Annotated in this window: 38 protein-coding genes and 3 pseudogenes (2 of these 41 only partly in view); 17 read left to right on the top strand and 24 right to left on the bottom strand. The window is 58.5% G+C overall.

The window, feature by feature from the left end; genetic code table 11:
• The 3 genes and pseudogenes from OYW20_RS12455 to OYW20_RS12445 all read right to left on the bottom strand — a co-directional run.
• Window positions 1-473, bottom strand: a pseudogene (locus tag OYW20_RS12455) (DUF637 domain-containing protein); it reaches 2,622 nt to the left of the window's first position.
• Between the two features lie 1,536 nt (window positions 474-2,009).
• Window positions 2,010-2,240, bottom strand: a complete 231-nt coding sequence (locus OYW20_RS12450; protein ID WP_268800972.1) for a hypothetical protein — start codon at window positions 2,238-2,240, stop codon at window positions 2,010-2,012.
• Window positions 2,237-5,466 (bottom strand): annotated as a pseudogene (locus OYW20_RS12445) (DUF637 domain-containing protein). Before OYW20_RS12445 ends, OYW20_RS12450 begins: the two are co-directional and overlap by 4 nt.
• 523 nt (window positions 5,467-5,989) lie before the next feature.
• On the opposite strand from OYW20_RS12445, the gene OYW20_RS12440 reads away from it, so the two are divergent.
• Window positions 5,990-6,337: a helix-turn-helix transcriptional regulator gene (locus OYW20_RS12440; RefSeq protein ID WP_328284824.1), complete on the top strand. Its 348-nt coding sequence runs from the start codon at window positions 5,990-5,992 to the stop codon at window positions 6,335-6,337.
• Between the two features lie 108 nt (window positions 6,338-6,445).
• Here OYW20_RS12440 and OYW20_RS12435 read toward each other — a convergent pair whose 3' ends face one another.
• The 6 genes from OYW20_RS12435 to OYW20_RS12410 form a co-directional block, all read right to left on the bottom strand.
• Window positions 6,446-6,730, bottom strand: coding sequence for a hypothetical protein (locus OYW20_RS12435; RefSeq protein ID WP_268800970.1), 285 nt, complete (start codon window positions 6,728-6,730; stop codon window positions 6,446-6,448).
• Window positions 6,730-6,930 carry a hypothetical protein gene (locus OYW20_RS12430; RefSeq protein ID WP_268800969.1) on the bottom strand — a complete coding sequence of 67 codons (201 nt, stop codon included), beginning with the start codon at window positions 6,928-6,930 and terminating at the stop codon, window positions 6,730-6,732. Before OYW20_RS12430 ends, OYW20_RS12435 begins: the two co-directional genes overlap by 1 nt.
• 750 nt (window positions 6,931-7,680) lie before the next feature.
• Window positions 7,681-9,810, bottom strand: a complete 2,130-nt coding sequence (locus OYW20_RS26240) for a DUF637 domain-containing protein (RefSeq protein ID WP_408005492.1) — start codon at window positions 9,808-9,810, stop codon at window positions 7,681-7,683.
• Between the two features lie 4 nt (window positions 9,811-9,814).
• Window positions 9,815-18,937, bottom strand: coding sequence for a two-partner secretion domain-containing protein (locus OYW20_RS12420; protein WP_408005491.1), 9,123 nt, complete (start codon window positions 18,935-18,937; stop codon window positions 9,815-9,817).
• Between the two features lie 18 nt (window positions 18,938-18,955).
• Window positions 18,956-20,656 carry a ShlB/FhaC/HecB family hemolysin secretion/activation protein gene (locus tag OYW20_RS12415; protein ID WP_268800968.1) on the bottom strand — a complete coding sequence of 567 codons (1,701 nt, stop codon included), beginning with the start codon at window positions 20,654-20,656 and terminating at the stop codon, window positions 18,956-18,958.
• Window positions 20,657-21,002: 346 nt separating this feature from the next.
• On the bottom strand, window positions 21,003-21,956 hold the full coding sequence (locus OYW20_RS12410; protein WP_268800967.1) for a LysR family transcriptional regulator: 954 nt from the start codon (window positions 21,954-21,956) through the stop codon (window positions 21,003-21,005).
• Between the two features lie 131 nt (window positions 21,957-22,087).
• Between OYW20_RS12410 and OYW20_RS12405 the strand changes: the two genes are divergently transcribed.
• Complete coding sequence (locus OYW20_RS12405; RefSeq protein ID WP_268800966.1) at window positions 22,088-22,477, top strand: tautomerase family protein; 390 nt, start codon at window positions 22,088-22,090, stop codon at window positions 22,475-22,477.
• A 14-nt stretch (window positions 22,478-22,491) separates the two neighbouring features.
• Here the strand turns inward: OYW20_RS12405 and OYW20_RS12400 are convergent, their stop codons facing one another.
• On the bottom strand, window positions 22,492-22,953 hold the full coding sequence (locus OYW20_RS12400) for an Lrp/AsnC family transcriptional regulator (protein ID WP_268801111.1): 462 nt from the start codon (window positions 22,951-22,953) through the stop codon (window positions 22,492-22,494).
• A gap of 213 nt (window positions 22,954-23,166) precedes the next feature.
• Here OYW20_RS12400 and OYW20_RS12395 point away from each other — a divergent pair, with 213 nt between their 5' ends.
• The gene (locus tag OYW20_RS12395) at window positions 23,167-24,321 is read left to right on the top strand and encodes a cysteine desulfurase family protein (protein ID WP_268800965.1); all 1,155 of its coding nucleotides are present in this window, start codon (window positions 23,167-23,169) and stop codon (window positions 24,319-24,321) included.
• 95 nt (window positions 24,322-24,416) lie between these two features.
• Here the strand turns inward: OYW20_RS12395 and OYW20_RS12390 are convergent, their stop codons facing one another.
• The 3 genes from OYW20_RS12390 to OYW20_RS12380 all read right to left on the bottom strand — a co-directional run bounded on the left by OYW20_RS12390 (window position 24,417) and on the right by OYW20_RS12380 (window position 28,314).
• Window positions 24,417-25,148, bottom strand: coding sequence for a hypothetical protein (locus tag OYW20_RS12390; RefSeq protein ID WP_268800964.1), 732 nt, complete (start codon window positions 25,146-25,148; stop codon window positions 24,417-24,419).
• The gene (locus tag OYW20_RS12385; RefSeq protein ID WP_268800963.1) at window positions 25,141-25,758 is read right to left on the bottom strand and encodes a hypothetical protein; all 618 of its coding nucleotides are present in this window, start codon (window positions 25,756-25,758) and stop codon (window positions 25,141-25,143) included. The genes OYW20_RS12390 and OYW20_RS12385 overlap by 8 nt, the downstream gene beginning before the upstream one ends.
• Before the next feature lie 189 nt (window positions 25,759-25,947).
• On the bottom strand, window positions 25,948-28,314 hold the full coding sequence (locus OYW20_RS12380) for a response regulator (RefSeq protein ID WP_268800962.1): 2,367 nt from the start codon (window positions 28,312-28,314) through the stop codon (window positions 25,948-25,950).
• A gap of 267 nt (window positions 28,315-28,581) precedes the next feature.
• Between OYW20_RS12380 and OYW20_RS12375 the strand changes: the two genes are divergently transcribed.
• Window positions 28,582-28,941: a hypothetical protein gene (locus tag OYW20_RS12375; RefSeq protein WP_268800961.1), complete on the top strand. Its 360-nt coding sequence runs from the start codon at window positions 28,582-28,584 to the stop codon at window positions 28,939-28,941.
• A gap of 22 nt (window positions 28,942-28,963) precedes the next feature.
• Here the strand turns inward: OYW20_RS12375 and OYW20_RS12370 are convergent, their stop codons facing one another.
• Together OYW20_RS12370 and OYW20_RS12365 are read right to left on the bottom strand one after the other, a co-directional pair.
• The gene (locus OYW20_RS12370; RefSeq protein ID WP_268800960.1) at window positions 28,964-29,272 is read right to left on the bottom strand and encodes an AzlD family protein; all 309 of its coding nucleotides are present in this window, start codon (window positions 29,270-29,272) and stop codon (window positions 28,964-28,966) included.
• Window positions 29,262-29,978 carry an AzlC family ABC transporter permease gene (locus OYW20_RS12365; RefSeq protein WP_268800959.1) on the bottom strand — a complete coding sequence of 239 codons (717 nt, stop codon included), beginning with the start codon at window positions 29,976-29,978 and terminating at the stop codon, window positions 29,262-29,264. The genes OYW20_RS12370 and OYW20_RS12365 overlap by 11 nt, the downstream gene beginning before the upstream one ends.
• A gap of 294 nt (window positions 29,979-30,272) precedes the next feature.
• Here OYW20_RS12365 and OYW20_RS12360 point away from each other — a divergent pair, with 294 nt between their 5' ends.
• A complete protein-coding gene (locus tag OYW20_RS12360; RefSeq protein WP_268800958.1) occupies window positions 30,273-31,922 on the top strand; it encodes a methyl-accepting chemotaxis protein in 1,650 nt (549 codons plus the stop codon).
• 198 nt (window positions 31,923-32,120) lie between these two features.
• Here the strand turns inward: OYW20_RS12360 and OYW20_RS12355 are convergent, their stop codons facing one another.
• Window positions 32,121-32,684 carry a carboxymuconolactone decarboxylase family protein gene (locus OYW20_RS12355; protein ID WP_268800957.1) on the bottom strand — a complete coding sequence of 188 codons (564 nt, stop codon included), beginning with the start codon at window positions 32,682-32,684 and terminating at the stop codon, window positions 32,121-32,123.
• A gap of 287 nt (window positions 32,685-32,971) precedes the next feature.
• On the opposite strand from OYW20_RS12355, the gene OYW20_RS12350 reads away from it, so the two are divergent.
• The gene (locus OYW20_RS12350; RefSeq protein ID WP_268800956.1) at window positions 32,972-33,670 is read left to right on the top strand and encodes a tRNA (adenine(22)-N(1))-methyltransferase; all 699 of its coding nucleotides are present in this window, start codon (window positions 32,972-32,974) and stop codon (window positions 33,668-33,670) included.
• A gap of 263 nt (window positions 33,671-33,933) precedes the next feature.
• A complete protein-coding gene (locus OYW20_RS12340) occupies window positions 33,934-35,106 on the top strand; it encodes a MalY/PatB family protein (protein ID WP_268800955.1) in 1,173 nt (390 codons plus the stop codon).
• Between the two features lie 66 nt (window positions 35,107-35,172).
• Here the strand turns inward: OYW20_RS12340 and OYW20_RS12335 are convergent.
• Window positions 35,173-35,280 (bottom strand): annotated as a pseudogene (locus OYW20_RS12335) (gamma-glutamyltransferase); the annotation flags it as partial.
• A gap of 219 nt (window positions 35,281-35,499) precedes the next feature.
• On the opposite strand from OYW20_RS12335, the gene OYW20_RS12330 reads away from it, so the two are divergent.
• Window positions 35,500-36,783, top strand: a complete 1,284-nt coding sequence (locus OYW20_RS12330) for an MFS transporter (protein ID WP_268800954.1) — start codon at window positions 35,500-35,502, stop codon at window positions 36,781-36,783.
• Between the two features lie 249 nt (window positions 36,784-37,032).
• Here the strand turns inward: OYW20_RS12330 and OYW20_RS12325 are convergent, their stop codons facing one another.
• On the bottom strand, window positions 37,033-37,617 hold the full coding sequence (locus tag OYW20_RS12325; RefSeq protein ID WP_408005513.1) for a TIGR04211 family SH3 domain-containing protein: 585 nt from the start codon (window positions 37,615-37,617) through the stop codon (window positions 37,033-37,035).
• A 91-nt stretch (window positions 37,618-37,708) separates the two neighbouring features.
• Here OYW20_RS12325 and OYW20_RS12320 point away from each other — a divergent pair, with 91 nt between their 5' ends.
• Together OYW20_RS12320 and OYW20_RS12315 are read left to right on the top strand one after the other, a co-directional pair.
• Window positions 37,709-37,954, top strand: coding sequence for a hypothetical protein (locus OYW20_RS12320; RefSeq protein WP_268800952.1), 246 nt, complete (start codon window positions 37,709-37,711; stop codon window positions 37,952-37,954).
• Between the two features lie 189 nt (window positions 37,955-38,143).
• The gene (locus tag OYW20_RS12315) at window positions 38,144-38,962 is read left to right on the top strand and encodes a phosphatase PAP2 family protein (protein ID WP_268800951.1); all 819 of its coding nucleotides are present in this window, start codon (window positions 38,144-38,146) and stop codon (window positions 38,960-38,962) included.
• Between the two features lie 26 nt (window positions 38,963-38,988).
• Here the strand turns inward: OYW20_RS12315 and OYW20_RS12310 are convergent, their stop codons facing one another.
• Both OYW20_RS12310 and OYW20_RS12305 read right to left on the bottom strand, forming a co-directional pair.
• Window positions 38,989-40,275, bottom strand: a complete 1,287-nt coding sequence (locus tag OYW20_RS12310; RefSeq protein ID WP_268800950.1) for a sensor histidine kinase — start codon at window positions 40,273-40,275, stop codon at window positions 38,989-38,991.
• Window positions 40,276-40,390: 115 nt separating this feature from the next.
• Window positions 40,391-41,626, bottom strand: coding sequence for an MFS transporter (locus OYW20_RS12305; RefSeq protein ID WP_268800949.1), 1,236 nt, complete (start codon window positions 41,624-41,626; stop codon window positions 40,391-40,393).
• A gap of 169 nt (window positions 41,627-41,795) precedes the next feature.
• Between OYW20_RS12305 and OYW20_RS12300 the strand changes: the two genes are divergently transcribed.
• From OYW20_RS12300 to OYW20_RS12285, 4 genes are all read left to right on the top strand, one after another.
• On the top strand, window positions 41,796-42,719 hold the full coding sequence (locus tag OYW20_RS12300; RefSeq protein ID WP_268800948.1) for a LysR family transcriptional regulator: 924 nt from the start codon (window positions 41,796-41,798) through the stop codon (window positions 42,717-42,719).
• Between the two features lie 84 nt (window positions 42,720-42,803).
• Window positions 42,804-43,430 (top strand): glutathione S-transferase family protein, encoded by a 627-nt coding sequence (locus tag OYW20_RS12295; RefSeq protein ID WP_268800947.1) that lies wholly within the window; start codon window positions 42,804-42,806, stop codon window positions 43,428-43,430.
• Window positions 43,431-43,576: 146 nt separating this feature from the next.
• Window positions 43,577-43,852 carry a DUF2790 domain-containing protein gene (locus tag OYW20_RS12290; RefSeq protein ID WP_268800946.1) on the top strand — a complete coding sequence of 92 codons (276 nt, stop codon included), beginning with the start codon at window positions 43,577-43,579 and terminating at the stop codon, window positions 43,850-43,852.
• A 135-nt stretch (window positions 43,853-43,987) separates the two neighbouring features.
• Complete coding sequence (locus OYW20_RS12285; protein WP_268800945.1) at window positions 43,988-44,752, top strand: 2-keto-4-pentenoate hydratase; 765 nt, start codon at window positions 43,988-43,990, stop codon at window positions 44,750-44,752.
• Window positions 44,753-44,990: 238 nt separating this feature from the next.
• On the opposite strand, the gene OYW20_RS12280 is transcribed toward OYW20_RS12285, so the two are convergent.
• On the bottom strand, window positions 44,991-45,899 hold the full coding sequence (locus tag OYW20_RS12280) for a LysR family transcriptional regulator (RefSeq protein ID WP_268800944.1): 909 nt from the start codon (window positions 45,897-45,899) through the stop codon (window positions 44,991-44,993).
• A gap of 108 nt (window positions 45,900-46,007) precedes the next feature.
• Between OYW20_RS12280 and gcl the strand changes: the two genes are divergently transcribed.
• The 3 genes from gcl (at window position 46,008) to OYW20_RS12265 (ending at window position 49,639) form a co-directional block, all read left to right on the top strand.
• Entirely contained in the window at window positions 46,008-47,783 is a 1,776-nt protein-coding gene (gcl, locus tag OYW20_RS12275; RefSeq protein WP_268800943.1) for a glyoxylate carboligase, read from the top strand.
• A gap of 37 nt (window positions 47,784-47,820) precedes the next feature.
• Complete coding sequence (gene hyi / locus OYW20_RS12270) at window positions 47,821-48,603, top strand: hydroxypyruvate isomerase (protein WP_268800942.1); 783 nt, start codon at window positions 47,821-47,823, stop codon at window positions 48,601-48,603.
• A 133-nt stretch (window positions 48,604-48,736) separates the two neighbouring features.
• A complete protein-coding gene (locus OYW20_RS12265; RefSeq protein WP_268800941.1) occupies window positions 48,737-49,639 on the top strand; it encodes a 2-hydroxy-3-oxopropionate reductase in 903 nt (300 codons plus the stop codon).
• A gap of 475 nt (window positions 49,640-50,114) precedes the next feature.
• On the opposite strand, the gene glgB is transcribed toward OYW20_RS12265, so the two are convergent.
• The 3 genes in view from glgB to OYW20_RS12250 are tightly spaced (at most 18 nt apart) and all read right to left on the bottom strand, a layout consistent with a single transcriptional unit that may run on beyond the window.
• Window positions 50,115-52,358: a 1,4-alpha-glucan branching protein GlgB gene (glgB, locus tag OYW20_RS12260; protein ID WP_268800940.1), complete on the bottom strand. Its 2,244-nt coding sequence runs from the start codon at window positions 52,356-52,358 to the stop codon at window positions 50,115-50,117.
• Between the two features lie 2 nt (window positions 52,359-52,360).
• The gene (gene treS / locus OYW20_RS12255) at window positions 52,361-55,681 is read right to left on the bottom strand and encodes a maltose alpha-D-glucosyltransferase (RefSeq protein ID WP_268800939.1); all 3,321 of its coding nucleotides are present in this window, start codon (window positions 55,679-55,681) and stop codon (window positions 52,361-52,363) included.
• Between the two features lie 18 nt (window positions 55,682-55,699).
• A protein-coding gene (locus OYW20_RS12250; protein ID WP_268800938.1) for an alpha-1,4-glucan--maltose-1-phosphate maltosyltransferase crosses the window boundary here: on the bottom strand, window positions 55,700-57,671 show its 3' portion. Its footprint extends 65 nt past the window's final position; 1,972 of the gene's 2,037 nt are visible here — the last part of the coding sequence; its start codon lies off the right edge, out of view; its stop codon occupies window positions 55,700-55,702.

Genomic DNA, 57,671 nt, shown 5'->3' with positions numbered 1-57,671 from the left:
TTGTGCCGCTGGCCGAGGACGCTGCTGTCCATCGAGGTCACGGTGCGCTCGTTGATCACGTCGCCGTTGATGGCGGTGAGGGTCACGTCGCGACCGGAAATCCCGCCCGCCTTGTTGACGATGTCGTTGCCCGCGAGCAGGTCGAGGCGGTTGCCCGCTTCGATCAAGCCGCTGTTGACCAGATCATTGCCTGCGGTCGCCGACAGGTTGTTGGTGGCGCGCAGGGTGCCGACGTTGTCGAGGTTTTCACCTGCAATCAGGGTGACGTCTTTACCGGCAATCAGGGCGCCGTTTGACGCCAGTCGGTTGTTGGCATTGGCTAGGTACAGCACCGGAACCAATACGGTTTCGCCGTTGACGACGGCGTCTTCCATCCAGACGATGTCATGTGTCAGGGCCGCGACCTGTTGCGCGGTCAGGCCTACGCCTACCGAAAGGTTGAGCGCATCCTTGCTGGCGATGGCGTTGCTCATCAGGTACTTGAACTGCGCCTCGTTGGAGGTCTGTCCGTCGATGAAGGCCTGACCTGTGCGGGCTGTGACGGCTTGTTGCACGAGTCGCTGTTCGTAGAAACCGTCACCCAGGCGTTTAGCGCTGGTGTCAGGGTCGTAACCGAGGCCGGAGAGCAGGTAGTCCGAACTCATGAACTGCTTGAGGTCGGTGAGCACAGGGTTGGTTTCGATCAGGTATTTATTGCCGTTAGGTCTCGCCGCATAGCTGGGCAGGCCCTGGACTTTGTTGACTTTTTGCGCGGTGGCTGTGGTGGCTCGGGTGATGCCTGGTGCGGAAATCACCTGACCGGTAGTTTGGCGAGTTGTTGTGGTCAACTGGCCTGCGGAGGCCGATATCTGACCGGCCGAATCGATTTGAATGTTCCGGGCTTGGGTGTCAGAAACGGTTTGCTCACGCTGAGCGACTGAGACGCTGGCGCCGCCGATGGTCCAGCTTTGTGGTGTTGAGCTCGTTCAAATAAATCAGTCCCCTTTTACCCAGGTATTGTTGGCGCTGGGCTTGGCGGCTGTCGCCGGAAGGCCTTCTACCCTGGAGACGGTCTGAATGAATGCGATCTGGCCCGGCAGCGGCTTCACGGCAATGACGTTACCGACGCCGGCACAATCCCTGCGCCTGACTGATAGCCGGGGACCGCGAACCCAGTGCTGCCGGAATCTGAGGGGATGGAGGTGTCGAACTCAGAGGCGTTGGCACTAACGCCCGAGTTTAGGCGAGTGGCGCCGCTTAGCTGGCGCGTTGCACTCGACACTTGATCAGCAGAGGTGACTTGATATCCCGCGTCTGCATGGCTGGAAGCGCTTGATCACGCTGAGCGGCAGCCACGCACGCCCCTGTGAATGTCCAGCTTTGTGGGCCGGTGCCTGCCAGGGTAGCGCTGGTATTGTTGCCGCATTGGCCGCTGAGTCGGAACAGGCCGTTTTGACCGGTGGGTGAGCTGAAACCAGGAAAACTGCAGAGTGACTTGCTGATGAAAGACAGATTTCGCAGATTGGTTTATATCAGTCTGCTTTTAAATAAATCAGTCCCCTTTTACTGGGGATTCTTTCTGCTGGCCATGACAGAGCAACTGGTTGATCCGTTGGAAAAGGCTCGGGACAGGCGAAACAGCTAAGCAAGCGAAGCTATGGAGCGATGTATAACAAAAGCTATACACATGATCCTAGACAAATCAAATAGTTAGCTCTGTTTTGTATTACAAATGTATAGCCATCAATCAGCACGAAAAATGGCTAATCCATTGATCTACAAGGAAACACTTACCCCGGACGGGGTGCGTGTTGTGTATTGAGATTTTGCTCCTGTTAAGGGGCGAAAAATCATGCTCAAAAAGGGCGTATTGAGCAGCTAGACCGTAGGTCGTCAGGGTGGGTGCAAAAGGGATGCAACTTGAGTGCAGAAAGGTTGCAAAAAGGATGCAATCAGGGTGCAGATAGGGTGCAAAACACCGGCGCAAGGCCGGTGTCGATAGTGCTTGATCAAGTTGGGTATATTGAAAACTACATCTGTCGAATATCAGATAAAAAATCATAAAATTCTTTTTCTGTCATCTCAAACTCTGGCCCTTCGACCATTGCCATTAGTGACAACAACGCAATATCTAAAGCTTTTGTGAGAGAGAGGTTTGGATCTTGGTAAATATCAAGTGCCTCTTTTGATATTTTAAAAATATCAAATCCATCAGCAACTACTCTTCCAAGTCTGTCAGCCACTATTTCTTCCATGCTCATTGCTGCCCCCAACTCTTTAGCTCTGCTCCGGTCGGAGGGTAGTGCTGAGCATCAACCGGCTGCCCATTAATACTTTTCGGGTGGACACGGATTACTTCTCCTGCATGGTCATAGCTTTCCATCCATTGCCTCGTACTACCCGTTTTAGGATCAAACTCCGTGGCGAAAGAAGCACCCCGAGTAGGTCCTTCTGTCCTTGCAGGAACCTCTTGTGTGTAGTAACGAATACGGCCATCAGGCAGTATTCTAGTGACCGCTGCTGTCTCTTGAGCTTTTTGTAGTCCTGATAGTTTCGCTCTCAATGCAGCTTGGGCATTTGCACTGGTGGCTTCAGTAGCTACAACTTCTCCCGTTGTAGCAGTAGCTTTTGCACCAGTATTGCCTGCCAGATAATCTACAGCTTTTTGAATCCTAGTAGAACCCAAAGATTCGGCTTGCTGCAAGCTGCTGCCTTGCTTTGCACCTAACACAGCGCCATTCATCAAGCCCAACCGCTCATCCACAGGAGCCCAGTCGTTGATCACGACGGAGAGGTATTTTATCGTGTCTAGGGAACGCTGAACCAGCAGTTGCTTGTAGCCCTCACAAGCGTTTGTAGGACAAGGCATTGACAAAATAGAATCCAGCGATTCTTCAACGCGAGCTCGAGTCTCTTTGGCACGCATCGAGCCAGCTATATCATTTGCATACTCAACATTCCCCTTACTATCTTCATCAAATGCCCCTTGCTCCCACTTCTCTTTTGCGCATTCATCGGTCTTACAACCGAGCATTTCCTTGATGAACGCTTCCTTTTCGCTATGTTCCAGGTAATTAAACTTAGTAGCCTGTGAAGCCACCCAGCTTGCAACGGCTTGATCCTTATCAGATCCAGCGGCCGCCGCCGCAACTGTCAAACCAATCAGCTGCGAGGTCATTGCGAGCAATTGATCGTGGGCACCATTTACAAAAATCTTGTCACCTACTGACGCCACGAATGCTTCGTTAGCACCAGCGGCCAAAGCACCCGTTCTAAAATCACCGCCTGCAAGCTCCGCAATTAAACCTCCCACGAGTGCGTGTGCACCGACCTTCGCAGACAGTCCAGAGAATTCCAGCTGTGTGCCTAGCTTGTTGTAGATGCCCGCCGACACGACATCAGCAGCGGAACTAATCGCTGCTTGAGCAAGGTTGTCCTTTAGGCTACCCCCATTAATAGCCGTGCTGGTTACTGCACTGAAACCACTCTCGGCAAAGGTATAACCGGCAAACTTTGTGAGCCCCTCAGTTGTACCCAGCTCAAATCCATGAGTCGCTTTGGCGACGTTTTCTGCAGAAACACCAAACGTTTTATCAAGAACCCCCGAAGCGAAACCAGCAGCAAGGCCGCTGATAACGTAACCCTTCATGCTGTCAGCGGACGTGACATCCTTGAGTACCGCACCCAGGTTACCTTTGTTATTAATTACGCTGACCGCGCCCTGCGAAACAGCGGCTGAGAAGCTCGCCACAGCAGCAGCATTTGCGGCTGTAGCAATGGTAGCTGCAGTCGCTGTAGAAAACCCCGCAGCTAGCGCTGCTCCATTGGCGGCTGCTCCTGCCGAAGTGCCAATCGCCGCTGCGGTGCCACCACCCACCGTCAACACCGTCACAATAATAATGATCGCCAGCATCGCGCCCTGACCCAGGCTTGAGTTGCTGTACTTGTAAGCATCATGCGTTTCTTTGATCAGCTTCCAATCCACATCCCCACGCTTCTCTGCCTCCTTCAACCACGCCAGATCCGGATCTGCCTTGACCATCGCATCAATTGCCTGACTGACGGTCTGTTGGTTGACCTGCTTCACATCAATGTGCAGCCCGTCCACCGCGTTGATCGCAAGGTTGCCCTTGGCGATGAGTTCGCTCTGGCGCAGGGTTTCGTCGGTGTTGCCTTTGCCCGACATCGAGTTCCACGCGAGGCTGGTGTTGCTCTTCTCGTGGCTTTCCTGATTGAGGTCTTTCACGCCTTCGAAGGTGATGGCGCCGCCGCTGCTGATGGTCAGGTCTTTGCCGCTGTTAAGTTTGGCGACCTGATAGCGTTGGTCGCCGCCGCTGACGAGGACCATGTTGCCGCCGGAGGTGATTTCGCTGCCGATATTGGTGACCTTGGTGACTTCGTCGCGTTTGGTCTTTTTGGCACCGAAGGAGCCTTTGCTCTTTTTGTCGTACAGCGAGTAGTCGCTGTCTTGCGCGGCGAGGATTTCGAGTTTGTCGCCTGCGACCAGATACGCTTCGTAGCCTGCGGTGATGCGGCTGGAGGTCACCGCGAGTTTTGTCCGGCGCTGATCGCGACGCTGCCACCGGCCTTGATTTCGGTCGCCACCTGGCTGACGTGATCTTCCTGAACGGTGAGTTTTTTGCTCTTGCTTAACGAGTGTTCTTCGTCTGCCGCCGAGCTGATGTTGATGTTTTCGGTGGCGGCCATGGCGATGTCGCGCGTGGCGTCGATGCTGCTGGCGATGGCGTTGATGTCACGCCCCGCCTGAGCCGAGATGTCTCGACCGGCAGTGACCGTGGAGCCGGTCTGCGTGATGTCGCTGCTGGTGTGTTTGCTGTCGCGAACCAGGCTGTTGGTGACTTGAGTGGCGACGAGGTTGACGTCGCGACCGGCACTGAGGGTCATGTCGCGGCGGCTTTGTAGATCGCTGCCGATGTTGTTGATGTCACGCCCGGCTGAAATGCTCAGGTCGTTGGCGGCCTCGATGCGGGCGGCGTTGTCGGCGTAGTCATTGTGCCGCTGGCCGAGGACGCTGCTGTCCATCGAGGTCACGGTGCGCTCGTTGATCACGTCGCCGTTGATGGCGGTGAGGGTCACGTCGCGACCGGAAATGATCCCGCCCGCCTTGTTGACGATGTCGTTGCCCGCGAGCAGGTCGAGGCGGTTGCCCGCTTCGATCAAGCCGCTGTTGACCAGATCATTGCCTGCGGTCGCCGACAGGTTGTTGGTGGCGCGCAGGGTGCCGACGTTGTCGAGGTTTTCACCTGCAATCAGGGTGACGTCTTTACCGGCAATCAGGGCGCCGTTTGATGCCAGTCGGTTGTTGGCATTGGCTAGGTACAGCACCGGAACCAATACGGTTTCGCCGTTGACGACGGCGTCTTCCATCCAGACGATGTCATGTGTCAGGGCCGCGACCTGTTGCGCGGTCAGGCCTACGCCTACCGAAAGGTTGAGCGCATCCTTGCTGGCGATGGCGTTGCTCATCAGGTACTTGAACTGCGCCTCGTTGGAGGTCTGTCCGTCGATGAAGGCCTGACCTGTGCGGGCTGTGACGGCTTGTTGCACGAGTCGCTGTTCGTAGAAACCGTCACCCAGGCGTTTAGCGCTGGTGTCAGGGTCGTAACCGAGGCCGGAGAGCAGGTAGTCCGAACTCATGAACTGCTTGAGGTCGGTGAGCACAGGGTTGGTTTCGATCAGGTATTTATTGCCGTTAGGTCTCGCCGCATAGCTGGGCAGGCCCTGGACTTTGTTGACTTTTTGCGCGGTGGCTGTGGTGGCTCGGGTGATGCCTGGTGCGGAAATCACCTGACCGGTAGTTTGGCGAGTTGTTGTGGTCAACTGGCCTGCGGAGGCCGATATCTGACCGGCCGAATCGATTTGAATGTTCCGGGCTTGGGTGTCAGAAACGGTTTGCTCACGCTGAGCGACTGAGACGCTGGCGCCGCCGATGGTCCAGCTTTGTGGTGTTGAGCTCGTTCAAATAAATCAGTCCCCTTTTACCTAACGCATTGCCCGCCTGCGCAAAGAACACGGCATCACCCAAACCCAACTGGCTGAACGGCTGGGCGTGTCTCAGCAGACTATCCAAGCCTATGAGTCCGGCAAGCGGCGGATTCAGGTAGCGGCGTTGCCGGAGCTGGCCCGGCTGCTTTCGACCACACTCGAAGAGCTGTTTGGTCAGCAGCAGGAAACCACTGTGCGTAAGCGTGGGCCTGCTCCGAAATGGCAACAGCGACTGGAAGCCATCGACCAACTGCCCAAGAGCCAACAGACATTCGTTGCGCAGATGCTCGACGCCCTGATTGCTCAGGCCACGACCAAGGCAAGCAGCGAAGGAAGAGAGATTTTGCAGTAAGCAGATAAAACAACACCGGCGCGAGGCCGGTGCAATCCCAATCACTTTTACAGAAAACACCAGTATGAGTTCTGCTATCGGGGCGAAGCAAAATGTCTAAATATCAAGTTATGGATATATGCCGAGCCGCTCAAGCTCAGAGAAAAAATACTCCATGCCTTCCCGCATGCTATCTGTATCTTTTCTTATTACAACATCGTTACTTGCCGATATATTTAAAATAAAAGTATAAATATTGCGCTCTCTTTCACCATCTACCTTAAAGATGAAAAAACCCTTATTTTTCATCGCTACCAACTCTAGTATTTGAATAAACTCCTCTAGCCCGACGCTATCCATACTTGGCGAACCGAAACGAGCCGCATACTTTTCAGAAAGCTCATTGAAAGACATTAATCCAGCCCTCTTAATGCTTTTGAAATATCTTGGACATTAGTTAGCTTCCCCGTTGCAACCTTATCCACAACATTCCAAATAGTTTGTTTTGGCGGGCCATCTACGCCGTTTTTTATAATCAACTGCTCAACCACCTCAACAGCAGTCCGCTTGTTCCCATTATCAAACAGATGCCCGCCAGCAATATCCCTGATCATTGAGCCAGCCTTATTGTAAAAACCATCATAATTGGCAGCATTTGCAATAGCCGTATCAACTTCTCTGAATGAAACCGAACCGCCAAACTGTGAATTTATAGCAGTGATGTCGCCTGCACTTAAGCCGACCTTGAAACCACCAAGACCTGTTCCACTTGGAAGGTTTGACGCTGAACTTAAGCCACTAGTAGCTAGATCATCTACCTTACCGGCAGCGCCACCAGTTGCTTTTGGACCATTAAATCAAGCCAAACTCTCGCAACCTTACCTCACTCACAAACTCTAACCCCCCAATCTCGACCTTAGATCCATCTGAGTAATGGGAGTGGCCACAGACATTACACTGAAAAGCCAACAATCCGTTCTGCTTTCCTATAAAAATGCGCATACCAGGAGATTCACACCTAGGGCATTGCTCATCAATCTCGATAGTAACCAACTCCTCTATCGTATCGCGTAAAAACCGCGCAATAGCCTCTACGTCGTTGGCCTTATAGCCTAAAATGACTTTTCTAAAATGAGCTATGTCGCCAAGTCTAAAAGTCGAAAACTCAACGGGCATCAATTTCTCATTTACGTTCGAAAGCTGATCAAAACTATAGGCCGAGAACGGTTCGACAGAAAAATATTCATAATTGCGCCTTATCCACATAAGAATTACCTCGAGCATATCCCTCAGCGATGACTTATCACTCAAGAGCGTCACAGTCGATTGCAACTCATGCCAAACCTTTGGAGAGAGAGATCGCATCAATTACCCGCCTTAACTGGAAAGGTTGTGATCAGGTTGCCGGCTTTGTCGGTGAACACTTTTATCACAGAGGTGGGGATGCCTCCATCCTTCAGTGTAGTAGTGCCAATCACTCGCCCCACATCAACTGTTCTAACAAACTGACCATCTGGTAGCGCCATAACTGGAGACTTAACGACATCACTGCTCTGCAAAATTCCTTTCAACTCATCTGGAGCAATCGTAAATACTGAACGCGAGTTGGAAATTTCTCTATCGAAATGGCCATCAAGAACATGGTCGAACCCCGCAGAGACTGGATTGCCATTGTCCCGCAGAGGGGTGGTTTCTGTACGACCGTTAGCAACGTTTATACGAGACTGTACACGACCAGGAATACCTTCAGTGGCATTCACAATGTCTTTTGCACCACTAGGATTACCCCCCAACACATTCCTGTCAACCAACGTCCCTGCTTCTGCATCAGTCATCGCGCTGCTGGGATTCAGGTTTTTCGCGACGGTATCCAACTCCTTGGAGATCACATCCGCAATTTTCGTTGCAAAGACATCCCCGGCTTTTCCGACCGCTTTTGCTCCGCTTACCGCCGTAAATATTCGAATTGCCAGCATAGCCTGCTGAGCACTGCGCACATCCTGCCCGTAGATCGCATTAAGCTTGGCGGCTATATCAGCATTCAAAGCCACAGCAGCGCCTTCGCCTATCGCCAGTCCACTCTCTTGGAAGCTGTCCATCATCCCGGCTGGCAATCCTTTGACTCCTCGCCAGATTCCCACTAAGACAGCCCCCGGACTTTCTTGTGCCGCAGCGTAAAGATCCACCACGCCATTTTTGAATCCAACGCCAGAATCTTTGAGCTCTTTGATCAATCCTGTACTCAAGTCACGGCTGATACCGCTCTGAACGAACTGCTTGTAGAACGAGGGATCTGCGGAATCTGCAAACATCTCCGAGCGAAATAATTGATTCCCGGTCGTCGTGAAGAGTGACTGTGCATCCCCCAGCTCGTTAACAAACGTTTTTCCCGAGCCTGATAGAAATGCTTGAGCAGCACTGTCATTGCCATCGCTCAATATTGAGCGCCACAAGATATCGGTATCTTTTAACGCCTGTTGGCTGAGGCGCTCCATTGCCGCCTGCTTGGATACTCCTGTCTGATCGGCGAATTGCTGGGCGTTGTCTTCCAACCACTTCTGCTCTTCAGCATGAAGCTGTCGATTGTAGGTTGCCGCGTACTGAGCAATCTGTGCGCCCTTCTCAACATCCCCATTCACGGCGGCGGCGGCTGCGATCCCAGTTAGTTGCGAGGCCATCACTTGCAGCGCTTTGTCGTCGCCAACCATGTTTTTGATCACGTTGACCAAGGCTTCACTTGCACCCGCTGCCATTGCTCCTGTCTTGAAATCGCCTCCAGTGGCTTCTGCCAGCAGACCACCGACCAAAGCGTGTGCCATTACCTTTTGGACACTGCCTTCTTCGTATTTTCCTAAAGCGTAATCCCCAATCATCCTGAAGCCGAAGGCCATCCCAACGTTGGCGGCTTGGCCTGCTAAAGCGCTGCTTAAATTATTGGCATAACTGCCGCCGTTAATGGCGGTATTCACAAATGCATCGGACGCCGATTTCAGCAACACCGCCTGGAGACTGCCAAGGTCAAGCCCCAGTGATGCGGGGTCGTAGCCTGGCATCATCCCCCCCATTGCTGCGGACGTTAGGTATCCTTTGACTGCCCCTGACGACGTTACATCCTTGAATGTTGCTCCCAAATTACCCTTGTTGTTGATGACACTGACGGCGCCGGTACTGGCCATCGAGGTAAGCGCCGCAGTCGCAATGACGTTTCCAAGGCCGGCGGTAGCTGCACCTGCCGATGCGGTGGCTGCTGTAGCAGCCGCCATCGTTGAGCCGGCTCCGGCTCCAACCGCGCTGCCCGCCGATGCAGCAAGCGCACTCGCAGCACCCGCCGTCAACACCGTCACAATAATGATGATCGCCAGCATCGCGCCCTGACCCAGGCTTGAGTTGCTGTACTTGTAAGCATCATGCGTTTCTTTGATCAGCTTCCAATCCACATCCCCACGCTTCTCTGCCTCCTTCAACCACGCCAGATCCGGATCTGCCTTGACCATCGCATCAATTGCCTGACTGACGGTGTTGGTTGACCTGCTTCACATCAATGTGCAGCCCGTCCACCGCGTTGATCGCAAGGTTGCCCTTGGCGATGAGTTCGCTCTGGCGCAGGGTTTCGTCGGTGTTGCCTTTGCCCGACATCGAGTTCCACGCGAGGCTGGTGTTGCTCTTCTCGTGGCTTTCCTGATTGAGGTCTTTCACGCCTTCGAAGGTGATGGCGCCGCCGCTGCTGATGGTCAGGTCTTTGCCGCTGTTAAGTTTGGCGACCTGATAGCGTTGGTCGCCGCCGCTGACGAGGACCATGTTGCCGCCGGAGGTGATTTCGCTGCCGATATTGGTGACCTTGGTGACTTCGTCGCGTTTGGTCTTTTTGGCACCGAAGGAGCCTTTGCTCTTTTTGTCGTACAGCGAGTAGTCGCTGTCTTGCGCGGCGAGGATTTCGAGTTTGTCGCCTGCGACCAGATACGCTTCGTAGCCTGCGGTGATGCGGCTGGAGGTCACCGCGAGGTTTTGTCCGGCGCTGATCGCGACGCTGCCACCGGCCTTGATTTCGGTCGCCACCTGGCTGACGTGATCTTCCTGAACGGTGAGTTTTTTGCTCTTGCTTAACGAGTGTTCTTCGTCTGCCGCCGAGCTGATGTTGATGTTTTCGGTGGCGGCCATGGCGATGTCGCGCGTGGCGTCGATGCTGCTGGCGATGGCGTTGATGTCACGCCCCGCCTGAGCCGAGATGTCTCGACCGGCAGTGACCGTGGAGCCGGTCTGCGTGATGTCGCTGCTGGTGTGTTTGCTGTCGCGAACCAGGCTGTTGGTGACTTGAGTGGCGACGAGGTTGACGTCGCGACCGGCACTGAGGGTCATGTCGCGGCGGCTTTGTAGATCGCTGCCGATGTTGTTGATGTCACGCCCGGCTGAAATGCTCAGGTCGTTGGCGGCCTCGATGCGGGCGGCGTTGTCGGCGTAGTCATTGTGCCGCTGGCCGAGGACGCTGCTGTCCATCGAGGTCACGGTGCGCTCGTTGATCACGTCGCCGTTGATGGCGGTGAGGGTCACGTCGCGACCGGAAATGATCCCGCCCGCCTTGTTGACGATGTCGTTGCCCGCGAGCAGGTCGAGGCGGTTGCCCGCTTCGATCAAGCCGCTGTTGACCAGATCATTGCCTGCGGTCGCCGACAGGTTGTTGGTGGCGCGCAGGGTGCCGACGTTGTCGAGGTTTTCACCTGCAATCAGGGTGACGTCTTTACCGGCAATCAGGGCGCCGTTTGATGCCAGTCGGTTGTTGGCATTGGCTAGGTACAGCACCGGAACCAATACGGTTTCGCCGTTGACGACGGCGTCTTCCATCCAGACGATGTCATGTGTCAGGGCCGCGACCTGTTGCGCGGTCAGGCCTACGCCTACCGAAAGGTTGAGCGCATCCTTGCTGGCGATGGCGTTGCTCATCAGGTACTTGAACTGCGCCTCGTTGGAGGTCTGTCCGTCGATGAAGGCCTGACCTGTGCGGGCTGTGACGGCTTGTTGCACGAGTCGCTGTTCGTAGAAACCGTCACCCAGGCGTTTAGCGCTGGTGTCAGGGTCGTAACCGAGGCCGGAGAGCAGGTAGTCCGAACTCATGAACTGCTTGAGGTCGGTGAGCACAGGGTTGGTTTCGATCAGGTATTTATTGCCGTTAGGTCTCGCCGCATAGCTGGGCAGGCCCTGGACTTTGTTGACTTTTTGCGCGGTGGCTGTGGTGGCTCGGGTGATGCCTGGTGCGGAAATCACCTGACCGGTAGTTTGGCGAGTTGTTGTGGTCAACTGGCCTGCGGAGGCCGATATCTGACCGGCCGAATCGATTTGAATGTTCCGGGCTTGGGTGTCAGAAACGGTTTGCTCACGCTGAGCGACTGAGACGCTGGCGCCGCCGATGGTCCAGCTTTGTGGTGTGGCGCTGGCTTGGGTCGACTGGGTGTTGTTGCCTGCTTGCCCGCTTAGACGGAACAAACCGTTTTGGCCAGTGGGCAGGCTGAAACCTGGGAGGCTTAAAGGGTTGACTTGTTGTTGGGCCAAGTTTGGTGGGAGTTGACGGTTAAGCAATACCACGGACGGTTGGGTAGCACTGTATACGCCTGTACTCGAAGAGCGATTGGTTACAGCGGTAGTGGTCTTTTGAACTACCAGATTGCTGATGTCATTAGAGGCATTAAGATTTACCGCCCCGCCCGCTTGGATAATCGCAGCGGCGACAGATTGGCCGTCAGCTTTAACAGTGACCGGATCCGTTATGCCATAGAACAGGACGGGGTCAAATTTTCCGACCAACTCATTGAACGCCGCAATATCGAACGGGCCGGTTCTTGGGTGCTGAGCATCATAAGCTTGTACATCGTTAATCAATTGGTAAAAGTCAGAGCCCGAAACCCAATTATTAGCGCCGACCTCATGACCTGACGTGCCCGAAGCTGAAAGTGCAGCCTTGTTGGTGATATTGGTGCTGGTGATGGAAAGATCGTTGGCTGCCGACACCAAGCTGTATTGATTAAGAAAATTCTGACTGTTGATGCTCAGGTTATGCCCCGATACAAAGGTCGCCATAGGCGAGTCTTCACTGACAGTACTTTCAACAGTCTGATAGATAAAGACGGGGCCGCGAACTCTAGGGCTGCTAGGACCGTCGCAATGCTGCACACATCGGATGGTCATATAACCACCGGTAACTTGCTGATCCATGGCGAATTTTTCGCGCTGGTTCACGAAACTGTCAGCGGCGACTGTGATGTCACCTGCTGCCTCAATACTGGCGGAGCTATTGAGCAAGTTTTGCGCAGAGCTTCCCGGTGAAACCCCGGTAACCAAAAGGCTGCCCAAGCTGTAAACGTCTGCGTATTGGTTGGTGAAACTACCTACCTGAAGCTTCATGTTCCGGCCGCTGAACAGGAAGCCCCGACTTCCGTCTGCAGCTTGATTGTTAAGTAGTGTCTGAGTAACCACGGTCAGGTCTTGCGCAGCCCCGAGCGTCCCATAGTTATTCACCCCACCGGCATTCACCGTCATGTCACCCGCCGACGTCAGACGACCGTAGTTGGTCAGTTGTCCGCCTGCGTTAATCGCCGTGCTGCCGCCGCCTGCGATGGTGGTTGCACTGCCCAAGGTCATTTGGCCGGCGCTGGCACTGAGGTTGCCCAGGCTGCTCATCCGACCGTTGCCGGAGTAGGTGCCGCCGATGTTGAGGTTCAGGCTACCGTCGCTGGCGATCAGGCCGTCGTTGTTCCAGTTGCCGCCGGTGCCGACAAACGCGCTGGACGCAAGCAGTTGGCCGCTGGCGGTCTGGTTGAAGTTGTTGACGTTGACGTTCAGGCGTCCGGCCTGGATGACGCTGCTGTTGGTCCAGCTGTCGGCGTTGAGGGTCAGGCCGCCACGGGTGACGATGCTGCCGCCAGCGTTGGTAACGTTGGCGGTGGAGATGGCGAATTCGCCGTTGCCGACGTGGAGCAGGCTGCCGTTGGCGTTGAGGAAGCTGCTGACGTTGAAATTGAGGTCGTTGTTGGCGCTTTCGAGTACGCCGTTGCGGTTGTCGAAGGTGCCGCCGATGTTGAATTGCGTGGTGCCTGCGCCGCCGAGGGCGCGCAGTTTGCCGGTCTGGTTGTCGACGCTGCCGGCAGTGACGCTCAGGGTGCTGTCGCTTTCGATGATGCCGAGGCGGTTGTTCAGTGCGCCACTGAGGTTGAGGTCGATCTGGTTGGCGGCGATCTGGCCGTCGTTGTCGCCGCTGTTGTCGAAGTTGTTGCCGGTGACGCCGACGCGGCCTGTGGCGTAGAGGCCGCCGTTGCGGTTATCGAAGTTGCCGGTGGTGATCAGCGCATCGCCGCCGCGCGCCGAGACGCGTCCGCCGTAGTTGTCGAAGCCGCCAAGCGCTCTGAGGTCCAGGCGTTGGGCCTGTATTACACCGCCTTGACGGTTGGCGTTGTAGCCGTTTTTCAGCACGCCGGTTACGCGTGCAGTGAACGCACCTTGCAGGCTGGACAGCACGCCGCCTTGGTTATAAAGGTTGCTGGCACTGAGGCCCAGGTCGCCGCCTTGGGCGATGATGCGCCCGGTCTGGTTGTCGATGTCGCCTGCGACGTTGAGGTTCATGGCGCCTTGGCTTTGCAGGGCGCCGTTGCCATTGGACAGGCTGCCGGCCTGAAGCTGGACGTCGGCGATCTGGCTGTAGATCAAGCCATCAGCGCTGTTGAGGACGGCGGCGCTGCTGTTGATCACCAGGCTGCTGTTGGCGGCCACGGTGCCGCGATTACGGTTATCAAGGCTGGCAGTGTTGAGGGTCATCAGGCTTTGGCTGACCAGTTGCCCGCCCTGGTTGACGATCTGGCTGCTGCGGCGTAACAGCAAGGCGCCGGCGCTGGCGAGTTTGCCATTGCTGTTGGTCAGGGCGCCCAGCAGGTCGAGGGTGACGGCGCCTTTGCTGCTTAGATTCCCGGCACTGTTATCCAGCGCGTTGCCGGTGAAGCTGACGTCCTGCTGTGCGGTGATGTTGCCCGCTGCGTTACTCAGTGTGGTGGCGTTGACGGTGAGCGCAGCGCCGCTGTCGATCAGGCCGTTCTGGCTGTTGTCCAGCAAGCCATTGACGGTCAGGGTTTGCGCGCCGCCGCTGGACAAAATGCCGCCACGGTTGTCGAGGCTTGCCGCGTTGACGGTCAGGGCATTCTGGCTGACCAGTGCGCCGCCGCTGCTGTTGAGCAACGCGCCACTGACGGTGGCCGCGACGCTGCCATTGCGGCTGGACAGCGTGCCGTTGTTGCGGTTATCGAGGACGCCACTGTTAACGCTCAGACCTTGCCAGCCTGAGATCAGCCCGTTCTGGTTGATGACGCTGGCAGTGTTGACGGTCAGCAGGTTGTTGCTTATGAGCTTGCCGTTGGTGTTGTCGAAGTTGCCACCGGCCAAGGTGAAGCTTTGGCTGCTGGAGATTTCGCCGCCCTGGTTGTTGATGTCACGCAGACGGTTGAGGGTCAACGGTCCCTTGGCGGTGATCAGCCCCGCGCGGTTGTTGAGGTCAGCGCCGTTGAGGTCCAGGGTCAGCGCGGCATCACCGAGCAGACGGCCACCGTTTTGAGTCAACGCGTTCAGGGTCAGACTCATGTCGCCGTGAGCGGAGACTTCACCGCCGTTGCTGGAGTCCAGGCTGTCGGCGGTGATATTCAAGCTGTCCTGGCTGTTGATCAGCCCGTTAGCGGTGTTGTTCAGCGCGGCGGCATTGACGGTCAGCACGCTGTTGGCGAGCAGTTGCCCGCCTTGGTTGTCGAGGTTGGTGGAGCGGACGTTGAGCGCTTGCGCGGCGCTGATCAGGCCGTCATCGCGGTTGCTCAACAGGCCATTGGTGCTGAGTTGCAGATCGCTGCGACTGGTGATTGTCCCGCCGCCGTTGTCCAGCGTGCCGGCTTGGACATCCAGACTGGCGGCGGCGATCATGCCTTTGATGTTGATCAGGGCGTGGGCGATGCGTACGTTCAGGTCTTGATTGCTCAGCAGTTTGCCACCGCTGTTGTCCAGGCTTTGAGCCGCCAGCGTAAACGCCTGGTTGCTGGAAATTTCACCGTTCTGGTTGTTCACCCCGTTGAAATTTTTAAGCAACAGCGCGCCGGGGGTGTTGATCAGGCCGCCCTGATTGTTCAGTTGGCCGTTGTTGAGGTCCAGAGTCAGATCGGCGCTGCTGAACAGTTTGCCGTTTTGCTGATCCAGCCCACTGATACTGGCCACCAGATCCAAGGTGCTGCCGATGCTACCGCCGTCGCGGTTGGTCAATTGTGCGGCGGTCAGGTCCAGTCGGTCACTGGTGCTGACGAGCCCAGCCTGGCTGTTATCAAAATTGCCGGTGATTATCGCCAATGCGCCTTTGCTGCTGATGCTGCCTTTGGCGCTGTTATCGAGGCTGTCGCTGTGCAGGGTCAATGCGCCGTCGGTGACCAGTTTGCCGCCGTGGTTGGTGATGCTTCCGACACTGTTGAGAGTCAGCAGGCCAGCGCTGGACACGCTGCCAGCGTTGTTGATGAGGCTGCCGACGCGAGCGTTGAGCATGTCTTCGCTGCTGATCAGGCCCTGGCTGTTGTCGAGTAAACCGGCAAAATTGATGTCGATGCCTTTAAGGCCCACCAGCGAACCACCGGTGTTATCCAGCGTGTCACCGACCAGCGTGATACCCGCCTTGCCAGACAGCAGTCCATTGTTGAGGTTGGTGATCTTCGCGACGTTGAGCCTCAGGGCTTGCTGCGCCAGTACCTTGCCGCTGTCGCTGTTGTTCAGTTGCTGGCCGTTAACGGTGATCGTGTCCTGGCTGGACACTTCTCCGCCACGGTTATCGATATCGTCGACATTGAGCGTCAGCGCCTGGGTCGCGCCGATCAGGCCATTGAGGCGGTTATCCAACCTATTGCCGGTCAAATTCAGCATGCCCAAGGCGATCAGTTGCCCGCCTTGCTGTTGCAGGTTGCCAATCTTTGCGGTGAGGTTTTTCTTGCTGGAGATCTGACCCAGGCTGTTGTCTGCGCTGGCAGCGTTGAGCAGAAAATCTTCGTCGGCAATCAGCGTGCCTTGATGGTTGTTCAGCGCGTTATCGACGGTCAGCTTCAAGCCTGCGTGGCTGCTGAACATACCCTCGGTGTTGTCCAGACTGGCGCTGGTGATGTCCAGGCCCTGAGCAGAAACGGTGCCGTTAATGTTGCTGAGCACTTGGGCGATACGCATGGTCAGGGACTGATTGCTGATCAGCTTGCCGCCGCTGTTGTCGAGGTTTTGCGCGGTCAGGGTGAACGCCTGAGCGCTGGAGATTTCGCCGTTCTGGTTGTTGACGCCGTTGAGGTTCTTCAGGAGTAACGTGCCGGGGGCGTTGATCAAACCGCCCTGATTGTTCAACTGACCGTTGTTCATATCCAGGGTCAGCGCTGTTTTGCTGAACATCTGGCCGCCCAGTTGATCGAGACCGGTGACGCTGGCGTTCAACGCCATGGCACTGGCAATGCGCCCGGCCTCGCTGTTGTTGACTTGGGCTGCGGTGAGTTGAAGCGTGTCGGTACTGGTCAGGCTGCCGTTCTGGTGGTTGTCGAACGCGCCGGTATTGAGCACGACGCCTTTACCTGCGATGCGACCTTTTTGACTGTTGTCGAGGCTGGCACTGGTCAGCGTCAGCTTGGTGTCGGAGAGTATTTCGCCGCCATGATTGACGATGGCGCCGGTGCCGGTGAGCGTCGAAACGCCAGCGCTGGTGACGCTGCCGCCCGTGTTGGCGAGGCTTCCGACACGCAGGCTAAGGGTGTCGTCACTGCGCAACACGCCCTGATTGTTGTTCAGGTCATTGGCCGCGCTGAGATTCAGGTTGCGCTTGGCGTAGACGCTGCCCACACCGGTGTTGCTCAACTGGCCAACGTTGATATTGACGTCGCGCTGCCCGGAGACAGCGCCTTTATTCTGGTTGTTGAGGCCATCAAAGGTCAGCGACAGGTCGCCGTTGGCGAGTATGCGGCCATTACCGCTGTTGTCCGCTTGACCGCCGCTGGCAGACAAGTCACTAAGGGTAGAGATTTCGCCGTTACGGTTGTCGAGAGCCCCGGCACTGAGCACCAGATTGCCATTGGCGCCAAGGATGCCCAGCGCGTTGAGCAACTGCCCGGTAACATGCACCGTTAAAGCGCTGCTGGTGGAGATCTTGCCCTGTTGGCTGTTATCCAGATAACCGGCGTTCACCGAGAGGTCGCCGGCACTGGATACCAGGCCGTTTTGGGTGTTCAGCAACTGATCGGCAGTGACGCCCATACTGCCTTGGCTCAACACCCTGCCCGACTGGCGGTTATCCAGAGTGCCTGCCGTGACTTGTGTACGGGCCTGGCTGTTAAGCGTGCCGCCCTGGTTGTTCAGCGTCTGGCTGACGTTGGCCGTCAACGCGCGACTTGCTGTGATGCTGCCGGTATTGCGCACATTCTGCGCAGTGATCGACACATCACCGCTGACGTTGCGGCTGTTATCGGCGTTGACTCCCGCCTCGATGATGCCGGGGTTAGTCAACTGACCACCGCTGCTCAGGACCACGCCATCACGCGCTGCGATACTTTGCCGGTTAATGACGTCGCCTGTTGTGTTGACCGACAACGACGTGCCCGCATACACGGGCCCCGCAGCGTCCAGGCTGACGGCCTTGACGTTGACCGCCCCAGCCGCCGAGACCTGCGTCATGTTCAACTGCCCGTTGGCGTCGATCTGGATATCGCCAGCGCTGGCGGCAAGGTTGCCGGCCAGGCGCACCCCGACACCGGCTTCGGTGCCCACCAGTTTGATGGCCCCGGCGTACATGCCACCCAGCGCCGAGCTGTCGATGGCCAACACCGGTTTGCTGCTGCCGTCGTCGGCGCGGGCGGTGGCGCTGAGGGTTTGCGCGTCAACGTCGTTGCGACCGGCGACGATGGTCAGCTGTTTGGCGTTGATCTGGGCATTGATCTGCGCGGCGCGGGTGATGAGTTCAAATTGATCGACGTTATCGGCATTTACGCCGGAGCCATCAATAGAGATGCTGCCGCCATCTACCTGGAAACGCTGAAGCTGACCATTGTCGAGCACCGGTTTACCGGTGGTCAGGGTGACGCGCGGCGTATTGATGAAGCCGCAACCGTTGCAACTGATGCCGTAGGGGTTGGCGACGATGACACGCGCCGACTGGCCGGCCACTTCGGTGTAGCCCTTGAGCTGACTGGCGTTGGCACCGACCACTTCGTTGAGAATAGTGCTGGCGGCAGTGCCCGTGAAATTGGGGTTGCCGACGATGATCCCGCCCAGTTGTGTGTTCTGGGTGCGCGCCGTAGCGTTGTTGAGGATCACGCCCTGCGCATCGACGTTGTACTGCTGATACTGGTTGTGTGAGAGGCCGCTGGCATTGGGTGCAGCGATGTTGACGATCGGTACGCCATTACCCGCCTGATTGAGGCTGGTCTGGGTGCCGCCGCTGACCGCAATCCCATCGGCCTGAGCCATCAAGGGCTGCCAGAACATGGCGTTGATCAAAATCAGCGCGAGGCCACGTTTGGGCATACCCCAGAAACGCTCCCGCTCCATCAGGACGGCAGAAGGCTGGCGGGCAAGGAAGGCAAACTGGCGGACGTCCATGTCAAAAATCTCGAAGCGTTAGAGGAAGAAATCCAGACGAAAGTAGATCGGCGACTCGCGCTCGATCAGTCCGGCTGGACGCTCTAATAAGTGGGCATAGGTGACGCTGGCGGTGACGTGCTGGCCGCGAGCGAACAATTCAATGGCGTTGCTGGAGACACGACCGTGCTCGGCACCGTTGTAGCGGTCGTTGCGGATCACGCCTTGGTCGTAGCCGAAGCTGGTGCCGTATTCGGCGAAGGCCGGACGCAACCATTCCAGCGTCAGGGGACGCGTCAGGCGCAGGTCATTGCGCCAGTAACCGCCGCTGTCCCCGGACAAAAACTGATCCTTCATGCCGCGAACCGACGAGGAGCCTCCCAGGCTGGTGCGCTGCGCGCTGAATAACACGTCTTCACTGCGCTGGTCCGTGGCAAGGCTGGTAAAGGTCAGGCTTTCGCCCCACACCTTGAACGGCTGCAGGTAACTGAGGGTGCCGGTGTATTTGCGATAGCGCACATCCGCTTCGCCCGGGCCGGGTTGGCCGTTGTCCTGGGCACCCAATGCGCTGACACCCTGCTGCATGCCGAGGTCAAGGTTGACGAACGCCGAACCGACGCGCCGACCGTGGTTGAAGCCGTATTGCACTTCACTGATGCGGTTGCTGCTCAGGGCCAGGCGGCTGTCTTCGATGTAGTTGTTGGTGCGCAGATGGGCAAACCCCACGCTCAGGGACGTTTTGCTCAGGGCATCACGGTAAATGACCCGTTCGGCGCGCATCTGGTGGTTTGCACTGTCACCGGTCTGTTTGAAGTCGAACCCGTTGGCCTGCGCCACGGAACGGTAGTCGCTCTGGTTGTAGGTGTAACTGAAGGTCCACCAGCCCAAGGGCAGGCTGTAGTTGAACAAGGCGTTGCGCGATGCATGCTGATGATCGGTCATGGCGTCATGGCCGCTGCGCAGCATCACTTGATCGGACAACCCCAGCGGGCTGTCCCATTCCAGCCCCGTGTTCCACTGCTGCTCGCCGGTACTGCGCTGGCCGTCGTTGTTGCGCGACAGGCTCGCACGCCACAGCTTTTGCGGGGTGTTTTTGACGAGCACATCGCTGCCGCCGACGGCCTGGCCTGGAGTCAGCTCCATCTGTGCCTGGTTGGACGGCAGTCGGTTCAACTGGTCAACCATCTGCTCGATCTCGCGAAGGTTAAGCAACTGCCCTTCGCCCCCCGGAAACGCCATGGCCAGCTCACGCGGGGACAGACCGCTGCCAGCATCGCCCTTGATGTTTTCGAGCTTGCCCTCGATGACCAGCACGTCAAGGTGCCCTTTGGACAGATCCTGCTGCGGCAGGTAGGCACGGCTGGTGACCAGGCCTTTCTCCAGATAGCAGTCGGTGATGACCTTCAGCAGCCCATTGAGCTGAGGCACGCCCATGCATTGACGGAGATAAGGCTTGAGCAAGGTGTCGCGATCACTGGCTGAAAGCGCATCGGCGCCCTTGAGCGTGATGGTGTTGATGGTGAAGCAGCGGATGTCGACAGGCGCTGGCTCGACAGAGGGCGTTGACTGTTTACCAGGCAGTTCCTTGAGCTCTTCGAGCCTACGGCGCTGGTCTTCGAGTAAACGGTCCTGGCGATCACGGATCAAGTCCTGTTCACCGGGCGTGGGCGCTGCGAAGGCAGGCAATGATGCGGCGGCGAGCAGCACGCACAGCGCGCCTCTGGAGAGGGAAAAGTACACAGAGCGTCCTTGCAGTAGCACAGTGATATCAGTTGACGGACCGATGTTACTCAGTTCAATCCATTGACGTCAATTAAATGCCTTGCACCGACTGTAGTTTTTCCTACAGCCGTGTTCACCTCATAAACTAAAACCCAAGACCCCTCCTAGAGACTTGCCTGCGTCTTGAGATGCAATTTCTGGGTTATCGCACGGCGCGAAAACGAAGCGCCAAAGTCGAGCGATTCAAGGCCTGGTTGATGGAGCAACTGGCGCAGGATTGAGCATTTGCAGAGCATAAAAAAACGCCCATCGCATCGCCGGCATGCAGTGGGCGTTTTTCGATCCAGGGTTCAAGGGGTGGGCTTCAAGGCTTGGTGGTGTACCCAAATCCGCCGCTGAAGCGCTCGCGCAGGTATTCCACCAACGCGCTGACCGCCTTGGGCACCTGCGGGGAATATGGGCGGATCAAGTTGATTTCGTCCGCGAACGCACCATGAAGCTGCCATTTGGGCAGTACCTGAACCAGTTGACCATTGGCCAGCCCGGCCTGGGCGCTGAAGTCCGGCAGTAGCGCGATGCCCAGGTGAGTCAGCGCCGCATCGCGTAGCGCTTCACTGTTGTTGGTGGCGAAGGAGCCCTTGATCGGGACGGTGATGCGTTCCGGGATGGCTTTTCGCGACATCGAACGCTCAAACGTCCAAGCGGGTGCGTCGACGCCTCTGGGGTAGAACAGGCAGTTATGGTCCGAGAGTTCATGCGGGGATTTGGGCGTTCCGACCCGATCAAGGTAGGACCGGGTGGCAACCAGCACCGAGCGTGTCTCACACAGTTTCCACGCGACATGCGTGTCCGGCACTTGCTGGCTGTGGCGGATCGCGAGGTCGTAGCCGTCGGCGGTGATAGAGCTGAGCTGGTCCGAAACGTCGAGTTGTACCCGCACCTCGGGGTGCGCGTCGAGAAATCCGGCCAGCTGCGGTACCAACTGCTGTCGGGCGAACGCCACGGGTGCAGTCAGACGTAATAAGCCACGGATTCCCCCAGCCGAATCCCTTACTTGAGAAAAGCTGCGGGCAATGTGCGCGTAGGCGCTGCGCACTTCATCGACCAGCAATTGCCCGGCTTCGGTCAGCTTGACGCTGCGGGTGGTGCGCTGAACCAGACGCAAGCCCGTTGCTTTTTCCAGCTCGGCAATGCGCTGACTGACAGCTGATTTGCTGACGCCCAGCCGCAGGGCTGCGGCGGTGTAGGTGCCCTGATCTTCCAGCACCGACAGCCAGTGCACGTGAGTCCAAAGCCCCTCGATTTGATCTTTTTGCATGCGCGATTGTTCGCCAATGAAAACAATGAGTTCAATCTTTGCATCTCGCCATGAACAACGCAAAGCCCTATCTTAGGCGTCACGCCCTGCCCAACCAGGCCCCAGACTTTAACTCATAAGGTAAACACCCAATGCCGCTGATTAGAATCGATATCGTTGAAGGCCGTTCTGACGACCAGATCAAGACGTTGCTGGACACCGTCCACCGTGCGGTTGTCGAGGCATTTGAAGTCCCCGAAGGCGACCGCTATCAGATCGTCAACGAGCATCGCCCCAGCCGGTTGATCGTCGAAGACACCGGGCTCGGCATCCCGCGCACTCAAGACGTGGTGGTGATCAGCATCACCAGCCGACCGCGCACCGAAGCTTCCAAAACGCGGTTTTACCAGCTACTGGCGCAATCGTTGAAGGAGCACTGCGGTATAGAGCCCACGGACCTGATGGTGTCTATCGTCGTCAACAGCGATGCAGACTGGAGCTTCGGTCATGGTCGCGCGCAGTTTCTGACCGGCGAGCTTTAACGGCAGGGTCTGCTTTAACTGAGGTACCCGAGTGGCAGCTCGGTGGTCGATTTGATCTGCTCCATGGCAAAGCTGGAGCTGATGTCGGTGATGCCGGGCAGCCGAATCAAGCGCTTATAAACGGCGTCATAACCTGCGATGTCCGGCACCACCATGCGCAGCATGTAATCGGTGTCCCCCGCCATGCGATAGCACTCCACCACTTCAGGGAGCGTGGCCATCAGTGCATGGAAGCGGTCAAGCCAATCGGCGTTGTGCTGATTGGTGCGGATGGCCGCGAACACCGTCACCGACACCTTCAATTGCAAGGGATCGAGCAGCGCCACGCGCTGGCGGATGATGCCTTGCTCCTCCAGTTTCTGAACCCGCCGCCAGCAAGCCGTGCTGCCGAGACCGATTGCGTCGGCGATTTCGGCAATCGGCCGTGTGCAATCGGTTTGAAGAATGCTCAGGATTGCCTGGTCGAACTTGTCCACGTCATCACCTCTCATGCGGCAGACATCGCCTGTCTTTATGCCAATTGGGTACAACGATAATCCCGAATGAGCGGAGCATGAAATAAAAATCCGGCCCAGACCGCGAATGAGGAAATATATTCGCATTAATCTGTATTAACCCGAGCACTTATCAATTTTTTTTCGGTTTGACGCTAGTACCATTTTTACATCTTCAGACAGCGCAGGCCGACCATGTCCACTTTTCCTCGTTATTTCGATTACGCAGCCACCACGCCTGTCGACGACCGTGTCATCCAGCAGATGGTTACGTGTCTGGGTCAAGAAGGCACGTTTGGCAACCCCGCTTCCAACTCTCACGCTTACGGTAATCAGGCCCGTCAGGCCGTCGAACTCGCCCGCCGTCAGGTGGCTGAACTGGTCGGCGCTCAAGCACAGGCACTGGTGTGGACCTCGGGCGCAACGGAATCCAACAATCTGGCCATCAAAGGCATCGCACTGGGCGACATAAGCGGTCGGCGCCATCTGATCAGCAGTCGTATTGAACACAAGGCGGTGATCGACACCGTTCGGCAACTGGAACTAGCCGGTCATCCCGTGACCTGGCTTGAGCCTGACAGCCAGGGGTTGATCCAGCCTGATGCAGTGCGCCAGGCATTGCGTGACGACACGCTGCTGGTGTCTCTGATGCTGGTCAATAACGAGCTGGGCACGTTGACCGACATCGCCAGCATCGGCCGACTGGTTCGTGCACAGGGTGCAATCTTCCACGTTGACGCCGCACAAGGCACCGGCAAAGTCGCCATTGACCTCAGCAGTCTCGACGTTGACCTGATGTCATTCTCCGCACACAAAACCTATGGCCCGAAAGGCATTGGCGCGCTCTACGTCGGCGAGCGCGCGCACGCGCTGCTCCAGGCGCAGATGCACGGTGGCGGTCACGAGCAAGGGTTCAGGTCCGGTACGTTGGCCACGCACCAAATCGTCGGTATGGGCGCGGCTTTTGCCTTGTCCAGCGCCGAGATGCATGAAGAAACCCGGCGCATCGGCGCGCTGTCTGCGCAGTTGCTGGAAGGGCTTCTGAAGTTGCCCGGCGTGATGCTCAATGGCTGCCCGCAACAGCGCATTCCTCACACGCTCAACGTCTGCGTCCAGAGCCCGGGCTTTAATATCATGAGCTTGTCTCACGCGCTGGCGGTGTCCTCGACATCAGCCTGCAACTCTGCGGCGGGCGGTGCTTCGCATGTGTTGCTGGCGATGGGACTGAGCCCTGAAAAAGCCGCAACCGGCGTACGCCTGAGCCTGGGCCGATACACCCAGCGCGAAGACGTCGAGAAAGCCATTGAGGCGCTGAGTGAGTGCCTGGCGGCTCAACCGACCTTCTGGTGAGCTGATTTGAACGCGTAGTAGCCTTGGCAGGCTACTACTCAGAAAGTAGCCTTCAGGGGCTACTTTGGGACCGCATCAAGATTAACCGACGCTGCTTAGCCGGCTAACACACTCAACAATTTCGTCACTGCCAAGCCAATTGCGATGCTGGTGCTGAAACTGAGCAGCGTGCCCAGCAGCACGTACTCGCTCAGGGCGCGTTGCTCGACCCCCTTGATGTCGTTGAATCGCAGAATGCTTTTCGCAGTGAGGAGAAAGCCGATGGCCTGCCACTGTGCCAGCAAAACGAACGTCAGAATCAACGCCCTTTCGAGATAGCCGATCAGTGCGCCAGCGCTCTTCAACGTCCCCTGCGTGTCAACCGACGCCAGCCACGGATTAAGGATTGCGCCGATCAATAATGATGACGGCCGCAGCACGATCACGTAACCCAACACCACTACCAGATTGTGTGGATTGATCAATGCTTTGGCCGACGCCCCGACCGAGAGCCAATTGCCCTCGGCAATCATCCAGACGACGCAGACCACCGCAATATTCACCGCGTAACGCAGCACGAAGGCGAACTTCCAGCTGAGTTGGCCGATCAGCCAGCGCGCCAGCACCCAGCAGACACCGACTGCCACCCCCGCCAACACGCCGAAAAGCGCGCCGTGCCCGAACAACACCAAGATGGCGCCGAACACGCACACGTAAGCGACGACCGTCGTCAGGTCCAGCCAACGTCCACGGGGAGAGCGTGCTTTTGCGCGCCAGGCAGACGACAGATAATCCAGGCCCATATGCGCGAGGATCAGCACCAGCAGCAACACCTGAACGTCACGCATCGGCAAGCTCCTTAATCCATTGACCTACGCGCTGGAGGTAACGATCCAGCAATCGTGCTTGAGCCCGTCTCAAGGTCTTGTTGACCGTAATTCGGGATTTGCCCAAGACCTGGGCGATTGTTTCCTGACTGTCATCATCGACCAGATGCATGCAATAGGTTCGCGCCTCCACCACGGTCCACTTCTCGACGATGGCAGCGACAAAGTCTGTGGTGAGTTCGGTGCGTTCGTTAAACCTTTCGTCGTTGCTAAACACCGCCAGCGTGGCTTTTTTCATGCTGTCCAGGCCTTGACCTGAGAGGATGAACGCCTCGCCGTACGTAAAGTCAGATTCCGCGCTGCCAATGCCAACGGCCACGCGCGCATCCCAGCGCTCTTTATCGGGGCTTGCTGAAATCAGACCTGCGCGTATAGCCAGTGCGCACTTGAGCGCGTGAGTGGCTTCATCAAGCACCACCTGAAACCCGTCACCGCGATAGATATCGGCGGTGAAGCCGTAGATGTGCTGGAGATCCGCGAGGACCTGTTTCAAGGCTGCGAGGTAGGCCTGGGTGTCGCCGACCGAGCGTGAATGAATCAAATCGCCGGTCAGCACTGCTTTAATGGTCATGGACACATCCTGAATCATCGGAGCGGTTTCATCACTATAGGCCATGTGCGAAAAAAAGTAGCCTAAAGAGGCTACATTTTAAAATGTAACCTCCAAAGGCTACATCCAAGCGAGTAGCCTCGGGGGGCTACAAAAAGGAGATCCAACGCTGTGGACGACGCTAGAGTCGCCCATCATCAAGTCGGGGAACTAGGCCAGCGCCGCCGAAATCTTTGCCTGGAGATCATGCTCGGAAAACGGTTTCTGGATGACGGACGCGCCCGCCAGCCCGAGCACATCGGTATCTGCGTAGCCTGTGATGAAGATCACCGGCAATGTGGGGTGAGCGGCTGCAACCAGTGCTGCCAGTTCAGCACCGTTCATGCCGGGCATGGCGTAATCGGACAACACCAGATCAATGCGACCATCCACCTGAGTGATGGCGCGTGCGCCATCTGCCACCTGAACCACGTTGTAACCCATGGACTCCAGCATCATCGCCGTCACGCTGCGCACCGCCTCATCGTCATCGACCAGCATGATCGTCGCGCGGGTGCCGTTGTGCGGCTCGATTTCGGGTGGCGCGGGGCGAACTGCGGCGAGCGGAACACAACCCATGCTCGGCAGGTACACAAACACCGTAGTGCCTTGTTCCACCGCCGTCTCGATGCGCACGCCGCCTCCCGACTGTTTGGCGAAGCCGAATACCTGCGCCAGTCCAAGCCCCGAGCCCTTGCCGACCTCCTTGGTGGTGAAGAACGGTTCGAACGCCTTCGCCAGCGTCTCGGGACTCATCCCGCTGCCGGTATCGCGCACGGAGATCACCACATAGTTGCCCGGTTCCGGGTGCCCGGGACGCTGAGCAGGCCACTCAACCACTTCGTTATAGGTGCGCAGATGAAGAGAGCCCCCCGCGACCATGGCGTCGCGGGCATTGATCGCCAGGTTGAGGATGATCATTTCGGTTTGCGTCGGGTCGGCAGAAGCCGTCCACAAGTCTTGCGCCAGAGAGGTTTCAAACCAGACGCTTGCGCCCATCGCCTTGACCAGAAGATTCCTCATGCCTTCGACAGTCGCGTTCAGATTGATGGCGGTCGGGGCCAGCCGCTGACGGCGGGAAAAGGAGAGCAGTTGGGCAGTCAGTTTGGCGCCCCGCTCGCCGGCGTCCTTGATGTGCTGAAGACGGGGCTTGACTCTGTCCGTCACGCCACGGTCGATGGCCTTCATTGCCAGCGAGGCACTGGTCAGGATGACGGTGAGAAGATTATTGAAATCATGTGCCACGCCTGCCGTCAATTGTCCCACCACTTCAAGGCGCTGCATTTGCTGAAGCTCGGCCTCAACCTTTTCCCGCTGCTCGATCTGCTCGCGCAAGCGAAGGTTGGTGGCCGCCAACTCGTCGACGATCGTACGTTCATCTGTAATGTCCCGCACAGCGGCGTACATCAGGCCGTCCTCCGGGACGATGGTCCAGGACAGCCAACGGAAATCCCCGTTCGAATGACGCATCCGGTTGACGAACCGGGTGGAGACGTTGCCGCTGGAGATGCTCTGGGTTTCCCTGATCGTGGCGTCAAGGTCTAGCGGGTGAATCAACTCCCACAATCGCAAGCCGCTGATGTGCTCACGCGACCAGCCCAAGGCCGACTCCCACGCCGGATTGAACGCAACGGGCGTCATGTCGAAGCGCAATACCGCCAGCAACTCGCGGGACAGTTCCCAGGTGCGGTCTCGCTCGCGTGTGCGCTGCTCGACGCGCTCCCCCAGGGTTTCATTGAGCTGCACCAACGCTTGCGTGGCTTTTCGGCGTTCGCTGATGTCCTGGATCACGCCAGAAAACCTCACGCATTGGCCGTCCTTGAAGATCGAGCGACCATTGGACAGCAGCCAGCGGATCCGATCACCCGGCAGCAGTATTCGGTATTCAACGTGGAAATCGGATTCCTGGCCGAGGGCTTCGTCAACTTTGGCGGCCAGTATCGCCGTGTCATCGGGGTGGCAGAGTCCGATAACCTGATCCGCGTCCAGCATGGCATTGGGCGGCAGTTCATAGAGCGCCTTACACCGTTCATCCCAAATCACCGCATTGGTTTTCAGGTCCAGCTCCCAGACACCCATGTCTGCGGCTTCAATAGCCAGCTGTGCCCGAGCCTTGATTTCTTCCAGCGCGGTTTCGGCGTCCCGCCGCCGTTGACGCTCGAAGACTTCGATAACGGCACGCTTGACCGCCTTGGGCAGCAGGTTGAGGTTTTGCTTGAGGACGTAATCGACGGCGCCCAGGCGCATGGTTTCGACGGCTTTCTGTTGGCCAAACATCCCGGACAGGAAGATAAAGGGCGTGTCGGGCGCGATCTCTTTGGCGACGTCGAGCACATGAATGCCGGAAGATGAGGGCAAGATGAAATCGCAGACAATCACATCAAATCGGCTACGCTCCAGCGCCGCCCGCGCACCGTGGTGATCGTAAACAACCACAGGGTCGATCTGCAGGCCAAATTTTTCCAGCGCCATGAGTATCAGCTCGACATCGCGGGGGCTGTCTTCAACCAGAAGCAAATTCAATGGGTTCAACCGCATATGGGCTCAATACTCATCCTGGGTGTTACTCGAAAGTCTGAAGAGCTCAATTCGGCTCATCCCAAGCCAGCGTCTTTTACAGACATCGCACCCGACCCGCGCGACTCAAAAAAATGCACGACACGATACCAACTGGTATCGCTGCTCGCTGCCAATATCGATGCGCGGTTGCGGTGATCGCGTTTGTCAGGCGCTGGTCATTAATCACTGAACGAATGCTCAACCATTTCGTCCGACATTAGTACCCACCAACCTCCGTGAACCGATATGCGCAACTGGCACAGCAAATCCTTGGGATACGGCGAAAGCGTTTACCAGTCGTTGAACTGGCTTGAACAATTACGCTATGAACTTTGCCCCAAAGCACAATCGCCTTTCACGCTCACTCTTAATACGTTCAGTTCTGAAACCGTGGTGTTCTTCGAGCCTGAGTTTGGCGATCTGGCATGGGCGTTTGGCGCCTCGCCGTGTGAGCGTCCGATTGTGGACGGCGTTTGCTGGTTCGATCTGGCCTACACGCCTGCGCAATTGGACGACAGCTGTGGCGAGATCCATGCCCTCAAGGCACGCGGTTATCCTGGCGATCAGTTCGCTGATGGTCGAGGTCGAGCCGTGACCGATCAGTAACAGCCCAACGTCCGGACTCAATTCAAAGCTGCCGAAACAAAGCAGCGGCGACAATCCCCGCAGTAATGGCCGCAAGCGGCTTTTTGGTCAGCAACATCACTCCCGCCGTGGTCAGCAATGCCAGCCGTGCGCCGTTGTCACCGGTGACAGCCAAGGGGGCGAGCACTGCCACAAGCACTGATCCCGACATCGCGCTGATGAACATCTGGACCCGATAGCTGATCGGCACAAACGACATCACGAAGACCCCGCCCCATCGCGTCGCCAGCGTCACCACTGCCATTATCAGCACGATGATCAAAGTACCGTAACCGCCCGACTCAATGTTCATGCTTCTTCTCCAGCCATATAGCCCCCAGAATCCCGCCGGCCAGCGCACCCACGACCACGTGGCTGTTTTCCGGCAGATACCGGTAGGCCAGCAGTGATGAGCAAGCCGCGACTGTCCAGATGACCACCATGCGCAGGCTTTTCTGTCCGCCAATCACCATCGCGAGCAGAAAACATCCCATCACCATGTCCAGCCCCCAACTGACGGGATCGTGGATCGCGCTTCCGAAATAAATGCCCATCCAGCTGCCCAGCGACCAGGCTGCCCAAAGCGCGATACCGCCGCCGAAGAGCAAACCCAGTCCCGACTCGCCACGACCGAACGCCTGCATCGACATTGCCCAGTTGGCGTCCGAGACCACGAGCATTACGCCATAGCGTTTGGCCCGAGGCAGCTCGCGCAGCCATGGATACAGGCTCGCCCCCATGAGCAAATGCCGCGCGTTGATCGCGAAGACGGTAACGATCAGCGGAATAAGCGGCACCTGATCGCCCCACAACTTGAGCACGGCAAACTGCGAGGCGCCTGCAAACACCAAGGTGCTCATGGCGACAATCGAGGTTTCTTCAAGCCCTGCCTGAACGGCGGCAAGACCGAACGCCACGCCAAAAACAATGACAAAAAAAGAGATGGGCAGCAGGCTTTTGAAGCCTGCCCATACCTCGTTGAGGCTAAGCTGGTAGGGGAAATTTTCAGCAGATGACACGGTGAGTCTCCGTCATGTTGAGCCATTGCCTTGAACGATCAACTTGTACGATCGTGGCCGCTGCGTCCTTTGCAGAAGGCTTTGCCCCCTGAGGCGAATCATGCTACTACAGCCACGTAGTGCTGCATTGCATGGAAAGATGTGCATATCAGGATAGTTCCATAGCATGAAGACATGCATATGGTAGAGACGATCAATTAGGCAATGGCAAGACCCTGAAATACCTTTGCGATCACACGAAAAGATGGCGCATTGATATCGCGTGTTACGTAACAGATCCCGCGAGTCCTCCTCATGAAAACCCCCATTCCACTCAGCGCCCGCATAGGCCTTGGCTTTGCGGCCGTGGTTTCTCTTCTTATCCTGATAACGGCTGTCGGTATCCAGCGGGTAGGCTTTATCGAATCCACGCTTGAGGACGTTGGCCAGAACGCCGCCAAGGTTCAGCGTTATGCCATCAACTTTCGTGGCAGCGTACATAACCGGGCGATTGCCATACGTGATGCGGTCCTGGTTGATAACACCCAAGACTTGGAACTGCACTTGAACGAAGTCAGCCAACTGGAAAAGGCCTACACCGATTCTGCTGTGGCAATGGACCAGCTGTTCAAAGGACCGGGGGTGTCTGCGCGCGAGCAAGCGTTGTTGAGTGACATCAAAGACATTGAGAAGCAAACGCTGGCCGCCACCACTACGTTGGTCACCTTAAGGCGCAGCGGTGATATTGCCGGAGCGCGGGCGCTGTTGCTGAACCAGACATCGGCCAGCTACAGCGAATGGCTCAAACGCATCAACCTGCTGATCGACCATGAAGAGGCTTCGATCAAGTCCCAACTGGACTCAGTGCAAGCCACCGCCAGCCAGTTTCGTGGCTTGATGCTGGTAGCCACCGCGGTCGCGCTACTGCTGAGCATCATCCTGTCGGCGTTTATCATTCGGTTTGTCAAATCGACGCTGGGCGCGGAGCCTGCCGAGGTTGCGCACGCCATTCAGCGATTGGCTGCGAGAGATTTGCAGCAGCGCATCGAGACGGCTTACCCCAACAGCGTAATGGGCGTCCTGAAAACCGCGCTGATGCGCCTGGCTGACACCATCACTCAAGTGCGTGAAGCTGCCCGGGAGGTCACCGACTCGTCAACGCTGCTGTCCGCGACTTCGTCCACCAACAACGAACACATTGGCCTGCAAACCCGCGAAGCGGAACAGGTTGCGGCGGCGATCACTCAACTGGCCGCCACTGCCAGCGAGGTGTCGGGTTACGCAGCTCAGGCGGCCGACGCCGCCCGCCAGGCAGACAACGAAGTTGAAAGTGGCAACCAGTTGGTTGCGAGCACCACCCTGGCAGTTGAGCAACTGGCCAGTTCGCTGGTTGAAACCACTAGGACGGTCGAGCAGGTGTCCACTCAGAGCGAACAGATAGAGTCGGTCATCGAAGTGATCAATTCAATCGCCTCCCAGACCAATCTACTGGCGCTCAACGCCGCTATCGAAGCGGCGCGGGCTGGCGAGCATGGGCGAGGATTTGCAGTGGTGGCCGATGAAGTTCGCTCACTGGCCAACCGCACACAACAGTCGACGCAAGATATCCGTGAAATGATCAGCACCTTGCAGACCGGTACAGTGACCGCAGTGCAGACGATGCGTGATAGCTGCGAGCTGGCGAACCGAACCGTGGAGCAAACACGTAACGCTCAGGGCGCGCTGTCCAAGATCAGTCAGGAAGTGGGCGCAATCAACCACATGAACGCACAGATCGCCAGTGCATCCATGCAGCAAAGCACCGTTGCCGAGGACGTTTCACTCAACATCAATCGTATTCACGGTTCAACCGTGCAATCGGCGACCGGTTCGCACCAAGTGGCTGCCGCCAGTCTGGAGCTGACGCAGCTGGCGGATCGTCTCACGCAGAAGGTCGCGTATTTCAACACCGCGAAACGTGCCTGAGCCCTCGGCCTCTGTAGGCGCCAACGTGTTGGCGAGGCGGCTTGCGTGTTGAACCCGAGCTGACGCCGCGTGAATGGATTCGCGCCTACAGATAGCCTGTAGTTTTAGGGTGTATGGGCGATCCTGGCCGTACGTAGAACCTGCAGGAGCGAATTCATTCGCGAGACGTTCGGCCAGATCCAATCCCTGAGACCGCCGCTACGGCTCATCAAACGGCAGCGGCTCCTCGGAGCCCCGGCGCACGGCGAATACGTTCAGGGTCATCGCCACCAGTGCGTAATACCCCAACAACCCGGTCAGTTCGACAACCGCGGGCTCTCCAAACGCCTGCACCGCCTGCGCGTAAAGGTCGTCGTCGATACGTCGGGTCTCATACAACGCCTTGCCGAATCCATAGATCAAACGCTCGTCGTCCCGAGTAAACGGTGGCAGCGTCTGCTTGTGTAGCGCGTCGATAACTGCCTCCGACACGCCCGCCGAGCGCGCGATGGGCTCGTGGATCTGCCACTCGGCCTGGGACTGCCACCAGGCGGCAGTAAAGAGGATGGCCAGTTCGGTGAGGCGTAACTCAAGACGCGTCCCATACCGACAGAACGCGCCCAGTCGCTGGGCGTGATCAGCCAGCGCCGGGCTGTGAATCCAGGCCAGAAACGGGCCGTCCAGATTGCCTCGCGGGCCGCTGACGATCTCCTTGAGCACGGCGCGCTGGGCGTCGTCCATGCTCGCTTCGTGCAGCGGTGTGAGGCGTGATTGAATGGCCATGGCAATAACCTCGAAACGGATACAGCGTCGTTTGCTCGACGCTCAGATAAGTCGGCGATGTCCTACGGGTGAGGGTCATTCTCGACAAGCAGTGGTGCCGCCAGCATAGGTAAATCTACTGCGACAGCGCCAGCGCACAAGCCCGAAATGCTGCCCTCGACCCTAACCCGTGCGCCCCACAGGCCTGGCCATAACGACCCGCGCGTTGAAATCTGCTGCATTGCCGCACAGAATCGCGTCCCGCCCGGCCTGCTGTGCCGGAGGTTGATGTTGAAAAGGGGCTGGCGTTGAACGAACACACATTGTCTGCGCGTCTTGAGCGCGTGGCGGCTCAGGTGCCTGAAGGCGCCCGACTGGCTGACATCGGCTCGGACCACGGCTACCTGCCGGTGGCGCTGATGCGACGTGGCGTCATCGTCGCAGCCGTGGCGGGCGAAGTGGCGCTGACGCCGATGCTCTCGGCTGAACGCAACGTTCGGGAAAACGGTTTCGAGTCGTTGATCATCGTGCGTCTGGCCAACGGTCTGGAGGCGATCCAGCCCGAGGACTGCATCACCGCGATCAGTCTCTGCGGCATGGGCGGCGAGACCATTCGCGACATTCTCGACGAGGGCAAGGTGCGCCTGAACGGCAAGGAGCGTCTGATCCTGCAACCCAACGGCGGCGAGCAACCGCTGCGCCAATGGTTGATGGAAAACGGCTATCGCCTTGTTCACGAGGAAGTGCTCCGGGAAAACCGGTTTGACTACGAAATCATCGTCGCCGAGCGTGTCGGACCGGTCATGTACAGCGACCAGGAGCTGTACTTCGGCCCGCTGCAAATGCAGGCACGCAGCCCGGCTTTCCTGCTCAAGTGGCAGCGCAGGTTGCGTCAGAAACAGAAAACCCTGACCCACCTCGCCCGAGCGCGGCAATCCCTGCCTGAGGAAAAATTGCAGGACCTCGTCCGCAAGATTCAGTGGATTACTGATTTGCTGGCGACTTGATTACCACCGACCATCGACCCTACCACGCACCCGACATCGCCCTGCCGCTCCACATCAATGCCCTTGCTGCCAGCGTTTGCAAACGAACTCAACGCTGTAACCGTGCGGGCCCAGGACATTCGCGGCGAAGTATTCGGGGGTCGTAATGCAGTCGCGGGCCGGCGCTTCGGCAAGTCAGAGTTTTTACCAGTCGGTGAAACGCAAGCTTCTCAACAATGCGCCACTGCACCAGAATTGGCCCTTACGCCTGATACGAGACTGAAATGACGATTAACTTCAATACCGCCATCGAACGCCGCGCGACGGGCAGCAAGAAATGGAGTCAATACGCCGACGACGTGCTGCCGATGTGGGTCGCGGACATGGACTTCCCCGTGGCGCCGGCCATTCTCGCGGCCTTGCAGGCTCGGCTTGAGCATCCACTGCTGGGCTATGCCGTGGTTCAGGACAGCCTGCGGGAAACACTGGTCAAGCACCTCTGGAGCGCTTACGCGTGGCGCATCCAGTCAGAAGACCTGGTGTTTTTACCCGGTGTCGAGCCGGGTGTGAACATGGCGTTGCACGCATTGGTGCCAAGCGGCGCGGGCGTCGCGGTTCAGACCCCCAATTACTCGCCCCTGCTGCAAGCGCCCTCCCATTGGCGTCTGCCGCGCATCGACCTGCCGCTTCGGGCGGATGCCCACGGCGAATACCACACGGACATTGCGGCGCTCGATGAGGCGCTCAAACATGCTGGCGCGTTGTTGCTGAGCAATCCGCACAACCCGCTCGGCAAAGTGTTTCATGACGAAGAACTGCAACTGATTGCCGACGCCTGCGTTCGCCATGACGTGCTGCTCATTTCCGATGAAATCCACGCCGATATCCTGTTCGACGGCAGACGTCATATCCCCATCGCATCAATCAGTCCGCAGATCGCGTCACGCAGCGTGACGCTGATGTCGGCGAGCAAGGCCTGGAACATTGCCGGGCTCAAGACTGCGTTTGCAGTGATCCAGAATCCCGAGCTGCGGCAGCGCTTCAACGCTGGGCGTCTGGGGATGGTGGACAGCGTTAATGCGTTGGGGCTGGACGCTACGCAAGCGGCATACAGCGAAGGCGCCGACTGGTTGCGGCAGATGCTGGCGTACCTGCAAGGCAACCGCGATTACCTGGCCGAGGCCGTTCGCGCACGTTTGCCGGGTATCAAGATGCATGTGCCACAAAGCACTTACCTGGCATGGCTGGACTGCTCGGGCTTGGGGCTGGACAACCCGCAACAGTTTTTCCTGGAGAACGCCAAGGTCGCGCTGAGCGCAGGCCATGAGTTCGGCGAAGACTGCGGGCAGTTCGTGCGCCTGAACTTCGGCTGCCCGCGCGACATGCTTGAAGAAGGCCTCTCGCGCCTGGAGCGAAGCCTGGCGGATGAAGCTGCCAGGCTTCGTCACGCGGACTGAGAACACTGTGCTGAGTCACACTGAGCCGGGGCATGCCTCGCAATGCCCGGCCCAGTGGTGGCTGACTCAGTAGCCCAGAGACAGGCCGGTATTACGACGTGGGTCGTTGGCGCCGTAAAACCGGTTGTTGCCCACCGGTTTGCCGCCCAGCGATGGCGCGCCCACCAGGATCGCCTTACCCGATGCCGATGCCGATGCCGATGCCGATGCCGATGCGACGAAATCTTCGTCGGCCGACGACGTTGCACCACTGCTGTGGTCTCAGGAGGGTGTTCTTTGGTGGCAGACCATGACTATCGTGTCCGGCAAACCACCAAGCGCTATCCCCGCGCTGTTACTTAGATGCTCAGTCCACTGTTCAAGCCCCCCCGTGAACCCCGCACAGGATTTCCGATGGCCCGCACTTTCCGCTCCCTTGAGGGCTACAACTACCGCATATGGGCCATCGGCGCCCTCATCTCCAACATCGGCACCTGGATGCAGCGCACCGCACAGGACTGGCTAGTGCTGACTCAGCTGACCGAACAAAACGCCACGGCGCTGGGCGTGGTATTGGCGCTACAGTTTGGCCCGATGTTGCTGCTCTTGCCGTTCAGTGGTGCCGCGGCGGACCACTTCGACCGGCGCAAATTGCTGATCGCCACGCAAGTGATCATGGGCTTGCTGGCACTCGGCCTGGGTTTGCTGACCGTAACCGGCCACGTGACGCTATGGCAGGTGTATGTCTTTGCCTTTCTGTCGGGCTGCGTTGCGGCGTTCGATGCACCCGCGCGGCAGACATTTGTCTCGGATCTTGTGGACGAAAACCAGTTATCCAACGCTGTCGCGCTCAATTCGTTGTCGTTCAACGCAGCGCGCATGATCGGCCCTGCGGTTGCCGGTGGGTTGATACCGTTTCTGGGGACTGGCTGGGTGCTGTTGAGCAATGCCATCACGTTTATCGCGATGATTTACGCGTTGAGCCTGCTGCGGGTCAGGGAGATGAACGTGCGGGCCAGGCCCGTCCGGGCAAGGGGTAATCTGATGGAAGGTTTTCGCTATGTGTGGCGGCGGCCTGACTTGAAGGCGATGCTGCTCATGCTGTTTCTGGTGGGGACATTCGGGCTGAATTTTCCGATTTTCATCTCGACCATGGCGGTCAGCGTCTACGGCGCAGGCTCCGGCCACTACGGTTTGCTGACGTCGATCATGGCCATCGGCTCGGTAACCGGCGCCCTTCTGGCCGCACGGCGTGGCAGGCCCAGTGCGAGGTTGTTGCTGGTGGCGATTTCGATCTTCGGTGGAGGCTTTGCGTTGGCGGCGATCATGCCCAACTTTTGGCTCTTCGGCGCCGCGCTGTTCGTGCTGGGTATTTCGGCGCAGACCTTCACCACCTCCTCCAACAGCATGGTGCAACTGTCGACAGACCCGCTGATGCGCGGACGTGTGATGGCTATCCTGCTGGCGACGACATTGGGCGGCACACCGATTGGCGCACCGATCGTGGGCTGGGTCGCCGATACCTTCGGGCCGCGCTGGGCGATGGTGATCGGCGGAGCATCAGGCATCGCCGCCGCGCTGGTGTGGACCCGTTATCTGGTGAAATACCGGGATTTGAAAGCGGGATTCAGCGGAGGACGGTTTACCTTTTCAATGTCAAAAGAGGCCGTTCCGGTGGACGTCGCCCGTTCGTTATAGACATGTGACAGATCAGTCCCCTCCTTTTGGAACTGACGAGCCTGGGCGAGGCCGCGATGCAATCTGCCTGACACACTGCAATCGCGGCCTCGCGCCGGCTCGTCAGCTCAAAAGCAATAAGAGCATCTCGCAGTCTCTTCAACGCCGATAAAAGGCAATTGCGTTGGGCAGTAAAACCCGGCCCGTCGCGAATGAATTCGCATCTCCAGGTTCAGTGCCAGGCATAGGCTTTTTAGCGCCCGTGTCGGCTCAGAACCAGCGATCGTTGCGCTTGCGGCCGCGGGTCAGCGCCGGAAGGATGAGGCCCAGCAGCAACCCTGCCCCGGCGATGCTGCCGCCATAAACCATGTAGCGCATCAGCACCTGATTATTCTCATCGCCGAGCTTGGCCTGGGTGGCACGCAACTCGGACTGGGCGTCGGTCAACTGGGCGTTCAAGTCCTTGGCGCGAGCCTCGAGCTCGTCCACCAGTTTCTTGCGCGAATCCAGGGTTTCCTGCATGCCCTGCACTTTGGTTTTCCAGTCATCGTCGATGGTCTTCAACTGACCACTGAGGTCACTGACCTGCTGCGTGAGTTGCGGCAAGCGTTCGGTCTGGCCAGGCACTTGCTGCAGATCACTGGACGGAATCCACACCGTCTCGCCGGACGTGCCACGCACCTGACTGTAGTCGCCCTGAGTGTTGACGAGCTCAACTTTCTGACCCGATTTGAGCGTGCCGACAATCCGGTAACCGTCGGTTGGACCGCTGCGCACGTAAGTGCTCAACGTGTCACTGACCCAGCGATCCTTGCCGCTGGTTTCGGCACGCGCATCGACGCACACAAGAAGCATGCTTCCCAACAGGCCGGCGCTGAGCAAACGGCGTCGAGCGACCGGATTGGAAAACGTAAAACGAAGACGGGAAGAAGACTGAAGTGGCGGCATGGAGGGATCTTCACAAAATAAAAAAGAAAAGGCCTGGATGGTCGGGCCGGTGACGATGGACATAGCCTGCGCCTGCAACACAAACACAATGCTGCAACTGCTGGAGAAGTCGGGCGCGCAAGAAAATCGTGAAGAACCCGAAGCCATAAGACCCCGGCACAGCTTGCCGCGCAGTGGTCAACAGACCGCCGAAAAAGTCTCGGGTTCACTACAGAGGCGTGACATTCGTCAGACAATTCCTTGAACGTTGCAGGACTTTGGCGCTCGTGAGCCGCGAAACACCTCTAATTCAGCATTGTCCGGAACCCGCTGACTCGTAAGAAAGACGATATGTGAATGGCCTTTTCACAAGCTGTTCACCCGCCATTCACCCGATGCCGCGTATGTTGACCAAGCCTGTACTCAACGCCACCCCCCTCTCGGGAAAGACCACGTGAACCACACTCGCTATCGCTTTTACCTGATCAATATCGGGATTCCGCTGCTGATCGCACTCGGGCTGTTTCTAGCGTTCGACCTGACCAACCTCGACGTGCTGATCAGTGACGCGCTGTACAACACCACCACCCATGAGTTTGTGCTGGGTCATAACAAACTGTTCGAAAACTTCACTCACCGGTGGGCGCGCATCATTCCGAACTGGACGGGAGAAGCCGCAATGATTGGCGCGTTTCTGTCGTTTGTCTGGCCGCTTTTTCGGGCCGACAAACACGCGTCAATCATCGCCTGGATGGAAAGAACCCGCGTTGCGCAGTTCTTGCAGTTCTTGACTCGCCATCGCCGGGACTTGCTGTTTGTGGTGGTTTCATTCGCCGTGACCACCGGTTTCATCCACTACTTCAAGAGCCACACCAGCGTGTTCTGCCCGGTGGAAACCACGCTGTATGGCGGTATTGAAGAGAAGCGCGAGTGGTTCGAAAACTTCAACCTGCTCCACGAAGCGGGCAAAGGCCGGTGCTGGCCGGGCGGTCACGCGTCAGGCGGCTTCACCATGATGGCGCTGTACTTCGTCGCGTTACGTTATCGCTGGAGACATGCCAAGGCGGTGCTGGTCGCGACCCTGCTGCTGGGATTCTTCTACGGCACGACGCGGATCTTCCAGGGCTGGCATTTCATGTCTCACACGCCTTGGGCCGGGGTGATCGTCTGGTTCTCGATGTTCTTCACGGCGATGGCGTTCTACGGCCGGGCGAGGCTCGATCCTGACTACGTTGCGCCCGACCGGGCCCGGACAGCACCCGCAACTACCTGATAAAACCTTGTCGCAACCGGACGCGCTCAAACCGGACCGGTTGCCGACACCAGCGACACCTCGAAACAACACCCCGAAGGTTGCCGGCTGATCAGCGTTACGCTCCAGTCCTGGTTGGCGCAGATCCGCTGAACCAGCGAAAGCCCAAGGCCCAGGCCCTCCCCACGTTGCTCGTCGCCCCGCACAAAGGGCTGGAACATCGCCGCACGTTTCTCTTCGGGAATACCGATGCCGCTGTCCTCGACGGTGAAGCCGGTGGCCGTCAGCGTTAGTCGGATAAACCCTTCGTCGGTGTAATGCCAGGCGTTGCGCAACAGATTGCCCATCACCGAACGCAGCAACGGGCCGTTGTACAGCACCGCATTGTCATCGCGGGACAGGTACTCGAATCTCAGGTTCTTTTCTTCGATGGGCCCCCGCCACAGCTCGGTCAGCTCATCGGCGATCTGCCGCAGGGTCGACTGCCGGCCCTCATGCGAATGCCGGCCTTCGGTGCGTGCCAGCAGCAAAAACGTTTCGACCAGTTGCTTCATGCCAAGCGTCGCGTTGTTGATGCGCACCACCTGCATGCGCGAGCGCTCATCGAGCCCCGGGTATTCCAGCAGCAGTTCGCAGGACGACGCCAGTACCATCAACGGCGTGCGCAGTTCGTGGCTGACGTCGCTGGTGAACAGTTTTTCGCGGCTCAATGTGCCGCGCAGCCGGCCAAGGGTTTCATCGAAAGACACCGCCAGCGCACCGACTTCGTCCTTGGCGTAGTTCTCGGCCAGCGCCGGCGCCACGTCCAGCAACTGATCGCGGTGATGAACCTGCCCTGCAAGACGTGCTACCGGCGCCATCACCCTGGACGCCAACAGGCGCCCCAGCAGCACCGCAAGCAGCACACTGAGTACAAAACCCACCAGCACGATGCCGAACAGAATTCGCTCACGCTTCTCGAAAAGGCGTTGATCGCGCAACAGCACGTAGCGTCGGTCACCGACCAGCTGGACCATCGCGTAATAGGCTTTATCGCCGCGAAAAAGCTCTTGAAAACCGGGCGCGAGATCCTTGAGATCGTCGGTGAGCGCCAGTTCTTCTCTGCCCTCTTGAGCGTAAAACAGCTCGTCTTTCTCAGGACGGTGCCGCCAGTCGCTCATGTTTTCCATCACCATCAGCCGGTGCAGATTGCCGCTCAGGCTGACGGTCGCAAGTTTTTTCTCAACCACGTGCACAGTGGCGATGATGCCGATCGCAAATATACCGGCGACGACTGCACTCATCAGCGCGAACACGATGACGATTCGTTGCTTCAAGCTGTGTTTGATGTCCATGGAGTTCCATGCGAAAGCCGATTCCGTCTGTACGTCGCGGCCCGTGTTGCAGGTCGCGAAGAAGGATTATCCTGCGTGGCATGTCATGGTTTCGTCAAAATCGAGGGATCGGCTGTCAGGGTGTCTGAGGGCGAACGGATCGGTTATCCGGCCTGAGCCAAAACATCGCCGCTGCGCATCCGGCCATCAGCACGCAGGTGACGATAAACACCAGCGGCATACCGAAATGGCCACCCATGTACCCGCCCGTCAACGGTCCCAGGACCTGGCCAACGTATTGACTGGACGTCGAATAACCCAGCATTCGCCCGGCCACGCTGTCTGGCACGGCGTGACGAATGATCGCCGCTATGCACGGCAACAGCCCGCCCAAGGCAATGCCCATCACAAAACGCAACGCGACCAGTTGCCAGGCGTTCGTCACGAATGCCTGCGGTATCAGCGTCACCGCCGCCGATGCAAGGCAGATCATCACCACGTTCCAGTGCCCTGCCCGGTCCGCCAGCTTACCGATGCGCGACGCCGACAATACGCTGGCGAACGCCGTGGCCGACATCACCAGGCCGGCCATCAGCGTGACGTTTTCGGTATGCAGCTGGCTCAGGTAAACGGTGATGATCGGCTCGATGGACATGATTGAAAACATCACCAGGCACGCGACCACCAGCATGGTGATGACGGGTACTTTGTCGCTGATGACGGACCACGGGCGAACCGAGGGCGGGCGCTTTTCACCGACTGCGCGGGTGGGTCGGGGTGCTTCCTTCATGAGCAGCAGCGTCGCCAGAAACGTGATGAAGATCACCCCGCCCGCCAGAAAAAACGTATTGCGAATGCCGATCAGCGGCGGCAGGAAACCGCCAATCAGTGGCCCTGCAAGGTTGCCGGCCATGATCCCCGAGGACAGCATGCCCAGCGCCCAACCTGAGCGCTCCCGTGGGGTTTGCGTGGCCACCAGAATGATTGCCCCCGACGCGTACCCGCCCAGCAATCCTGCCAGCAAGCGCAGCCCCACCAACTCATAGATATTTTCCGCCAGGCCAATCAACGACATCGCAATAGCCATGCCCAGGCTGGCGCGGATCAGCATCAATTTGCGACCGTAGCGGTCCCCGAGTCGTCCCCACAAAGGCGCCGTCAGGGCAGCCGACAAGAAGGTCGCACCAAACGCCACGCCCGACCATTGCACGATAGCTGCAGGCTCACTCACGCCAAGATGTTCGACGTACAACGGCAGGAACGGCAGCAGCAACGTCATCGCGACAATGGTGGTGAACGCACCCATCACGCAGACCGCGAGGTTGCGTTTCCAGTAGACATCTGTGAGGTATTGAGCCGGAGAATCAGTCATAAGAAGGCCATGCACGGGATCGAAATGTCACGGTAGTGGTTGCTGACGGATACATAAAATTCATGTTTTTTATACTGAGGATTCCCAAATGGAATACACAATTTGATCTTCTCCGTCGCCACTATTTCCTTCATGCTCACCGGCCATTCGCCCTCGAACCGGACGCGCCGTGGACCGTATTCAGGAAATGACGATTTTCGTTGCCGTCGCCGAACACGCCAGCTTTGCCGCTGTGGCGCGGCACTTCGTGGTGTCGACGGCGACAGTTACCCGCGCCGTTGCGCAACTGGAGCGCCGACTGGGGACGCTGCTGGTGGTACGCACCACACGCCAGCTGCGACTGACCGAATCAGGCGTTCGTTTCGCCGCAGACTGCCGGCGTTTGCTGGCTGATCTGAGCGAAGCCGAAAGCTCCGCCGCAGGGATTCACGCCAGCCCTAGCGGCCTGTTGACGGTCACTGCGCCCCAGGTGTTTGGCGATCTTCATGTAACGCCCGTGCTCGCCCAATACCTGGCACTCAACCCGCAGGTCGAAATCCGTGGCCTGCTGATGGACCGCGTCGCGCCAATGCTTGACGAAGGCATTGATGTGGCCGTGCGCATCGGCCACCTGCCGGATTCGTCGCTGACCGCTGTTGCTGTGGGCAGCGTGCGACGCATGGTCTGTGCATCGCCCGCTTATCTCGCGGTCCACGGCAGCCCGCACCACCCCCATGAGCTGATCGACCGAGCCACGGTCAGCGCCGTGATGGCCGAACGCAGCCCAGCCTGGACATTCACCATCGACGGCCAGCGGCAGACATTGAACGTGCATTCAAGGCTGTCGCTGACCTCGTTTAACGCTGCGATTCACGTCGCACTTGACGGGTGGGGGCTGACACAAGTGCCGTCCTACCAGGTTCGTGCACACCTTGAGTCCGGCCGTTTGTGCACGGTGCTTGAAGGGTTTGAAGTACCGGGTTTGCCGGTGCATGTGGTGTATGCGGAGGGTCGCAAGGGCTCGTCTAAAGTGCGCTCTTTCGTGGACTTTTGCGTGACCCGACTGCGTGAGGACCTGGATTACAGCGTTGCAAAACCTGCAATGCTCAGTTGAGGGCGCTGGTTGTTCCGCATGCCGAAGCTATTCCCCACAATAGTCTTTTGCGCAGTCAATGCGGCCCCCAGAGGACTCATCACCATGAACCGCCAGCCCATCAAATTCTATCGCGCAGCACTGTCCGGCCACTGCCATCGCGTTCAACTGATGATGAGCCTGCTAGGGCTTGAGTACGACATCATCGAGGTCGATCTGGCCAACGGCGAACACAGAAGGCAGCCGTTCCTGTCGATGAACAGCTTCGGCCAAGTGCCCGTGATTGACGACAACGGCCAGGTTTTCGCCGACGCCAACGCCATCCTTGTCTATCTCGCCATCCAGTACGGAGGACGGCAATGGTTGCCGGAGGATCCTGTCGGCGCGGCACAGGTTCAACGCTGGCTCTCGGCCGCGGCCGGCCCATTGGCGTATGAGTTGTGTCGGGCACGGCTGGTGACTGTTTTCGACGCGCCCTATGCACCCGCTCCGCTGATTGCCGCCAGCCACGCATTGCTCGCGGTCATGGAGCAGGAATTGACCTCGCGGGACTGGTTGGCTGGCGACACACCTACCCTCGCGGATATCGCCAATTACGCTTACGTTGCCCACGGCCCCGAAGGCAATGTCTCGTTGCAGCCCTACCCGAACGTGCGCGCATGGCTCGAACACGTTGAAGCACTTCCGGGGTTTACAGGCATGGGCAAATCAGTCGCCGGGCTGCGGGCTTGAAGGTCAAACGGCGCAATTGCTTTCGATCATGCCGTGTATCGACAATCAGCATTTCTTGATGAGCAACCCAGGGCACAGGCTAGTCGGATACACAAAGCACGCTGGGTCATGTGCTTGACGACGACGCAACCCTTTGGAGCACTCACATGAAATATCCGACGTTCATCGCCCTTTCGTTGTTCAGCACATTCGCGTCGGCCAACGGTGCTGTCGATACCGCCAGGGCCCAGCCGGTGCCTGAGGCCGTGGCGTACACTTATTCGCAAACGCTCGACATCGCGAAAGTGATCGACATTACGACCGCTGCCGACGTCGCCACTGCGTGTGGTCCGGTCGAGTCACACATGGTCTACCTCGACAGCAAAGGCGTGAAACACAACCTTGAATACACCCGTCTGGGCGATGGCTGCCAGAGTGGCTGAGAAAACGACGCGTTTTCGCACTGCCGCTATGATCAATTGAGGGTTAAAGTGGTTTCGCAGCACGGTAGCCCAGCTACCCTGCGCGCGGCCCTTCGCTGCCGTGTTTTCCGTTCAATTAAATGAAGGAAGTCCCGAGTGAATCAAACCTCTCACGAAGCCACTGTCGCCGAATTGATAGTCGACGCCATGCGTCAGGGCCAGAAGATCACCGAGATTCATCCCCATTACGTGCCTGTCGATAAAGTTAGCGCGTACGCCCTGCAACAACACATCCTCAAACTGCGTGACACGACCATTGGCGGATGGAAGGTCGGCTCCAAATCTCCTACCGGCCCCATTCAGGGGTCTCTGCTGCCGGATGACGGGCTGTTCGCCAGTGGTAGCCAGCTCGAGTACACCGATTACCCGTCGCCTATCCTGGAGCTTGAAATCGCCTTTCGCCTCAACCGCGCCTTCACGCCACGCGAGCAGCCTTACTCCGATGAAGAGGTGCTGAGCAGCATCGGTTCGATGGGGGCAACCATAGAAGTGGTTTCAAGCCGTTTCGCCGCATGGCCGAAGATCGAGCCTCTGCTGGCGCTGGGTGACCTGCTCAATCACGGGGCGCTGATTGTGGGTGAATTTGTTGATTACGAGCCCGACTTCCCGTTTATCGAACCCGCACTGACGCTGACTTATGCCGACGAGGACATCGTCCCCGGCGACGGCGCCAACCCGGCAGGCGATCCACGGCGGTTGCTGCCATGGCTGGTGAATCACTACACCACACAAGGCAACACGCTGACCCCGGAGATCATCATCACCACCGGCTCTTACACCGGGATGTATCGGACCCAGGGCGCAGGCCTGGCAGTGGGAGAAATCCGCGGCTTGCCACCGATCTCTTTCGAGCTGGTGTGATGGACTGAATCCGTAGGAACACCCGTCGCCAAAGCTCACTGTGAGCCTTTAGAGCCAACGTGTTGTCAAGGCGGCGTCGGATATTGAATCACCCACGACCTGTTGGAGTGGCGGCTTCCGACTTGCCCGCGAACACGCTGTGTCAATCGACAAATCAGTCGTTTGAACAGTCCCCTTCGCGGGCAGGCCACGCTCCGACAGGTCCCTGTCGGTAAGTTGAATCCTGATCTGCCTGACCTCAGCCCTGCAGCCAGTACCCCGGCCGGTTGTAAACCTCTTTAAGAAACGCGATAAAAAAGCGCACTTTTGCCGGCAAGTAGTGCTGCTGCGGATACACCGCCTGAATGTCGTAGCTGGGCAGCGCGAAATCGTCCAGCACGGTGATCAATGTTCCGTTTTGCACCGCGCTCTGAATCTCCCACCATGAACGCCAGCTCAAGCCCAGGCCGCGTTTTGCCCAGTCAAACAGCAACTCGCCGTCGTTGCAGTAAAGATTGCCGCCGACCTTGATCGCCACGGGCTTGCCGTCGCGCTGAAACGTCCAGCCCCTGTGCTGCCCGCCCTGCAAGTTGAACGACAGGCAGTTATGCCCCGCGAGGTCTTCCAGTTGCAGCGGCCTGCCGTGGCGCTCGAAGTACGACGGTGCGCCACACACCACGCGCTTGTTGGCGTACAGCTTGATCGCCACGTAGTTGGGGTCGAGCACTTCGCCAATCCTGATGCTCATGTCATACCCCTCCTGCACCAGGTCCACCACGCTGTCAGTCAGGTTGAACGACAGTTGCAGATCAGGGAATCGCGCCTGAAATTCCGGGGCATGCGGCGCAACGTGGTGCCGACCGAAACCGGCGGGTGCTGATATCACCAAGTGCCCACGCACGCTGTTTTCGTTCTCACTGATGCTGGCGTCCAGGTCCTCGAACGACTGCAACACAGCCTTGGCGTTTTCCAGATACGACTCCCCTGAGTCGGTCAGGGTCAGCCCACGGGTCGAGCGATGGATCAGCTTCACGCCCAGCCGATCCTCCAGTGCACTCAGGCGGCGGCCCATGATCACCGGGGTCACACCTTCCACCAATGCCGCGGCGGCAAAGCTGCCGCGTGTCGCCACCAGCACGTAACTGCGCACTTCTGTGTAGCGGTCCATTCGATACTCCCGATACCGACAGAAAGGATAAAAACAGCTATTCACCTGAAAGCGCTTTCGATTCAGTCTGGCGACATACAAAAACTACTGAGTCAGGAGACTAGCAAAATGACCCGCATGAGAGCCATCGAATCCGCCGTTCTGGTGATGCGCCGTGAAGGGGTCGATACCGCATTCGGTATCCCCGGCGCTGCAATCAACCCGCTGTACGCCGCGTTCAAAAAGCTTGGCGGCGTCGATCACGTGCTGGCGCGGCACGTTGAAGGCGCGTCGCACATGGCTGAGGGGTACACACGCGCAGTGGCCGGGAACATTGGCGTGTGCATTGGCACCTCCGGTCCTGCGGGCACTGACATGATCACCGGCCTGTATTCGGCGTCGGCCGATTCGATCCCGATTTTGTGCATCACCGGGCAAGCCCCTCGCGCGCGGCTGCACAAGGAAGACTTTCAGGCGGTAGATATCGCCAGCATCGCTGCACCGGTTGCCAAATGGGCGACCACGGTCATGGAGCCGGGCCAGGTGCCGTACGTGTTTCAAAAAGCCTTCCAGTTGATGCGCAGCGGTCGGCCAGGGCCGGTGCTGATCGACCTTCCGTTCGACGTACAAATGGCTGAGATCGAGTTCGACATCGAGGCCTACGAACCGCTGCCTGTCGTCAAGCCTCGCGCAAGCCGCAAGCAGATCGAAAAGGCTCTCACCCTCCTGAATGCAGCCGAACGGCCGCTGATCGTCGCGGGCGGCGGCGTCATCAATGCCGACGCTTGCGAGGCGCTGGTGGCGTTCGCGGAGCTGACCGGCATCCCGGTGATTCCTACGCTCATGGGCTGGGGAGTCATCCCCGATGATCATCCGCAAATGGCCGGCATGGTCGGTTTGCAAACGTCTCACCGGTACGGCAACGCCACCCTGCTCGCCTCCGACATGGTGATGGGCATCGGCAATCGTTGGGCCAATCGCCACACCGGCACGGTCTCGGTCTACAGCCAAGGTCGCACTTTTATTCACATCGACATCGAGCCCACGCAGATCGGGCGAGTGTTGATGCCCGACCTCGGGATAGTGTCCGACGCAGGCGCGGCACTGGACATGCTGCTGGAGGTCGCCCGGGAATGGCACACCGCAGGGAAACTCAAGGACAGACGCGCCTGGCTCGCCAGTTGCCAGGAACGCAAGCGCACGCTGAAACGCAAGACCCATTTCGAGAACATTCCGGTCAAGCCCCAGCGCGTGTACGAGGAAATGAACCAGTACTTCGGCAAGGACACGTGTTACGTCAGCACCATCGGCTTGTCGCAGATCGCCGGGGCGCAGTTTCTGCACGTCTACAAGCCACGGCACTGGATTAACTGCGGACAGGCAGGGCCGCTGGGCTGGACCCTTCCCGCCGCGCTGGGCGTGGTGAAGGCCGACCCGAGCCGCCAGGTGGTGGCATTGTCGGGCGACTATGACTTCCAGTTCATGATCGAAGAGCTGGCCGTGGGCGCGCAGTTCAAGCTGCCGTACATCCATGTGGTGGTGAACAATTCTTACCTGGGGTTGATCCGCCAGGCGCAGCGCAACTTCGACATCGATTTCTGCGTGCAACTGGGTTTCGACAACATCAATGCGCCGGAGCTTGAGGGCTACGGGGTCGATCACATCGCGGTCGCCGAGGGGCTGGGTTGCAAGGCGATTCGGGTCACCGACCCGGAACAGCTTCAAGCGGCGTTCGCACAAGCAACACGCTTGATGCAGCAGCACCGCGTGCCGGTGGTGGTCGAGATCATTCTGGAGCGCGTGACCAACATTGCGATGGGCACCGAGATAAACGCAATCAATGAGTTCGAAGCGCTGGCCGAAACCCGCGCCGATGCGCCGACCGCCATCAGCCTGATGAATTGATCGCTCGCCCTGATGCTTGAGCAATGAGGAAACTGATATGCCACGTTTATGCGCCAATCTTTCCATGCTGTTCACGGAATTGCCGTTTTTGCAGCGCTTCGAAGCGGCCGCCCGCGCGGGCTTCAGCGGTGTCGAATATCTGTTCCCCTATGACTTCAGTTCCGCGCAGATCAAGGCCGAGCTTGAGGCCAACGGACTGACACAAGTGCTGTTCAACCTGCCCGCAGGCGACTGGGCCAACGGTGAGCGAGGGATCGCCTGCCACCCTGACCGGGTCGAGGAATTCCGGGCCGGGGTCGACCTCGCCATCGCCTACGCCAAGGTGCTGGAGAACACGCAGGTCAACTGTCTGGCCGGGATAAGGCCGCATGGGCCCGATGAGCAACAGCTGGAAACAACGTTGGTCGGCAACCTGCGTTACGCCGCCGACAGGCTGCAAGCCGAGGGTATCGACCTGGTGATGGAGATGATCAACACCCGCGATATCCCTGGGTTTTACCTGACACATACCCGGCAGGCGCTGGCGATTCGCGAGAAGGTCGGCAGCCGTAACCTGTCGCTGCAATACGACATTTATCACATGCAAATCATGGAGGGCGACTTGGCGCGCACGATGGAAGAGCATCTCCCGGCGATTCGCCACGTGCAACTGGCAGACAACCCCGGCCGCCATGAGCCCGGGACGGGCGAGATCAATTATCCGTTTTTGTTTGAGCATCTGGACCGGTTGGGCTATCGCGGCTGGATCGGTTGCGAATACAAACCGCTGACCACTACCCAGGCCGGGCTTGGCTGGCTGAAGACCCATAACCTGATTTGAGCCTTCGGCAGCCTCAAGCTGTTAGCTACAAGCTGCAAGACGCGCAGCTGGCTCTTCAAACTTGGAGCTTGGGCTTAAAACGTGTAGCTGACCCCACAGACATATCGATCTTCCAAAAAAACAAGAGGTCATCATGGCTAACATCGGCTTTATCGGCACCGGCATCATGGGGCTGCCCATGGCGCATAATCTGCAAAATGCAGGGCATCAATTGTTTCTGTCACGTCACTTCAGTGCGCCGCCCACTTCGCTGGTCGACACTGGCGCGAGGGTGTTGGGCAACCCGCAAGAAGTGGCCCAAGAGGCAGAGTTCATCATCGTCATGCTGCCCGACACCCCGCAGGTAGACGACGTGCTGTTCGGCAAAAACGGCGTCGGGCTTGGAACGGGGGCCGGCAAGGTGGTGATCGATATGAGTTCGATCTCGCCCTCCGCCACCAAGGCCTTCGCCGAGAAAATCAACGCCACCGGCGCTCGCTACCTCGATGCCCCGGTGTCCGGCGGCGAGGTGGGCGCCAAGGCCGCGACGCTGAGCATCATGGTCGGCGGTGATCAAGAGACCTTCGAGCGCGCGCTGCCGCTGTTCCAGACCATGGGCAAAAACATCACGCGTGTTGGCGGCAACGGCGACGGCCAGACGGCGAAAGTCGCTAACCAGATAATTGTTGCGCTGAATATTCAGGCGGTGGCCGAGGCGCTGTTGTTCGCGTCCAAAAACGGCGCCGACCCGGCCAGGGTGCGGGAGGCGTTGATGGGGGGATTTGCGTCGTCCAGGATTCTGGAAGTACATGGCGAGCGCATGATCAAGGGCACCTTCAACCCCGGTTTCCGGATATCGCTGCACCAAAAGGACCTCAATCTCGCGCTCCAAGGCGCAAGAGAGCTGAACCTAAACCTGCCCAACACCGCCAACGCCCAGCAAGTGTTCAGCACCTGCGCGGCGCTGGGCGGCAGCGACTGGGATCACTCGGCGCTGATCAAAGGGCTTGAACACATGGCCAGCTTCTCGATTCGGGGGGATCACACGCCGCAGTGACGCCATCGCGAGCAAGCTCCCTCTCATCAAACATAAGATATGTCGTTAATCTACAAGGCCCCAAAATTTCGCTTCTGCCGCAGGCGTGGGAGCTCGGCTTGCCAGCGATGGGCTGCGCAGCAGTCCTGAAACCAGACGCCCTAGTCGTTTCTGACACGCCGCTCTGTCAGGATTCACTGCCGCTTCGCGGCAGATCGCAGGCAAACGGAACACCGCCCGGCCAGCTTCCACGCCATTCGGACAGAAGCAAAAACAGAAGCGTGTGCTGCCAATGTTTGCTGCGCGACGGCGCGGCGTCTGGACGACGGGGGATCTCCTACAGGATTTGCATCTGGCGTGATGTCGGGTGACAGGCAGTTCCCACCCCTCCGGCAGAAGCAACATCGACAGAGAATAAGGCGTTAATACCAAAACGCCCCCGCAAATGGCTGCGGGGGCGCTTGGGTGTTGCAGGTGACTTAGTAACGCGAGGAAATCAGTCCTCGCTGTCACCTTGTGCCGGCTTGAGGATCAGCACCGCCAGTGGCGGCAGGTTCAATACCAGCGACAGCGGTTGGCCGTGGCTGCCGATCTCATCGGTTTTCACACCACCGCCGTTACCCACATTCGAGCCCGCATAGGTGCCGGCGTCGCTGTTGAGCAACTCGGTCCACTTGCCACCAAACGGCACGCCGATGCGATAGTCCTCTCGCGGTACCGGCGTCATGTTGGCGATCACCAGCACGGGCTCACCTTCTTTGCTCCAACGCAGGAACGCATACACGCTGTTGGCCGCGTCATCGCCGATCAACCACTGGAACCCTTTAGGATCGCAGTCCTGCTCATGCAGAGCTTTTTCCGAGCGATACAGCCGGTTGAGGTCGCTGACCAGCGTGTGAACGCCCTTGTGCTCGGCGTATTGCAGGAAGTGCCAATCCAGCTCGGTATCGTGGTTCCACTCACGCCACTGCCCAAACTCACAACCCATGAACAACAGCTTCTTGCCAGGGTGGGTCCACATGAACGCCAGATACGCGCGCAGGTTAGCAAACTTCTGCCAGCGGTCGCCGGGCATCTTGTCGATCAGCGAGTGTTTGCCGTGGACCACTTCATCGTGGGAGATCGGCAGAATGAAACGCTCGGACCACGCGTACATCAGACCAAAACTCAGCTCGCCATGGTGATGGCTGCGGTTGATCGGGTCCTGCTCGATGTAATGCAGCGTGTCGTGCATCCATCCCATGTTCCACTTGTAGTTGAAGCCCAGACCGCCCTCTTGCACGGGATTGGTCACACCCGGCCAGGCCGTGGATTCCTCGGCGATGACCAGCGCACCCGGTGCTTCCAGCGCGACGACTTCGTTCAGGTGGCGCAGAAAATCGATGGCTTCGAGGTTTTCCCGGCCGCCGTAACGGTTCGGCACCCACTCGCCAGCCTTGCGCGAATAGTCGCGGTACAGCATCGACGCCACTGCATCGACCCGCAGGCCATCAATGTGGAAATGCTTGAGCCAGTGCAGCCCGGACGCCAGCATGAACCCGTGCACCTCGGTGCGACCGAGGTTATAGATCAGCGTGTCCCAATCCTGGTGGAAGCCTTCTTGCGGGTTGGCGTACTCGTACAACGCAGTGCCGTCGAATTGCGCCAGACCGTGAGTGTCGGTCGGGAAATGCGCAGGCACCCAATCGAGAATCACCCCGATGCTGTTCTGGTGGCAGGCATTGACGAACGCTGCAAAATCGTCCGGCGTGCCGTAACGGGCCGACGGCGCGAATTGTGAGAGCAACTGATAGCCCCACGAGCCACCAAACGGATGCTCCATGATGGGCATCAGCTCGATGTGGGTGAAACCCAGATCCTTGATGTACGGGATCAGCTTGTCGGCCAGCTCATGCCAGTTGTACGGACGGTCCGGCTCGTCGTCACCGCCGTGGTGCCATTGCCAGGACCCGGCATGCAGTTCGTAGATCGACAGCGGTGCATCGAGTCCGTGCTTGTCGCCGCGTGACTGCATCCAGTCGTTGTCTTGCCAGTCAAACTGCAACGGCGTGGCAACGCGTGATGCCGTGTCGGGTGGCAGGGTCGTGGCCAGTGCCAGCGGATCGGCCTTCAACGGCAAGATACCGTGCTGGCCGAGGATTTCGTATTTGTACACTTCGCCGGGCGTCAGACGCGGGATGAAGATTTCCCACACGCCAGAAGGGTCGCGTTGACGCATGGGGTGGCGACGGCCGTCCCAGGCGTTGAAGTTACCCACCACCGACACCCTGCGCGCGTTAGGTGCCCACACCGAGAAACGCACACCCGCAACACCGTCGACATTAACCACCTGAGCGCCCATGGCGGAGCTCAGGTCGCGGTGGTTGCCTTCGGCGAACAAGTACAAGTCCATCTCGCCCAGCAGCAAACCAAAGCTGTAAGGGTCTTCGGTGATTTGCTCGCCGGTGGCCCAGTTGATTTTCAGCAGGTAGGGCTGACGCGTCTTGAAATGGCCGGCAAAAAAGCCCGGCTTGTCACTCATGGTCAACTCGCCCAGGTCCTGGTGGTCGTCTCTGGACAACACACGAACGGACAACGCGCCGGGCAGATAGGCGCGGATGACCTGGCCGTCAGCGCCATCACTGTGCGGGCCAAGCATGGAAAACGGGTCACGGTGTTCGGCGCGAATCAACGCGTCCATATCGCCGGCACCAGGCAACAACGTGTGGTTGCCTTCGCCGAATTGGTCAGACGCACTCATTTTCACTCTCCATCAGACAATGTCAGCAACCCACGCAAGCCTTGCAACGGCACGGACAACCAGGTCGGGCGGTTTTCAGCTTCGTAGGCCACTTCATAAGCAGCTTTTTCCAGGGTGAACAACGCCAGCGCGGCGTCTTCGCCCTTGGCGTCTTTCCAGACGTGGGCCATGTTCACGGTGGCCTTGCGATAGCCGCCGATAAATGCGTCCCGCGCCTGAGTCAAATAGGTCTGCGCCACATGACTGCGCGCCATGGACGCCTGCGGCGAGTTGTCCGCACTCTGAGCATTGCGGACCGCCATAGCGGCAGCGTAGTCGAAAGAACGCAGCACGCCGCTGACATCTTTGAACGGGCTGTATTTGCCGCGTCGCTCTTCCAGCGCACGGGCGGGCTCGCCTTCGAAGTCGATGAGGTACGCATCGCCCTTCACCACCAGCATTTGCCCAAGGTGCAAGTCGCCGTGGACCCGAATACGCAGGCCACCGACGGAACGTTTCGCCAGGGTTTGCACGTGGGCCAACAGCTGTTTGCGCTTGCCCAACAGCTCGCTGACCAGTTGCTGATCGTCCGCCTCAAGCGTATCGCGGTGCTGCTCAAGCAGCTTCAGCGCACGCTCGACCTGAGCAGTGACGCTCTTGGCCGACGCCTGGCTGTCCTTGACGGTGGTGGTTTCGGCCTTGAAGTCCGGGTTGTCGGTGGACGCACTCAGGACCATGTGCATTTCGCCCAGTCGCTGTCCCAGCAAGCCGGCGAAGTCTTCCAGCTCAAGCAGTGCGTTGACGTGCTGCTCCTGCTCGGAGCGACCCCGGGTCATCTCGTCACGCACGGCGCGCTCAAGGTTGTTCTGGGTCCATTCCCACGCATCGCCCTGATTGCTCAAATACCCCTGAGCGATCATCAGCAAATTGCTTTGCCCTTCTGTATCGATGCGCACCACGGCGCCCAACAACGGCGAAATGTGCTTGTAGCCGGCCTCGGTCAGGAACGCGCCCATTTCAAGTTCCGGGTGCGTGCCCGCCGCCACCCGGCGGATCATCTTCAGCACCAGCGCCTTGCCCACCACCACCGAGCTGTTGGACTGCTCGGCGGACAGGTAACGCACTTCTGACTCACTGTTGAGACCCAACGGCGCCAATTGCGACGTCTGTTCAAAGCGCAGTTCGCCGTCGTTGCAAGGCAACACGGTTTCATCCTGCATGCCCTGAATCACCGAGCGAATGAACGGTTCCAGCGTAAAGGCGTCTGTGATCAGCCCAACCTGACGGCCGCGGCGCACGCGTGCCAGCGCCAGTTGCTGCGGCAGCGGGCTGCTGATGTCGTCCTCGGCCAGCAAGCCGAACGGCAACTGATACCGGACCGTTTCGCCACCCGAAGTGACCTCGATTTCGCTTAACAGGACAGGCCTTTGCGCATCGCCAAAGCGCACGGCATAGGCGATGTTGACGTTGTCGATGGCCGTGCCCTTGCCGGCAAACCAGCGGCGTTTTGGCAGGTAAGCCGACAATGAAGCCTTTTCCATCGTCCCGCGCAGGGGTTGTTCGAGCAATTCTTCCAGACGACTTTTGAGGACCAACGTCGGGAAATCCGGCAAGCTCTGCGCCGGTTCCACATGCCAGCTGGGCATCTGATTCTCCGTTGCAAGTACAAACCAGTAGAAGCCGTAAGGCGGTAACGTCAGCAGATAGTTCAACTGGCCTATAGGTGGGAAAGCGCTGCCGCCAAGCATCTCGACCGGCACAGTGCCGGCGTAGTTCGACAATTCGAGTTCCGCTGCCTGTGAGGCGCTGGACACGTTGGCCACGCACAGAATGATCTCGGTCTTGCCATCCGGCCCCGTGTATTCGCGGGTGTAGGCCAGGATCCGGCGGTTGCTCGGCGATAGCATGTTAAGGGTGCCGCGCCCGAAGGCTTTCTGCTGCTTGCGCACGGCCAGCATGCGCCGCGTCCAGTTCAGCAACGAATGCGGGTCGTTATTCTGCGTTTCGACGTTGACCGACTGGTATCCGTACATCGGGTCCATGATCGGTGGCAGCACCAGGCTTGCCGGATCGGCGCGGGAGAACCCACCGTTGCGGTCAATGGACCACTGCATCGGGGTACGCACGCCGTCGCGGTCGCCCAGATAGATGTTGTCGCCCATGCCGATTTCATCGCCGTAGTACAGCGTCGGCGTGCCAGGCATCGACAACAGCATGCTGTTGAGCAACTCGACCCGACGGCGATCACGCTGCAGCAACGGCGCGAGGCGACGACGAATGCCGAGGTTGATCCGCGCTCGCTTGTCAGAAGCGTAGTAGTTCCAGAGGTAGTCACGTTCACGGTCGGTGACCATTTCCAGCGTCAGCTCATCGTGGTTACGCAGGAAAATCGCCCACTGGCAGTTTTCCGGAATTTCCGGCGTCTGACGCAAAATGTCGGTGATCGGGAAACGGTCCTCCTGCGCCACCGCCATGTACATGCGCGGCATGAGCGGGAAGTGGAACGCCATGTGGCACTCGTCGCCGTCTTTGCCCTTCTTGTCCCCGAAATACAACTGAGTGTCTTCCGGCCATTGGTTGGCTTCAGCCAGCAGCATGCGGTCGGGGTAATTGGCGTCGATCTCGGCACGAATCTGCTTGAGGACGTTGTGGGTCTCCGGCAGGTTTTCGTTATTGGTGCCGTCACGCTCGATCAGGTACGGAATGGCATCCAGGCGAAGGCCGTCGATGCCCATGTCCAGCCAGTAACGCATCACTTCAAGCACCGCGTTCATCACTTGCGGGTTATCGAAGTTCAGGTCCGGCTGGTGGGAATAGAAGCGGTGCCAGAAGTACTGTCCGGCCACCGGGTCCCAGGTCCAGTTGGACTTTTCGGTGTCCAGAAAGATGATCCGCGTGCCGTCGTACTTCTGGTCACTGTCGGACCAGACGTAGAAATCCCGGGCCTTGGAGCCCTTCTTGGCGGTGCGGGCTTTCTGAAACCACGGGTGCTGGTCAGAGGTGTGGTTGATGACCAGTTCGGTGATCACGCGCAGCCCGCGCTTGTGCGCTTCGGCGATGAACTTCTTGGCATCGGCCATGGTGCCGTAGTCGGTATGGACACCGCGATAGTCGGCGATGTCATACCCGTCGTCGCGCCGTGGCGAGGGATAAAACGGCAGCAACCAGATGGTGTTGACCCCAAGCTCGGCAATGTAGTCGAGCTTGGCGATCAGTCCCGGGAAGTCACCAATCCCGTCGTTGTTCGAATCAAAGTAGGACTTGACGTGTACCTGATAGATCACGGCGTCCTTGTACCAAAGAGGATCGTCGATAAAGGCAGCATTCCGAGGCTTTTTCGCCATGGGTCACATCCGTTCTGATTATTGGTTAGCGGCTTCAAAACGCCAGATGCCGAAAGGCTGATACGACGGGTCGAGACGCATGAACTGACTTTTGCCATGCCAGTTCCAAGTGTGACCGGTCATCAAGTCTTCGCCGGTAGTCACTGCGTCATCGGGCAAGCCCAATTCCCACAACGGCAATTCGAAATTCGCCTCTTGTGGGTTGACAGGATCGAGGCTGATGGCAACGAGAATGAAGTTGCTGCCGTCAGCGCTGCGCTTGCCGAAGTACAGAATGTTGTCGTTCCACGCGTTGTAGATCTTCAGACCCAAGTGCGTCTGCAAAGCCGGGTTCTGTCGACGAATGCGGTTGAGCTGAGCAATCTCGGCGATGATGTTGCCGGGCGCAGTGTAGTCACGCGGCCGGATCTCGTATTTCTCCGAGTCCAGATACTCTTCCTTGCCCGGCACCGGTGCCGACTCGCACAACTCAAACCCCGAATACATGCCCCACAGGCCAGAGCCCATGGTCGCCAGTGCGGCGCGGATCAAGAAACCCGGGCGCCCCGATGAATGCAGGAACGGTGGGTTGATGTCCGGCGTGTTGACGAAGAAGTTCGGCCGGTAGCAGTCGCGCCACGGTGCTTCATTGAGCTGGGTCAGGTACTCGGTTAACTCGGCTTTGGTGTTGCGCCAGGTGAAATAGGTGTAGCTCTGCGAGTAACCCACCTTGCCAAGGCGCGCCATCATCGCCGGCTTGGTGAACGCTTCAGCCAGAAACATCACGTCCGGGTGCTGACTGCGAATGTCGGCAATCATCCATTGCCAGAATGGCAGCGGCTTAGTGTGCGGGTTGTCGACGCGAAAGATTTTCACCCCTTCCTCGACCCAGCCCAACACCACGTCGCGCAGTTCCAGCCAGAGGCCCGGGACGGCGTCCGGCGCGTAGAAGTCGACGTTGACGATGTCCTGATACTTCTTCGGCGGGTTTTCCGCGTAACGGATCGTGCCGTCCGGGCGCCACGAGAACCAGCCTGGGTGTTGCTGGAGCCAAGGGTGGTCCTGGGAGCACTGGATGGCGAAATCGAGGGCGATTTCCAGACCATGCTCAGCGGCCGCAGCCACCAGCTCACGGAAGTCCTCGCGAGTACCCAATTGCGGGTGAATCGCTTCGTGCCCACCGTCGGCACTGCCGATGGCATATGGGCTGCCCGGATCATCGGGGCCTGCCTGAAGGGAGTTGTTCGGCCCTTTACGGTGAGCGCGGCCAATCGGGTGGATCGGCGGGAAGTAGAGCACGTCAAAACCCATGTCGCGAACCATCGGCAGGCGACTATGGACGTCTTTGAACGTGCCGTGGCGCGCTTTGTCGTCGGTAATCGAGCGCGGGAACAGCTCGTACCAGCTGGCGAATTGCGCCAGTTCGCGCTCGACATCCAGCGGGAATTCGAGGCTGCGGCTCAGGTAAGCGTGATTATCGGCCTGGGCCATCGTCGCCTGAGTCTCGGGGCTCAACAGCAACGTGACCTGCACATCTTGGTCAGGGCTTTGCGTGAACTGCTTGAGCAAAGCTTCAATCTGCGAACGCACCTCGCCCGTGCTGCGCTCAATAGCGTGCACCAGTTGCAGGCGTCCCTCTTCCAGCTCAAGACCGATCGGCACGCTGGCGGCGTACTTTTTCTCCAGCTCGTAGCGGTAGCTGGCGAACTGGTCTATCCAGGCTTCAAGGCGGAATACATAGCGGGCAACGCTGGTAGGGGTGAACTCACCGACCCAGCTGTCATTGACCAACTCACGCAGCCGCGCGGTGTGCCATTGCTCTTCGTCAGCGGCTCGCCAGCAGACACGTACGGCCATCTTGTCGTGGCCATCGGCGTAGACCTTGCTGGTGACCGACACTGACTGCCCGACGATGGCTTTGGCCGCGAACTGGCCGCCATCAATGACGGGCGTCGTGTCTTCTATGACGATTCTGGGCAGCTGCAACGCTTGGGTCAGCGGCAGCGGCCGG

This window comes from Pseudomonas sp. BSw22131 (assembly GCF_026810445.1).
Lineage (GTDB): Bacteria > Pseudomonadota > Gammaproteobacteria > Pseudomonadales > Pseudomonadaceae > Aquipseudomonas > Aquipseudomonas huanghezhanensis.
This window is presented reverse-complemented; position numbering and strand designations above follow the sequence as displayed.

Bases quoted from the DNA above. Each gene is read 5' to 3' on its own strand.
- OYW20_RS12450 (WP_268800972.1), bottom strand. From the start codon at position 2,240: ATGAGCATGGAAGAAATAGTGGCTGACAGACTTGGAAGAGTAGTTGCT.
- OYW20_RS12435 (WP_268800970.1), bottom strand. From the start codon at position 6,730: ATGTCTTTCAATGAGCTTTCTGAAAAGTATGCGGCTCGTTTCGGTTCG.
- OYW20_RS12430 (WP_268800969.1), bottom strand. From the start codon at position 6,930: ATGATCAGGGATATTGCTGGCGGGCATCTGTTTGATAATGGGAACAAG.
- OYW20_RS26240 (WP_408005492.1), bottom strand. From the start codon at position 9,810: ATGGTCAAGGCAGATCCGGATCTGGCGTGGTTGAAGGAGGCAGAGAAG.
- OYW20_RS12420 (WP_408005491.1), bottom strand. From the start codon at position 18,937: ATGGACGTCCGCCAGTTTGCCTTCCTTGCCCGCCAGCCTTCTGCCGTC.
- OYW20_RS12410 (WP_268800967.1), bottom strand. From the start codon at position 21,956: ATGCAAAAAGATCAAATCGAGGGGCTTTGGACTCACGTGCACTGGCTG.
- OYW20_RS12405 (WP_268800966.1), top strand. From the start codon at position 22,088: ATGCCGCTGATTAGAATCGATATCGTTGAAGGCCGTTCTGACGACCAG.
- OYW20_RS12395 (WP_268800965.1), top strand. From the start codon at position 23,167: ATGTCCACTTTTCCTCGTTATTTCGATTACGCAGCCACCACGCCTGTC.
- OYW20_RS12390 (WP_268800964.1), bottom strand. From the start codon at position 25,148: ATGCGTGACGTTCAGGTGTTGCTGCTGGTGCTGATCCTCGCGCATATG.
- OYW20_RS12385 (WP_268800963.1), bottom strand. From the start codon at position 25,758: ATGACCATTAAAGCAGTGCTGACCGGCGATTTGATTCATTCACGCTCG.
- OYW20_RS12380 (WP_268800962.1), bottom strand. From the start codon at position 28,314: ATGCGGTTGAACCCATTGAATTTGCTTCTGGTTGAAGACAGCCCCCGC.
- OYW20_RS12375 (WP_268800961.1), top strand. From the start codon at position 28,582: ATGCGCAACTGGCACAGCAAATCCTTGGGATACGGCGAAAGCGTTTAC.
- OYW20_RS12370 (WP_268800960.1), bottom strand. From the start codon at position 29,272: ATGAACATTGAGTCGGGCGGTTACGGTACTTTGATCATCGTGCTGATA.
- OYW20_RS12360 (WP_268800958.1), top strand. From the start codon at position 30,273: ATGAAAACCCCCATTCCACTCAGCGCCCGCATAGGCCTTGGCTTTGCG.
- OYW20_RS12355 (WP_268800957.1), bottom strand. From the start codon at position 32,684: ATGGCCATTCAATCACGCCTCACACCGCTGCACGAAGCGAGCATGGAC.
- OYW20_RS12340 (WP_268800955.1), top strand. From the start codon at position 33,934: ATGACGATTAACTTCAATACCGCCATCGAACGCCGCGCGACGGGCAGC.
- OYW20_RS12330 (WP_268800954.1), top strand. From the start codon at position 35,500: ATGGCCCGCACTTTCCGCTCCCTTGAGGGCTACAACTACCGCATATGG.
- OYW20_RS12325 (WP_408005513.1), bottom strand. From the start codon at position 37,617: ATGCTTCTTGTGTGCGTCGATGCGCGTGCCGAAACCAGCGGCAAGGAT.
- OYW20_RS12320 (WP_268800952.1), top strand. From the start codon at position 37,709: ATGGAGGGATCTTCACAAAATAAAAAAGAAAAGGCCTGGATGGTCGGG.
- OYW20_RS12310 (WP_268800950.1), bottom strand. From the start codon at position 40,275: ATGGACATCAAACACAGCTTGAAGCAACGAATCGTCATCGTGTTCGCG.
- OYW20_RS12305 (WP_268800949.1), bottom strand. From the start codon at position 41,626: ATGACTGATTCTCCGGCTCAATACCTCACAGATGTCTACTGGAAACGC.
- OYW20_RS12295 (WP_268800947.1), top strand. From the start codon at position 42,804: ATGAACCGCCAGCCCATCAAATTCTATCGCGCAGCACTGTCCGGCCAC.
- OYW20_RS12290 (WP_268800946.1), top strand. From the start codon at position 43,577: ATGAAATATCCGACGTTCATCGCCCTTTCGTTGTTCAGCACATTCGCG.
- OYW20_RS12280 (WP_268800944.1), bottom strand. From the start codon at position 45,899: ATGGACCGCTACACAGAAGTGCGCAGTTACGTGCTGGTGGCGACACGC.
- gcl (WP_268800943.1), top strand. From the start codon at position 46,008: ATGACCCGCATGAGAGCCATCGAATCCGCCGTTCTGGTGATGCGCCGT.
- hyi (WP_268800942.1), top strand. From the start codon at position 47,821: ATGCCACGTTTATGCGCCAATCTTTCCATGCTGTTCACGGAATTGCCG.
- OYW20_RS12265 (WP_268800941.1), top strand. From the start codon at position 48,737: ATGGCTAACATCGGCTTTATCGGCACCGGCATCATGGGGCTGCCCATG.
- glgB (WP_268800940.1), bottom strand. From the start codon at position 52,358: ATGAGTGCGTCTGACCAATTCGGCGAAGGCAACCACACGTTGTTGCCT.
- treS (WP_268800939.1), bottom strand. From the start codon at position 55,681: ATGGCGAAAAAGCCTCGGAATGCTGCCTTTATCGACGATCCTCTTTGG.